50 protein-coding genes and 1 riboswitch (1 of these 51 running past the window's edge) are annotated in these 57,671 nt (G+C 54.0%); of the genes, 24 read left to right on the plus strand and 26 right to left on the minus strand.

The features are described from left to right. From nrdE to SACSAC_RS04225, 3 genes are all read left to right on the plus strand, one after another. A protein-coding gene (gene nrdE, locus SACSAC_RS04215) for a class 1b ribonucleoside-diphosphate reductase subunit alpha (RefSeq protein WP_037283803.1) crosses the window boundary here: on the plus strand, positions 1–473 show its final stretch. The gene continues 1,612 nt to the left of window position 1, outside the view; only the last 473 of its 2,085 coding nucleotides appear in the window; its start codon lies beyond the left edge, outside the window; its stop codon occupies positions 471–473. A gap of 288 nt (positions 474–761) precedes the next feature. Further along, positions 762–1,751 carry a class 1b ribonucleoside-diphosphate reductase subunit beta gene (gene nrdF, locus SACSAC_RS04220; RefSeq protein ID WP_037291985.1) on the plus strand — a complete coding sequence of 330 codons (990 nt, stop codon included), beginning with the start codon at positions 762–764 and terminating at the stop codon, positions 1,749–1,751. Between the two features lie 163 nt (positions 1,752–1,914). Beyond that, complete coding sequence (locus SACSAC_RS04225; protein WP_037283805.1) at positions 1,915–2,865, plus strand: NAD(P)-dependent alcohol dehydrogenase; 951 nt, start codon at positions 1,915–1,917, stop codon at positions 2,863–2,865. 110 nt (positions 2,866–2,975) lie between these two features. Here SACSAC_RS04225 and SACSAC_RS04230 read toward each other — a convergent pair whose 3' ends face one another. The 4 genes from SACSAC_RS04230 to SACSAC_RS04250 form a co-directional block, all read right to left on the minus strand. Further along, positions 2,976–4,025 (minus strand): hypothetical protein, encoded by a 1,050-nt coding sequence (locus tag SACSAC_RS04230; protein ID WP_037283807.1) that lies wholly within the window; start codon positions 4,023–4,025, stop codon positions 2,976–2,978. 127 nt (positions 4,026–4,152) lie between these two features. Continuing rightward, positions 4,153–7,671 carry a S8 family serine peptidase gene (locus tag SACSAC_RS26755; protein ID WP_051506853.1) on the minus strand — a complete coding sequence of 1,173 codons (3,519 nt, stop codon included), beginning with the start codon at positions 7,669–7,671 and terminating at the stop codon, positions 4,153–4,155. Between the two features lie 622 nt (positions 7,672–8,293). Continuing rightward, on the minus strand, positions 8,294–10,591 hold the full coding sequence (locus tag SACSAC_RS04245) for a YcdB/YcdC domain-containing protein (protein ID WP_037283809.1): 2,298 nt from the start codon (positions 10,589–10,591) through the stop codon (positions 8,294–8,296). A gap of 308 nt (positions 10,592–10,899) precedes the next feature. After that, positions 10,900–11,583: a TIGR00266 family protein gene (locus tag SACSAC_RS04250; protein WP_037283811.1), complete on the minus strand. Its 684-nt coding sequence runs from the start codon at positions 11,581–11,583 to the stop codon at positions 10,900–10,902. A 145-nt stretch (positions 11,584–11,728) separates the two neighbouring features. Between SACSAC_RS04250 and SACSAC_RS04255 the strand changes: the two genes are divergently transcribed. The 3 genes from SACSAC_RS04255 (at position 11,729) to SACSAC_RS26760 (ending at position 13,688) form a co-directional block, all read left to right on the plus strand. Continuing rightward, positions 11,729–12,457, plus strand: coding sequence for a peptidylprolyl isomerase (locus SACSAC_RS04255; RefSeq protein ID WP_084777901.1), 729 nt, complete (start codon positions 11,729–11,731; stop codon positions 12,455–12,457). Between the two features lies 1 nt (position 12,458). Beyond that, on the plus strand, positions 12,459–12,725 hold the full coding sequence (locus SACSAC_RS04260; protein WP_037283813.1) for a YkgJ family cysteine cluster protein: 267 nt from the start codon (positions 12,459–12,461) through the stop codon (positions 12,723–12,725). Between the two features lie 210 nt (positions 12,726–12,935). Continuing rightward, positions 12,936–13,688 (plus strand): LppM family (lipo)protein, encoded by a 753-nt coding sequence (locus SACSAC_RS26760; RefSeq protein WP_051506854.1) that lies wholly within the window; start codon positions 12,936–12,938, stop codon positions 13,686–13,688. A 201-nt stretch (positions 13,689–13,889) separates the two neighbouring features. Here the strand turns inward: SACSAC_RS26760 and SACSAC_RS04270 are convergent, their stop codons facing one another. Next, complete coding sequence (locus SACSAC_RS04270; RefSeq protein WP_037283815.1) at positions 13,890–14,606, minus strand: metallophosphoesterase family protein; 717 nt, start codon at positions 14,604–14,606, stop codon at positions 13,890–13,892. 292 nt (positions 14,607–14,898) lie between these two features. On the opposite strand from SACSAC_RS04270, the gene SACSAC_RS04275 reads away from it, so the two are divergent. The 3 genes from SACSAC_RS04275 (at position 14,899) to SACSAC_RS27885 (ending at position 19,051) form a co-directional block, all read left to right on the plus strand. Next, the gene (locus SACSAC_RS04275) at positions 14,899–15,933 is read left to right on the plus strand and encodes a LacI family DNA-binding transcriptional regulator (protein ID WP_037283817.1); all 1,035 of its coding nucleotides are present in this window, start codon (positions 14,899–14,901) and stop codon (positions 15,931–15,933) included. A 186-nt stretch (positions 15,934–16,119) separates the two neighbouring features. Then, a complete protein-coding gene (yicI, locus tag SACSAC_RS04280) occupies positions 16,120–18,525 on the plus strand; it encodes an alpha-xylosidase (RefSeq protein WP_037283820.1) in 2,406 nt (801 codons plus the stop codon). A gap of 379 nt (positions 18,526–18,904) precedes the next feature. Continuing rightward, positions 18,905–19,051, plus strand: a complete 147-nt coding sequence (locus tag SACSAC_RS27885) for a hypothetical protein (RefSeq protein WP_156950942.1) — start codon at positions 18,905–18,907, stop codon at positions 19,049–19,051. Positions 19,052–19,329: 278 nt separating this feature from the next. On the opposite strand, the gene thiD is transcribed toward SACSAC_RS27885, so the two are convergent. The 4 genes from thiD to SACSAC_RS04300 all read right to left on the minus strand — a co-directional run bounded on the left by thiD (position 19,330) and on the right by SACSAC_RS04300 (position 22,489). Beyond that, entirely contained in the window at positions 19,330–20,247 is a 918-nt protein-coding gene (gene thiD / locus SACSAC_RS04285) for a bifunctional hydroxymethylpyrimidine kinase/phosphomethylpyrimidine kinase (protein ID WP_037283822.1), read from the minus strand. Next, the gene (thiM, locus tag SACSAC_RS04290; RefSeq protein ID WP_425414794.1) at positions 20,244–21,089 is read right to left on the minus strand and encodes a hydroxyethylthiazole kinase; all 846 of its coding nucleotides are present in this window, start codon (positions 21,087–21,089) and stop codon (positions 20,244–20,246) included. The genes thiD and thiM overlap by 4 nt, the downstream gene beginning before the upstream one ends. A 46-nt stretch (positions 21,090–21,135) precedes the next feature. Beyond that, the gene (gene tenA, locus SACSAC_RS04295) at positions 21,136–21,801 is read right to left on the minus strand and encodes a thiaminase II (protein ID WP_037283824.1); all 666 of its coding nucleotides are present in this window, start codon (positions 21,799–21,801) and stop codon (positions 21,136–21,138) included. Between the two features lie 228 nt (positions 21,802–22,029). Beyond that, a riboswitch (TPP riboswitch) is annotated at positions 22,030–22,134 on the minus strand. Between the two features lie 67 nt (positions 22,135–22,201). After that, a complete protein-coding gene (locus SACSAC_RS04300; protein WP_037283826.1) occupies positions 22,202–22,489 on the minus strand; it encodes a hypothetical protein in 288 nt (95 codons plus the stop codon). 485 nt (positions 22,490–22,974) lie between these two features. Here SACSAC_RS04300 and SACSAC_RS04305 point away from each other — a divergent pair, with 485 nt between their 5' ends. Next, the gene (locus tag SACSAC_RS04305; protein WP_037283827.1) at positions 22,975–23,280 is read left to right on the plus strand and encodes a hypothetical protein; all 306 of its coding nucleotides are present in this window, start codon (positions 22,975–22,977) and stop codon (positions 23,278–23,280) included. 359 nt (positions 23,281–23,639) lie between these two features. Then, positions 23,640–26,051 carry an arabinan endo-1,5-alpha-L-arabinosidase AbnB gene (abnB, locus tag SACSAC_RS04310; RefSeq protein WP_037283829.1) on the plus strand — a complete coding sequence of 804 codons (2,412 nt, stop codon included), beginning with the start codon at positions 23,640–23,642 and terminating at the stop codon, positions 26,049–26,051. A gap of 574 nt (positions 26,052–26,625) precedes the next feature. Here the strand turns inward: abnB and SACSAC_RS04320 are convergent. Next, positions 26,626–28,500: a DUF2357 domain-containing protein gene (locus tag SACSAC_RS04320; RefSeq protein WP_051506855.1), complete on the minus strand. Its 1,875-nt coding sequence runs from the start codon at positions 28,498–28,500 to the stop codon at positions 26,626–26,628. A gap of 109 nt (positions 28,501–28,609) precedes the next feature. Here SACSAC_RS04320 and SACSAC_RS04325 point away from each other — a divergent pair, with 109 nt between their 5' ends. Beyond that, positions 28,610–29,209 (plus strand): hypothetical protein, encoded by a 600-nt coding sequence (locus tag SACSAC_RS04325; RefSeq protein ID WP_037283834.1) that lies wholly within the window; start codon positions 28,610–28,612, stop codon positions 29,207–29,209. 72 nt (positions 29,210–29,281) lie between these two features. Here the strand turns inward: SACSAC_RS04325 and SACSAC_RS26765 are convergent, their stop codons facing one another. The 5 genes from SACSAC_RS26765 to SACSAC_RS04350 all read right to left on the minus strand — a co-directional run bounded on the left by SACSAC_RS26765 (position 29,282) and on the right by SACSAC_RS04350 (position 35,239). After that, complete coding sequence (locus tag SACSAC_RS26765; RefSeq protein ID WP_169833746.1) at positions 29,282–30,478, minus strand: copper amine oxidase N-terminal domain-containing protein; 1,197 nt, start codon at positions 30,476–30,478, stop codon at positions 29,282–29,284. A 204-nt stretch (positions 30,479–30,682) separates the two neighbouring features. Further along, the gene (locus SACSAC_RS04335) at positions 30,683–31,633 is read right to left on the minus strand and encodes a dipeptidase (RefSeq protein ID WP_037283836.1); all 951 of its coding nucleotides are present in this window, start codon (positions 31,631–31,633) and stop codon (positions 30,683–30,685) included. Between the two features lie 48 nt (positions 31,634–31,681). Beyond that, complete coding sequence (locus SACSAC_RS04340; RefSeq protein ID WP_037283837.1) at positions 31,682–33,025, minus strand: cryptochrome/photolyase family protein; 1,344 nt, start codon at positions 33,023–33,025, stop codon at positions 31,682–31,684. A gap of 212 nt (positions 33,026–33,237) precedes the next feature. Further along, positions 33,238–34,224, minus strand: a complete 987-nt coding sequence (locus tag SACSAC_RS04345) for an aldo/keto reductase (RefSeq protein ID WP_037283840.1) — start codon at positions 34,222–34,224, stop codon at positions 33,238–33,240. 37 nt (positions 34,225–34,261) lie between these two features. After that, positions 34,262–35,239 carry an aldo/keto reductase gene (locus tag SACSAC_RS04350; RefSeq protein ID WP_037283842.1) on the minus strand — a complete coding sequence of 326 codons (978 nt, stop codon included), beginning with the start codon at positions 35,237–35,239 and terminating at the stop codon, positions 34,262–34,264. A 290-nt stretch (positions 35,240–35,529) separates the two neighbouring features. Here SACSAC_RS04350 and SACSAC_RS04355 point away from each other — a divergent pair, with 290 nt between their 5' ends. Then, complete coding sequence (locus tag SACSAC_RS04355; RefSeq protein WP_037283843.1) at positions 35,530–36,447, plus strand: AraC family transcriptional regulator; 918 nt, start codon at positions 35,530–35,532, stop codon at positions 36,445–36,447. A 211-nt stretch (positions 36,448–36,658) separates the two neighbouring features. On the opposite strand, the gene SACSAC_RS04360 is transcribed toward SACSAC_RS04355, so the two are convergent. Further along, entirely contained in the window at positions 36,659–37,510 is an 852-nt protein-coding gene (locus tag SACSAC_RS04360; RefSeq protein WP_037283845.1) for an aldo/keto reductase, read from the minus strand. Positions 37,511–37,634: 124 nt separating this feature from the next. Between SACSAC_RS04360 and SACSAC_RS04365 the strand changes: the two genes are divergently transcribed. Both SACSAC_RS04365 and SACSAC_RS26770 read left to right on the plus strand, forming a co-directional pair. Then, on the plus strand, positions 37,635–38,150 hold the full coding sequence (locus SACSAC_RS04365; RefSeq protein ID WP_037283847.1) for a MerR family transcriptional regulator: 516 nt from the start codon (positions 37,635–37,637) through the stop codon (positions 38,148–38,150). Positions 38,151–38,274: 124 nt separating this feature from the next. Further along, on the plus strand, positions 38,275–38,805 hold the full coding sequence (locus tag SACSAC_RS26770; protein WP_051506857.1) for a hypothetical protein: 531 nt from the start codon (positions 38,275–38,277) through the stop codon (positions 38,803–38,805). Between the two features lie 230 nt (positions 38,806–39,035). On the opposite strand, the gene SACSAC_RS04375 is transcribed toward SACSAC_RS26770, so the two are convergent. The 8 genes from SACSAC_RS04375 to SACSAC_RS04410 all read right to left on the minus strand — a co-directional run bounded on the left by SACSAC_RS04375 (position 39,036) and on the right by SACSAC_RS04410 (position 50,240). After that, complete coding sequence (locus SACSAC_RS04375) at positions 39,036–40,058, minus strand: NADH:flavin oxidoreductase/NADH oxidase (protein WP_037283849.1); 1,023 nt, start codon at positions 40,056–40,058, stop codon at positions 39,036–39,038. A 154-nt stretch (positions 40,059–40,212) separates the two neighbouring features. Beyond that, complete coding sequence (locus tag SACSAC_RS04380) at positions 40,213–40,656, minus strand: MarR family winged helix-turn-helix transcriptional regulator (protein WP_037283850.1); 444 nt, start codon at positions 40,654–40,656, stop codon at positions 40,213–40,215. Positions 40,657–40,925: 269 nt separating this feature from the next. Continuing rightward, positions 40,926–42,968 (minus strand): McrB family protein, encoded by a 2,043-nt coding sequence (locus SACSAC_RS26775; protein ID WP_051506858.1) that lies wholly within the window; start codon positions 42,966–42,968, stop codon positions 40,926–40,928. A 141-nt stretch (positions 42,969–43,109) separates the two neighbouring features. Next, complete coding sequence (locus SACSAC_RS04390) at positions 43,110–44,273, minus strand: DUF418 domain-containing protein (protein ID WP_037283853.1); 1,164 nt, start codon at positions 44,271–44,273, stop codon at positions 43,110–43,112. Between the two features lie 470 nt (positions 44,274–44,743). After that, complete coding sequence (locus tag SACSAC_RS04395; protein ID WP_051506859.1) at positions 44,744–45,862, minus strand: IS4 family transposase; 1,119 nt, start codon at positions 45,860–45,862, stop codon at positions 44,744–44,746. A gap of 564 nt (positions 45,863–46,426) precedes the next feature. After that, positions 46,427–47,335, minus strand: coding sequence for a nickel transporter permease (nikC, locus tag SACSAC_RS04400; protein WP_037283855.1), 909 nt, complete (start codon positions 47,333–47,335; stop codon positions 46,427–46,429). 10 nt (positions 47,336–47,345) lie between these two features. Then, complete coding sequence (locus tag SACSAC_RS04405; protein ID WP_037283857.1) at positions 47,346–48,350, minus strand: ABC transporter permease; 1,005 nt, start codon at positions 48,348–48,350, stop codon at positions 47,346–47,348. A gap of 216 nt (positions 48,351–48,566) precedes the next feature. Continuing rightward, positions 48,567–50,240 carry an ABC transporter substrate-binding protein gene (locus tag SACSAC_RS04410; RefSeq protein WP_037283859.1) on the minus strand — a complete coding sequence of 558 codons (1,674 nt, stop codon included), beginning with the start codon at positions 50,238–50,240 and terminating at the stop codon, positions 48,567–48,569. Between the two features lie 505 nt (positions 50,241–50,745). Between SACSAC_RS04410 and SACSAC_RS04415 the strand changes: the two genes are divergently transcribed. The 5 genes from SACSAC_RS04415 (at position 50,746) to SACSAC_RS04435 (ending at position 53,966) form a co-directional block, all read left to right on the plus strand. After that, positions 50,746–51,444: a hypothetical protein gene (locus SACSAC_RS04415; protein ID WP_037283860.1), complete on the plus strand. Its 699-nt coding sequence runs from the start codon at positions 50,746–50,748 to the stop codon at positions 51,442–51,444. Positions 51,445–51,507: 63 nt separating this feature from the next. Continuing rightward, positions 51,508–51,780 carry a hypothetical protein gene (locus SACSAC_RS04420; RefSeq protein WP_037283861.1) on the plus strand — a complete coding sequence of 91 codons (273 nt, stop codon included), beginning with the start codon at positions 51,508–51,510 and terminating at the stop codon, positions 51,778–51,780. 175 nt (positions 51,781–51,955) lie between these two features. Next, on the plus strand, positions 51,956–52,891 hold the full coding sequence (locus SACSAC_RS04425) for an NADP-dependent oxidoreductase (protein ID WP_051506860.1): 936 nt from the start codon (positions 51,956–51,958) through the stop codon (positions 52,889–52,891). A gap of 161 nt (positions 52,892–53,052) precedes the next feature. Beyond that, positions 53,053–53,598 (plus strand): MarR family winged helix-turn-helix transcriptional regulator, encoded by a 546-nt coding sequence (locus SACSAC_RS04430; RefSeq protein WP_084777904.1) that lies wholly within the window; start codon positions 53,053–53,055, stop codon positions 53,596–53,598. A 35-nt stretch (positions 53,599–53,633) separates the two neighbouring features. Then, positions 53,634–53,966 carry a hypothetical protein gene (locus tag SACSAC_RS04435; protein ID WP_037283862.1) on the plus strand — a complete coding sequence of 111 codons (333 nt, stop codon included), beginning with the start codon at positions 53,634–53,636 and terminating at the stop codon, positions 53,964–53,966. A 79-nt stretch (positions 53,967–54,045) separates the two neighbouring features. Here the strand turns inward: SACSAC_RS04435 and SACSAC_RS04440 are convergent, their stop codons facing one another. Beyond that, entirely contained in the window at positions 54,046–55,173 is a 1,128-nt protein-coding gene (locus SACSAC_RS04440; protein ID WP_037283864.1) for an NAD(P)/FAD-dependent oxidoreductase, read from the minus strand. 144 nt (positions 55,174–55,317) lie between these two features. Between SACSAC_RS04440 and SACSAC_RS04445 the strand changes: the two genes are divergently transcribed. The 4 genes from SACSAC_RS04445 to SACSAC_RS04460 all read left to right on the plus strand — a co-directional run bounded on the left by SACSAC_RS04445 (position 55,318) and on the right by SACSAC_RS04460 (position 56,987). Next, positions 55,318–55,593, plus strand: coding sequence for a hypothetical protein (locus SACSAC_RS04445; protein ID WP_037283866.1), 276 nt, complete (start codon positions 55,318–55,320; stop codon positions 55,591–55,593). Between the two features lie 21 nt (positions 55,594–55,614). Next, on the plus strand, positions 55,615–55,962 hold the full coding sequence (locus tag SACSAC_RS04450) for a hypothetical protein (protein ID WP_037283867.1): 348 nt from the start codon (positions 55,615–55,617) through the stop codon (positions 55,960–55,962). A gap of 16 nt (positions 55,963–55,978) precedes the next feature. Further along, positions 55,979–56,335 carry a hypothetical protein gene (locus SACSAC_RS04455; RefSeq protein ID WP_037283868.1) on the plus strand — a complete coding sequence of 119 codons (357 nt, stop codon included), beginning with the start codon at positions 55,979–55,981 and terminating at the stop codon, positions 56,333–56,335. 310 nt (positions 56,336–56,645) lie between these two features. After that, positions 56,646–56,987 carry a hypothetical protein gene (locus SACSAC_RS04460; RefSeq protein ID WP_037283869.1) on the plus strand — a complete coding sequence of 114 codons (342 nt, stop codon included), beginning with the start codon at positions 56,646–56,648 and terminating at the stop codon, positions 56,985–56,987. A 92-nt stretch (positions 56,988–57,079) separates the two neighbouring features. On the opposite strand, the gene SACSAC_RS04465 is transcribed toward SACSAC_RS04460, so the two are convergent. Next, positions 57,080–57,571: a hypothetical protein gene (locus SACSAC_RS04465; RefSeq protein ID WP_156950943.1), complete on the minus strand. Its 492-nt coding sequence runs from the start codon at positions 57,569–57,571 to the stop codon at positions 57,080–57,082. Positions 57,572–57,671 lie beyond the last annotated feature (100 nt).

Genomic DNA, 57,671 nt, shown 5'->3' on the forward strand with positions numbered 1-57,671 from the left:
AAGCGCTGTTCGGCGACATGCACATCCCGACGACTGCCGACTGGGCGCACCTGCGTACTTTGGTCCAAGCAAACGGCCTTTATCACGCTTACCGTCTGGCAATCGCGCCGACGCAAAGCATCTCGTATATCCAAAACTCGACGTCGAGCGTAATGCCGATCGTCGACGCGATCGAGACGCGTACGTACGCCAACTCGACGACATACTTCCCGATGCCTTATTTGGCGCAGGATAACTTCTTCTACTACAAATCGGCGTATCAAATGGACCAATTCAAAGTCATCGACATGATCTCGGTCATTCAAGAGCATATCGACCAAGGCATCTCGGCGATCCTGCACGTCAACAGCAACGTGACGACGCGCGAACTGGCACGTTACTACCTGTACGCGGCACGCAAAGGCCTGAAGGCTCTTTACTACACGCGTACCAACCACTTGAGCGTGGAAGAGTGCATCAGCTGCGCGATCTAAGCTTTTTTCGAATCAAAGTCGATCCGATCTTGATTCATCATGCGAGATCAGTTCCACCTCAACATTAACCAGAACCCGCGGGGCGCCTTTTCACGATCCGGTTTGCCGGTCCAACAAAAACGCCCCGCTTTACTTTTGCAATTTTATCGCTCATAATAAGTAACTTGTGCGCCGTTCTGTTAGGAATGGTCATTATCTGCGATTGTTGCAACCAACAATAGACAATTAAACTTTTTATATACATTCGATTTATATAGACTCCACGAGAGAAAGGGATGACCGAACATGATTAAAGCCGTGAACTGGAACCGTCCTGCCGACGACTTCACCCTGATGTTCTGGAACCAAAATATTATGCAATTCTGGACGGACGACGAAATCCCGCTGTCCGACGACAAAATGTCCTGGATTACGTTGACGCCGGACGAGCAAGAAGCGTACATGCAGGTCCTGGGCGGCCTGACGCTGCTCGATACGGTACAAGGCGGAGTCGGCATGCCGCAAATCATGGAGCACGTCGAGAACCTTCAACGCAAAGCCGTTCTGGCTTTCATGGGCATGATGGAGCAAATCCACGCCAAATCTTACAGCAGTATCTTCACGACGCTCGCGTCCACCGAAGAGATCGACAAAGTCTTCCGTTGGGTCGAAGAAAATCCGCTGCTTCAGAAAAAAGCGTCGATCATCTCGAAGTATTACCAAAACATCGAGACGCAAAAAGACCTCTATCTGGCTATGGGCGCTTCGGTTATGCTGGAAAGCTACCTGTTCTACAGCGGCTTCTTCTACCCTCTCTACCTGGCCGGACAAGGCAAAATGACGAGCAGCGGCGAGATCATCGACTTGATCCTCCGCGACGAAAGCATCCACGGCCTGTACGTCGGCGTGCTGGCTCAGGAAATCCTGCGCGACCTCCCGGCATCGGAAGCCGAAGCGGCGACGAAGGAATTGTACGAGCTGCTGCACACGCTGCAAGCGAACGAAGAACAGTACACCGAGCAGCTGTACACGAAGATCGGCTTGACGGAAGAAGTGAACAAGTTCGTCCGTTACAATGCCAACAAAGCAATGATGAACCTCGGCCTCGAGCCGCAGTTCGAAGAAGACGACGAAAGCATCAACCCGATCGTCCTTAACGGTCTGAAAACGCAAACCAAGCAGCATGACTTCTTCTCCAAAAAAGGCAACGGTTATGTGCGCACGGTTCACGTGGAGCCGCTGCGCGACGAAGACTTCCTGTTCGACAGCGCGGAAGCGCCGGTAACGAGCGGACTGTAAGTTCGGTATTTCTTTTATCCCTTTCCTGTTCAGAAGTTTCGTTTACGTTCGGCATTCCGGTTTCGATCGGAGTTCCGTCGTCAGCGAAGCTTCTTTTTTAATCGGAAAACGGGTATGATCGAGTCGTACGCAGAAAGTCGACAGAAAGCGGGCGATTCCAACCATGAAAGCAGCAGTGATCACCAAGTACGGCGGACCCGACGCTTTTCAGATACAAGACAGACCGGAACCCGAACTCCGCGCAGGCGAACTCAAAGTGCGCATGCAGGCTACCTCGATCAATCCGATTGATTTCAAAGTGCGCAAAGGGTATATGTTTTTCTTGTCTGGCTTTCGTTTCCCCAAGATTCTGGGCTCCGACTTTTCCGGGATCGTAGAGGCGTGCGGCGAAGGGGTAAGCGGATTTGCAGCAGGCGATGAAATCTACGGATTCACGAACGGCGCTTCGCAGGGCGGAGCATCGGCGGAGGTGCTGTGCTGCAAAGCTTCGGTCGCTTCGAAAAAGCCGGCGTCGCTCAGCTTCGAGGAAGCCGCTGCCGTTCCGCTGGCGGCCTCGACGGCTTACCAGGCGCTGATGCGCGAAGGCGGCTTGAAGCCCAGCATGAAGGTGCTCGTGATCGGCGCTACGGGCGGCGTCGGGCATTATGCGGTGCAGCTGGCCGCGATCGCGGGCGCTCACGTGACGGGCGTTTGCCGGTCTTCCGGCGCATCGACGGCCAAAGCGCTCGGCTGCGACGCCGTGATTGCTTACGATCAAGAAGACTTCCGGCAGAGCGGACAGGCATTTGACGTCATTTTCGACGCGGCGGGCAAATCCGGGTTCGGCGAGTGCCGTTCTCTTTTAAATGAGCAAGGTACTTACGTGACGACGATACCGGGTCCTTCCGTGATGCTTCGACGCGCGCTGACCGGATCAAAAGGCCGCAAAGCCCGTTTCTTCATGGCGAACTCCAACGATACCGACCTGAGCCTAATGCGAAAATGGTGCGACGAAGGCAATCTGAGACCGCTGATCGAAGCCGTGTTTCCGCTGGACGAAACGCGTCAGGCGTACGAGCTTGCGGAATCCGGGAAAACGCGCGGGAAAGTCGTGATCCGGACGGCGCCGGAGTAACGTTATGCGGATAAAATCTGTTTAAGCGGCAGCTTTTTTCGACTCGCAATAGATGCAATGCAAAGAACCGATTCTAAGCAACGCGGCTTAGAGTCGGTTTTTTTTATATGTTAGGATCGCTTCGCAAGTTCATGCAGCACGGCATCCAGCATGCGGTTCATTGTCGGCTGATCATGCAGGAAAAATACGCCTTGCGGAATCTCTCCGTTCTTTTCATGATTGAATTCTTCGAACGCAACTCCCTCGTTGCGCAAATACACCGACCGACCCTCGATTTGTTCCCAAGCCGTCAGCTTCTCCGTTTTCGCTTTTTGCTCCGCCGCCTTCAGATCGACGACCTTAACCAATTGCTGTCCCATATCAAAATAGAGATGATCTTGATGCACGCGCGGCTCGGAAGGCTTGGTCCGATTCAATTTAAGCACATGCGTCATGGAAGAAAACGACATCAATACAAAATCAACCTGATTGCTTGCCGCATCCACGTACAGCTCCAGCGTGGGCACGAAGCTTGCGAAAAAACGCAAAGCCGGCGAGTGTTTCAAGTCATCGTCCAACGTCCAGCCGAGCGGCGTTACTGCGTACTCGGGCGGTTCCCGCTTATCGAAAAACGTCATGCGCAGGAACTCCTTCAGCGGGGTTAGATCGGTCAATAACGAAACGGGACAAGGTTCAAGCTGCGCCGGATCGATACGGAAACGGATCGAGGGCTGCGACCTTCCTTTTTCCATATAAGAGTCGTCGAAATTACGATGGCGATATATGTCTTTCAGGAGCGACAGAGCCGCAGTTGGCGTCTGTTCGAATAATTCCAAAGACTCCGGCCTAAACTGCTTCAACGACAGGTTCCACTGAGTTATATGCTCTTGCGATTCTCCTGCCTCCGCGCCTGCCATGACCTTCTCGAAATGAGGGGCAATTTCCTTCATGATGATGTTTCTGGATTCTTCCGAACGATAAACGATCGACGATTGCATCGACGCGTTCCACCAAGCCTGATTTACCGAAAAAAACTGTCCGATCAAGCTCATTTGTTTCACAGGTGAAGTCTCGATTTTTTCCCAACTGATCTGCGGGAATGCCGTACCCGGATTAAACCGTTGCAAAGGACGTTCCGGTTCGTACTCCAGTTCGCTGTAGTTTCTAAGCCACGCATACATCCGTCTTCCCTCCTTTTTCCTTCTATATAAACTGAACGAAAAACAACTCGATTTCCTCACTCTCCGCGCAAAAGAAAAGCGCCTTTGCGGATAATCCCGCAAAGGCGCCCGAATCTTCAGCTACCTTTTACTTCTTCGGCAGCAGCGTCACCGGTACGGTGAACGTCTCGTTGATTCTGGAATTTTTCTTGTAGGAAGCCGTAACCTCCAGGTTCACGACCGTCGGCTCATTCGGCAGGGCGCGCAGGGCTCCCTTGCTGTTGATGAGGTTCGGATGGTCGCTGCCCGTCACTTGGAATTTGACTTCGCTTGTCGATTTCAATTCCAATACGTTAGGTCCGATGCGGGTCGTGTTGACTACAGCGGCTTGCTTGTCGAACGCGGCGATCGCTTCGTCGACCAGCAGCTCTCTGCGATCCGCGATGCGGTAGCTGGAGTAAGCCAGGTATTCGATCTCGTCGACCACGTATCCGGCATCATCCAGTTGGGTAGCCAAAATCTCGAGCTGATACGTTCCCGGAGCGAGCTGGCCGACCTTGCCGGTATTCTCGTTCAGGTAATAATCGTCCAGGTCTTCGAACGTATAGCGACCCGGTTCCAGCAGCGCCAGGCTGCCGTTCGCGTCTTCGTTGTAAATCTGATCCAGCAGGCCGATATACTTGTCGTCGATGCCGTATACCGCGATCTGGATATAGTTCACGTCATCCGCCGACAACGTGAAGGATACATCGGTCGTATCGCGATTACCGTCGCCGTCAGGCGTAATAATGCGTTCCGACAGTTCGATATCCTGGATGCCGAAGCCGGTCGAAGGTTTCTCGTCTCCGATATGCACCGCGAACGGCAGATGCAGATCGGGTCCGTTTGCCGATTGCAGAAGCACTTCGCCTTCGTACACGCCTTGAGCCGCATCGGATGCCGGATCAATCGCCAGTTCGAACGTTCCCGGCGCTCCCGCGGAAGCCGTAACCGTGTTGCCTGTTCCGAGCCCTGTCAGTTCCGCCGAAATTTTGCTCGTATCCGGCGTAGCGATCGGGTTCGTCGGATCGGAAGTTACATTATCGTGCCATACTACGCTTGCCGAGTAAGAAACAGGCGCTCCCGTCACGCTTTTCAGCTGCAGTTCGCGGCTAACCTCTTCGCTGTCCGCGCTCAGTACGCCGAACGCCGTCGAGGAAGCATAGTTCGTCACCGGAACTTCAACCAGATCCGTGTTCAGAATCTTGATTTCTTCGACAGCTTGCAGCAATGCCGGAGTATCCAGCGCATCCGCTACATAAGCGCGTCCCGCGCCTTGGGAATACACATCGTAAGGCGTTCCGTCTTCATCGGAAATGGTATCCGCCGTATTCGCCAGCGCTGCGCGAACATCGAACGGCGTCCACTCCGGATACTTTTGTTTCAGCAGCACGGCAAGTCCCGCGACATGCGGCGAAGCCATGCTTGTACCGCTGGAACGGGCATAAGCTTCATCATAGCTGACGCCGCTATCGAATTTGCCGTATTCCGGATAAGTCGACAACAGATTGACGCCCGGCGCCACAACGTCCGGCTTGATGCTCAGATCGTCGTCGCCGTTCGGGCCGCGCGAGCTGAAGCTTGCCATCCGGTCGCCTTCGACGACGGTCTTCGGATACTCGCTTCCGAATGTGATGTCGAATTCAGGCGAACCCGATTCGACCAATTCGCGAGCCAGCTTGCGGCCCTCGACCCCGCTCATGTCGAAGTAAGGCACATAATCGAAGCTGTCTCCCAGAAATGCGAGCGAACCGACCGGTTCATCGCGTCCCGGAAGCGATTCGGACAGATCCGCTTGATTCGGGTTGCCGGCTAACGTGTTGCCATTGAAGATTACGATTGCTTTGGCTCCGTGTGCCGCAGCTCCGCGCACTTTGGCGTCAAACGTCAGGTTGCCGCGGGAAACCACTACCACTTTGCCTGTTACGTCGATGCCGTCGTCAGCCAACTTGTCATAGTCCGCGTCGGTGCCGAGGTTTGCATAGACCGCATCGTTCGGCTCCGTGCCGAGCAGCGACGCGAAGTCTTCCTGACCGAGTTTCCAAGCCAGAATGTCTTGCGTGTACGGACCGTATACTGCTTGGGATACCGTATCGGCAGGTTGCTGTTCTTGCGTTGCAGCCGGAGCCGCGTCCTCTGCTGCCGGTTCATCAGCCGCAGGTTGTTCGGATACCGGAGTCGCTGCTTCTTCCGCATTCTCTGCGTCTGCCGCAGGAGCTTCGAGAGCCGCGTTTTCTGCCGCCGATTCATCAGCCGCAGGTTGTTCGGATGCCGGCGCCGCTGCTTCTTCCGCATTCTCCGCGTCCGCCGCCGGAGCTTCCGGTTCTACCGCTTCTTCCGGAGCCGGTACAGTATCCGGTGCTTCTTCCACAGGCGTCTCTTCCGCCGGAGCTTCGCCGACCGAAGCCGAGAACGTGCCCGTGTAGTGGCTGCTCTCGCTTGTCGTGGCACCGACCGAGATCGCCAATTGCGACGAAGCCGGGGAACCCATCGAATAATAGTAAGGACCCGAGTCAGCCGCATTGCCGTTGGCAATGACCGCCGTTACGCCGGATAATACGGCATTGTTGATCGCCACCGCATCCGGGGAGTTCGGATCTTTGTTCGAATCCGAGCCCAACGACAAGTTGATGACGTCCATGCCGTCTTTTACCGCGTGCTCGATGCCGTCGATGACCTGAGCGGACGAACCGGAAGCGCGTCCCGTCTCGATATTGCGGCCGAGCACTTTATACACGTACAGATCGGCTTCGTACGCGACGCCCTTTTGCACGAGTTCCGACGTCGAGTTCGTTCCGCGTCCGACGATCGTGCCGGAGACGTGCGTGCCGTGGCTCGTTCCCGCGTAAGACGTGCCGTTAATTTCGACCGGCGGCTCCTCGTACGGATCGTTATCCTGCTCGAAGGAGTCGTAACCGCCTTTGTAGGCGTCTTTCAGATCCGGGTGCAGATAATCGACGCCGGTATCGATGACACCGACCTTCAATCCTTTTCCGGTAAATCCGTCCGCCCAAGCTTCATCGACGCCCATCTGTTTCAGCGGCTGAATCTCGAAGTTATCCCCCGCCGAAGCTTCCGTCTCGTCGATCGGAATTTCGTAATACGTCTGGTTCTCGTCGATCGCGACCACGTTCGGAATCGAGGCCAGCGTTAACAGATCTTTCGACGACACCGTCACCTCAAGTCCGTTCAGGACCGTATTATATTGATAGTTGACCTTCACGTTGATGCCCAGCGCCGCGGCTTGACTCAGGAAGTCGGCTTGCTCGCTGTCGACCAACTGCTCCGTCGCGGTTGCGGAAAAACTTCGCAATCCGGCTTCGCTGGCGGACGATTCGGCAGCGGCTACCGGTTCCCGGCTGAGCTGCACGATCGCACGCACGGTATGTAGAGACTTGGTGTCCAGTTTAGGCGAAATGATCGAAGCCGGATCCCGGCCTTTGAGGGAGAACGTGCTGATCGCGCCGTCCGCGGCCCCGTTATTGATCGAATCTTTGGATAGGTTGAACGGAACGAGCCCGCTCGGCGATTGCGCGGAGGCTGCGGTCGGGAGCGCTGCACCCAAGACCAAAGCGAGACTTAACGATACTCCAGACAGTTTACGGAACAGATGCTGCTCTTTTTTCAATGCAACTTCCCCTCTCTTATTCGTAAAATATGAATCGCGTTCGTGGAGCTTAAGCACACTTCCTGTCAGCTATGTTTACAGGTCATCCAATAATACGTTTTAAAACGGTCCTCCTTCCTTCCCTCGTCAAAAAGCTTGCCACCTATGCTAGCATCAGCCAAAAGAGTTGACCACCTGTAAATTTTTAAGGAAAAGTGTTTCAAATCTTCCAATCGACAAAATTTGTCGAAAATTTAAAGTGTTTTTATGCTTTTTCTTGAACTGAATTCCTTTTACAGTAAGCAAAAGTCTCACTCGTGTTATGCATCTGTCAGATTTAAATAAACTTGAATAAGGCTTTTGGTTACTATTACTCTCTTGCTTATGAGTAAAAAGACTTAAAGTTTCGACAATATGCAACCTTTTGGAATTTAGTTATAACCAAACTCTGTACATTTCGCTTTACACGAGACTCAAAATTTCGTTTTTGGAATTTGATTATGTTTTATTTCGCAGTTTTTTAGTCGGAATTAATTCTGTTTCCGTACAATGCTTGTTTGACTGCGGATGACATAGCAAAAAGCACGGCATCCGAGAAAGATGCCGTGCTTAAGCGTCAAGCGGTCGAGAAAGTCTTCTCGCTTTACCACGAATTCCAATTCATGAACGTGTCGGTCTTCCCTTGCAAGTCCGTAAGCTTCGTAAGCACGACCGCCGCGTCCGCTTTGGTGACGGTTTGTTGAGGCAGGAAATTGCCGTCGACTGCCGGCAGCAGACCGAGCTTGATCGCCAGCGCGGCGTCGCCTTTGTGCGAGATGCCGGCAGCATCCGCGATTCCCGGCAGATCGACCGTCGAATTGTAATAGAAGGCCAGCTTATCGTAATTCAATACCCCCATCAGGACATGCGCCATCTCGTCGCGAGTCAGCAGCGTATCCGGCAGGAAGTCGGCCGACTTGTCGGGTCTCAGCCAATTTTGACTGACGAGGAAGCCGATCGCCGCCTGATAAGGGCTATCCGCGCTTACATCCCGGAACAAAGACATCCCTGCATAAGCATTGTAGGTCGAATAATCCGGCTGCATCGCGCGTGCCAACATGTCGGCCCATTCGCCGCGCGTCAACTGGGCGTCCGGATTCACTTTGCCCGACTCATCCGCGACAAGCACGGCATGATCCAACATCTCTTCCAATGCAGCCTGATGTTCATGTCCCGAAATATCCGCCGTCGCGGCAGACGGACGCTGTAGCGAGTTTGCCCCGTATAGATTCTTCCATGTTCCGTTGGAAGCATCCAACACGTTAAAGCCGTTTAACTGACCGCCTGTTTTGAGCATCGGCTGATACGTTAATCCAATCTCCGACTCGCCCTTTTCAGACTTGTCCGTCGATTGGCGGTCAAAACGACTATAGTACAATTCCGGCGTTACGGCTTCCAGGAACTTCGCTTTGGCTTCGGCAGCCGTAAGGTTGATCGTATTGGCCGAAGGGAATTGGCCCGTCATCGAAACGGAAGGTTCGCTCGTATTGAATTCGGTCAGCATGCCTTCGCCATCGACGGTAACGCTAGCCGTGTCTCCCATGACCGGAATATCCGATTCATACCGCAAGAACGTATACGTCAGGTTCCAATCCCCTTCTTTCGGCGCAGAGATCAATCTCCACTCGCCTGCATTCGGAAGCAACTTGGAAGCCCAAGCTACAGCCCGCGATTGATCCGCTTCCGTCGGCTTCACGGGTTCTCCCGTCGGCGCATCCTGTTCGTATAAATAGTAATTGTACACTTGACCCGTCTGGGCATTCAGCTGCACGTTGATGTTTCCAAGATTGCCTTTGACCGTACGGTTCAAATCCAGCACCCAGACCTTGGTGTTCTTCTCCGGATAGTCCTGCGTATACGTCTGCTGTCCCGTCAGCTTGTAACCGGAAGGAATCAAGTCCAGTTTCTTCAACTGAAGTTGTGCCGCCTCTTCCGTGCGAAGAGCAGCCGGAGCCGGAGAGCTTCCGGTCTTAAGCGCGACGCCTTCCCGGGCAATCGATTCGGTATACGGTAGGCCGGTCAGCGGATCAAGCAGCTTGCCGCTATTCGCGTCGATCGGTGCTAACGAAGCATCATAAGGGACGTAACCGAGGTAATAACCGGATGAAGGCGCGCCCCAGCCGTTAATAGGCAGATAGGCCAACTGCAGAGCAAACTCCGATTCGAAGATTTGCTTGGCTTGGGTCGCGGATAGCTTCGGCATTGCCGACGGGTAAGGGAGCCGATTGATGCTTCGCGTATATCCGGTCACATCGCCGCTTTGACCCAACGACAGAAAGACCGTTTCACTTTGCGACGGGACGCCGTTTACTTTAATTCGGAAGGAGAACGAATAGCTCGGGCTGCCAAAAAGCGGAGTAACGGACGCGCCCTCGTGATAAGCATAGGAAAGGCCTTCTTTGACAAAATCAGAAGCTTTTCGCTCCGGCATCGCCCGCAGCAAGAACGCAATCGCCTGCTCGGATGCCTGCTCTGCGGTCAATTCGCGGTCCGATTGTCCGGGAGCTGGAGTCGGCAGATAGGCATCCGTCACGATTCCGCTCACGGCATCAACCGACACCGACGCACTCGCGTTTTCCCGATCGGATAGTACATATGTAAGTCTCCATGCCTTGATCGGGCTGCTGTCTGCCTCGTAATAGGCGCTGTAATCCGCAGTGGTCACTTGAGCCGACGCGAGCGTCGGGAACAATTTCTGTACGGCCGCTGCCGCTTCGGCTGACGAGACTTTCGCGCCGTCAGGCACGGCCCGAGTCAACGCTGACGTCGTAAAATTCATTGATTCGCCGGTTTCTGCCGCCGCTGCCGGAGTCGCCAGTACAGGCGAACACAACATGGCCGCTGCCAATACGGCAGCCGCCGTTTTTCTCGAAGCCGGGAATTCCCGTTTGATTGTCTTCATGATCGATTCTCCTCTCGAAGATGGTTGTTAAGGAATGTCAAGTTCGCAAATAGCCGGTTTCCCGGCCTCGACATCATCTTATCACCGGATATGCCAAGAGAAGTTACGTATCGGATACGAAAATATGACAAAATAAGGGCCTGCCCGATCTGGACGATTGAAAAGTCGAAAAGCAAAAATAGCGCCCGATTCAAATGAGTTCGAATCGGACGCCGAAGCTTTCTTTTTCAATTCATGCCAGATGTTTAGCTTTCGCTTATGTAGATTTCTGACGAATCATGACTCGTACCTCGTCAACGTCAGAGATCCTAACTGCGCCCGCCCGGAATATAAGGTCTGATCCATTCGCCGAACGACTTCGGACTGCGAGTCTGGATCAATACGACGCCTTCGCCGCGGAAACGGCAGACCAGACCTTCGCCGCTGGTAAAGCTGGATACCCAACCTTTGGACGCTTTTTCAATATCGTAACGCATGTAATCCGGCCAAGCGACCAGATGCCCGTTATCGACGACGACTTCTTGCCCCGCTTGCAGATTGATCGCGTGAATGCCTCCGTACGAAGACAGGAACACCGTGCCTTTGCCGCTGATTTCGACGATGAAAAAGCCTTCGCCCGACATCAGTCCCCGGCTCAAATTCTGCATTTTCGTGTTCACCTGGATGCCCGCAGTCCCTGCGAGGAATCCGTCTTTTTGCACGAGCAAGCTGTAGGAACCGTCAAGCTCCACCGCTTCGATCGCGCCCGGGCTTGACGGAGCCAATGTGGCTTCCCCGTTACGCCCCATCGCCAATAGTTCCTGGAAGAAAAACGACTCTCCGCTGAGCATCCGTCCCAAGCCGCGCATGATGCCGCCTTCCGTCGTGCCTTTCAACTCGATATTCGGCGACATCGATACCATCGCGCCGGACTCGGCTTTGATGCTTTCGCCGCTATCAAGCTGTACCTGAAGCAGCGGAAAAGCGCCTTGATACAAAATTTGATATTGCATGTCTGATTGCCTCCTCTCCCCTCCATCTTAATGAGATTTTACCTACTGCGCAATGGAGTTCGTACAAGGCTGTGCTATAATCAGATGCAGCGATACGCAAAAAGGCGAAAGATCGCCGACAATTACAATCAAGGGGGCAACATCCATGCACAAAAACGGGAGAGCCGGACGCAAATCCGCGCTGGTCGTACTCCTGATGCTGACCCTGCTTCTGCTGGCCGCTTGCGGCACCCAGACACCTCAGCAGCAAGCCGACCCGGCAACAGAAACGACCCAAACACCAACCCAGACCGAAGAAGGTTCGACAAGTACCACCCCGGCAACCTCCAGCACTTCTGCCGACGGCACGCAAAATCCGGTGGTTACCATTGAAATGGACAACGGAGGCCTGATCAAGTTGGAGCTGTATCCGGACATCGCGCCGAATACCGTCAACAATTTCATCGCGCTGGTCAAATCCGGTTTTTATGACGGAGTAGGCTTCCACCGCATTATTCCGGGCTTCGTTATTCAAGGCGGCGATCCGGACGGCACCGGAGGCGGCGGACCCGGCTACGCGATCAAAGGGGAATTCACTTCCAACGGCTTCACCAACGATCTAAAACACACCGAAGGCGTTCTGTCGATGGCCCGGACATCCGAACCGGATTCGGGCGGCTCGCAATTCTTCATCATGCTGGCTGAACAACCGAGTCTCGACGAGCAATACGCGGCATTCGGCAAAGTAATCGAAGGTATGGAAGTCGTCAATGCCATCGCGGCACTGCCGACGGACGGCGCCGATAAACCGACCTCTTCCGAAGGAGCGACTATGAAGACGGTAACGGTGGACACCTTCGGCAAAGAGTATCCGGAGCCGGAGAAAATCCAGTAAGATGAGCACCGATTTCGAATGTCGCGAAAGCTGCGGAGCCTGCTGCACGGCCGTCTCGATCGCTTCGCCGATTCCCGGCATGCCGAACGGCAAACCCGCCGGCGTGCCTTGCGTGCAGCTCAACGAGAAAAAACGCTGCAAGCTGTTCGGAAGTCCCGAACGCCCGGCGGTCTGCGGCGGCCTGCCGCCTTCGCTTGAAATGTGCGGAACGTCTACCGAGGAGGCTTTTGCTTACCTTGAATGGCTGGAACGCGAAACGACACCGTAGTTCAATTCCGTCATTGCTGTGAAAACCGTCCGTTACCGGGCGGTTTTTCTTTTGGAAAAGCAGGGATATTCCAGGGTAAATCTACTTCGAACCGAATCTTCGTTTCCCGCTCCAAATTGTGGCCGGGTTTTGTACGGGTGTGAACTATTTCGCGAAATCGGGTATAGTTAGAACGTGAATTCGGATGAGGAAAAGGAAGTGGCGAGTTTGATGAATCAATCGGAACAGTCTGCAAAAAAAATTCGTGTTCGTTGGCCGATGCTGCTTCTGCCTTTGGCATTGGGAATTTTGTTGAGCGCGTGCGCGCAAGGAGAAATTGACGTGACGGTCAAGACGGACGGCACTGCTGATATTAAAATGAACGCCACGATTGACGACTCTGCTTTGAACACGCTGGGACAAGGGAATTTGCCGGAGAAGATTGCTGCAAGTTTGCGGGAGCAAGGGCTGGAGGCTCAGGCAATTCGGCAAGACGGGCAATCCGGCATCAGCGCTTCGCGAACGGTAGAGTTTGACGGCGGACCTCTTCCCGAGATGCCGGACGGGATTACGGTTGAAGATCGCAAGGAGGAGAAGTTATTTTCCACAACCCATCATTTCGTAATCGTGGCCGATCCGCCGGAGTTGATTCCGCGCGAGTCTTCGTCGCTCACGGGGTTTCTCGGATCGAAGCTGTTGGGAGGATTTGTTGAAAACGAATTCGATTTCCGTTTCAAACTGACATTGCCGATCAAGCCTGGTGAGAACAATGCGGATATCGTGTCGGATAACGGACGCACGTTGACTTGGAATCTTGCGGCTACCCGCGAGAATCGGATCGAGCTTACGCTGGACGTACCGAATGTAACGCGAATTATCTATGCGGCATCTGCGGGGTTGATTCTGGTAATCGGAGGAATCGTGTTCTGGTTGGTTCGCCGTAAACGGAAAAAGAAAGAATTGCCTTCCGCTCCGACTTCTTGAGTTGGGATGTTCGCTTGTTCGTTAGGCAGGAATTTTTCAAGCTTAGCATAGAAAAGAAACGGGGACGGTTTGTCTGCTGACAACGGTCTCCGTTTCTTTTTTTAATAAGAAGTCGGCAAAATCGTACTCTAACCGCGCTCGAACAGACGCTTGAGAAAATCTAACGGAAACCGCAGACCCTTAGAGGCCCAAATAGCACGTTTAAGATATGCCTCTCCGCCACGTCCGCCGCGTAATCTCCCGACTGCCGCAGTTATACACCGCATACTCTCCGCCCGTCAGATCCACCAACGCAAGTCCCCGCGACTCCGCGATCGCATACGTATGCGATCCCAGGTCACAGTTCAATCTCGCCCCGTCAAAGCAAATAAACTCGCACGGCGTATGGCCATGCACGACGATCTTACCGCCCGTCGCGTTCAGCACGTCTTCGACTCCGTACGCATAAAACTCGTTTTCCGACATCCATAAAATATCTCGGCTCTGCGTATACAACGGCTGATCCGGCATAAATCCCGCGTGAACATACACGTATTCTTCATCCTCCGCCACCATCGGCAGGTTCAGCAGCCAATCCAAATTCTCCTTGCTCTCCGCGTCATCTTCAAAGGTACGTTCAAAACTTTTCAACGCCTCCGCCCCGCCGTGGATCAGCCACATCTTGGTTTGGCCTTGCCGATACCAGCGCAGCATCTCCTCGTGATTCCCGGTCAATACCACCACGTTATCCGGGTGCATCCGCTGAAGCGTACGCAGATAACGAATGACCAGCGCGCTGTCCGGTCCCCGATCAATCAGATCGCCGCCCACGACAAGCTGATCGGTGAAGGCGTCATAATCCATTTCCCTCAACAGCTCGATCAGTCCTTGATACTCCCCGTGAATGTCCGTAATAAATAACTTCCTGCCTTCGCCCATCGCTTTCCCCTTCCCCGGAAACCGCTAAAGAAACGCTAACCTTTTATCCTCATTTTACCGCGACTAACCAGACGCGTCCAAGCCCCGAATCCTCTTCTGACAGCGCATTTGGTAAGGAATACATAAAGCGCTCCCCAAAATGATGCACTTCCGTCAAACCTCAACGAAAAAGCCCTCATTTTGATTGACAGCTTTCATTGCGTAGTCTATCATCTTCACCAACCGACACATGGATTTCATCCTCGCCCCGCTCCGGATTCCGGCCAATTTTACATGCAAAGGACTCGATGCCATGAAACCGAAGAAACGCTTAACCGTCAAAGAAATCGCCGAAGAAGTCGGACTCTCCGTCGCTACCGTGGATCGCGTGCTCAACAATCGGGGAAACGTCAAGCCGAAGACCGCGGAACTTGTCATGAACAAGGTTCGCGAGATGGAGTATACGCCGAATCTCTCCGCGAGCTTTTTATCCAAAGGACGCAGCATCTCTTTGGCCGTCGCTTATCCGGAACTGCCGGCGTATTTCTGGAATCAGGTAGAGACGGGCATCGATGCGGCGGTACGCGAATTTCGCGATTTCGGTCTTCGGGTCCGCACGATTCGTTCCAAAGACTATGACCTCACGGATCAGAAAAAGACGATGCTTCAACTTGTCGATTCCGGCGAATACGATGCCATTGCGATATCTCCCAATGATCCTCAAGAAATGACAGACGTAATCGATCATGCGGTAAGCCGCAATCTGACCGTCGGCACCTTCAACAGCGATTCGCCACTGAGCTCGCGCATGTTCTATGTCGGCTGCGATTATCGGGTGGCCGGGCGTCTCGCCGCGGATACGTTATGCAGGCTTGCCGGACGCCGCGGTCGGATCGGTCTGATCATGTCTTACACCAACTTTCAGATGCAGCAAAAGGTGACCGGATTCCGTGAGGTGATCGGCAATTACCCGGAAATCCAACTGCAAGCGCCGCTAAAAGTCGACCAAGAAGAATATACGTCTTTCGAGACGTTCGCTGAATATTTCGAAGGCTTGGACGGCGTTTACGTGGCCAGCGCTAAGCTGCATATCATTGCCGGGCATCTGGAGACGGCAGGACTTGCGGGACGCGTCGCTTTGATCGGGCACGATATGAACGAAGAAATTCATGACGGGCTTCAACGCGACGTGGTGACGGCCACGATCTGCCAAGACCCTTTTAACCAAGGCTATCTGATCGTAAAGTCGCTGTTTGAGTATCTGTCTTCAAGAAAACTGCCCGACACGCGCGAAAATATCACCAAATTAGAACTAGTGACTAAGGAAAACGCACGCTACTACATCTGAATGCACGCCCAAACCAGCCGAAATTCGCTTTTGGAGTTCCGTACCTGACGGACACTCCTCTTTTTCAAGAAAAAATGATGTACGTACGTCATTTCGATGAATCGACTCTTTTTCCTTGTTTGAAGCCGTATCGGCAGTCTCTTTTCATTTTTTTCTACTATTATATATAGGATGGTGTATAGCCCGATGAAGTTCACCGACGGTTACTGGCATGTCCGCCCGGGCATGACGCTCAATATCGCTACGGAGGTTCGCGATTTGCACGCCCATGAGGAAGACATCGAAGTCTTTGCCGCCTCCAAAAAGATCATCTCCCGCGGCGATACGCTCAACAACGCCATACTCACTTTTCGCTATTCCTCTCCCCTGCCCGACGTGATCTGCGTCGAGTCCGTGCATCACGAAGGCAAGCGGGTACTCGGTCCTCATTTTGAAAAAGCAACCGATCCGACGACCCAAATCCGCATTGCAGAAAATGAGTCTTCCGCGATCCTGACTAGCGGCGACTTAAGCGTGCATATCGATAAAAACAACGGCTGGAGCACGCATTTCCACTACAAAGGCAGACGGCTCACCGGAAGCGGGTACAAAGGCCCTGCGCATATTCGCACTCCCGACGGCGACGTCTATATGCGCGACCAGCTTGATCTCGGCGTCGGCGAACGGATTTACGGATTGGGCGAACGCTTTACTCCTTTCGTGAAAAACGGTCAGGTCGTCGATCTCTGGAACGAAGACGGCGGGACGTGCAGCGAGCAAGCGTACAAAAACGTCCCTTTTTACCTATCCAGCTTCGGCTACGGAGTCTTTGTCGATCATCCGGAAAAAGTCTCGTACGAGGTCGGTTCGGAACAGGTGGAAAAGGTGCAGTTCAGCGTGCCGGGCGAGCGGCTGCGTTACTATATCGTCGGCGGCGACACGCTGAAGGACGTACTGAAAAACTATACCGCGCTCACCGGACGCCCCGCGCTGCCTCCTGCTTGGTCGTATGGGCTGTGGCTCAGCACTTCGTTTACCACTTCCTATGACGAGCAAACGGTAAACAGCTTCGTGGACGGCATGTTCGAACGCGGCATTCCGGTGCACGTGTTCCACTTCGACTGCTTCTGGATGAAGGAATTCCAATGGTGCGATTTCCGTTGGGACGAGTCGCAGTTCCCGGACCCGCAAGGCATGCTGGATCGGCTCAAAGCCAAAGGACTGAATATCTGCGTATGGATCAATTCGTATATCGGGCAAAAATCGGTTCTGTTTCGGGAAGGCATGGAGCACGGTTATTTGGTCAAAACGCCGGAAGGCGACGTATGGCAATGGGACCGTTGGCAGGGCGGCATGGGGCTGGTGGACTTCACGAACCCCGATGCGACGGAATGGTTCAAGTCCAAGTTGCGTCCGTTGATTCGCATGGGCGTCGATTGCTTCAAAACCGACTTCGGCGAGCGGATTCCGACGACGGGCGTGGCGTATCACGACGGCTCGGACCCGGTCAAGATGCACAATTATTACACGTTCCTGTACAACAAAGCCGTGTTCGAAGTGCTGGAAGAGATCAAAGGCCGGGATCAGGCGCTGGTGTTCGCGCGTTCCTCGACAACTTGCGGCCAGCAGTTCCCGGTGCACTGGGGCGGCGACTGCACGGCGTCCTACGTCTCGATGGCCGAAAGTTTGCGGGGCGGGTTGTCCCTGGGGCTGTGCGGATTCGGATTTTGGAGTCACGATATCGGAGGGTTTGAAAATACGGCTTCGCCGGATATCTATAAGCGCTGGAGCGCATTCGGCCTGCTTTCTTCGCACAGTCGCCTGCACGGCAGCCAATCGTACCGAGTGCCGTGGTTGTTCGACGACGAAGCGAGCGACGTGCTGCGGCATTTTACACGGCTCAAAATGCGGCTCATGCCGTATCTGTTCGCCGCTTCGATCGAGGCCGTCCAAGGCGGTCTGCCGATGATGCGGGCGATGCTGCTGGAATTCGGCGAAGACCCGGCGGTCGAGGAACTGGATCGCCAATATATGCTGGGCGGATCGCTACTGGTCGCGCCGATCTTCAACGAGCGCGGCGAAGCCTTGTATTACCTGCCGGAAGGGCGCTGGACGCATCTGCTGACCGGCGAAGAGGTGCATGGAGGCCGCTGGCAGCGCGAGCAATACGATTACTTCGGTCTGCCTCTGTTCGTCCGTCCGAACACCCTGCTTGCGCTCGGCAGCGAAGAATCCCGTCCGGATTACGATTATCTCGACGGCGCGCAGCTGCACTTGTTCGCGCTGGAAGACGGTTATACGGCGAGCGCGGAGATTTACGCGGCTCGAACGGATCAATCTTTGCCGGATCGCGATCCGGGAGAATCGGTTTCGAGCCGGCAACCGCAACTCGCCGTTCGGGTGCGCCGAGAAGGTCAACTGTTGACCGTTACTGCCGAATCGGAAGGCAGCCGGCAGCAGCCGGCACGTCCATGGACGCTGGTCCTGCGCGGAATCGAAGAAATCGCTTCGGTTGAAGGCGCCTCGATTCTGGATAGCGGCGATGCTGCGCAAGGCTTGGCGCTTATTGCGAACGAACGTCAGGGCACTTTTACGGTCACATTGAAATCGTAGGTATTCATGCATCGGTCATTGACGAAGATCGGGCCGATTCATCGAAAAAAGCACGCTTCTCGTTGACCGGGAAAGCGTGCTTTTTCGGCTATTGCTCCAGATTCGTACGGCTTTCGCGATAAAACTTTACTGCTTTCACACAAAAAAGAGAAGGAAATCATAGCTTTACTCGCGAACCTGTTTTAGAATAGAACAAAATTGAAGGTTTTTCGTCGTCATTTTGGAATACGTCTCATACGCAAGCGCCGTATCGGTCTGCCGGGCATGTACCCGGCTTTCGTGCTGTGCACGGGATACGATAAAAATCGGAATCTGCGGCGACATCCGGTCGGTTTGAGTAAATGCCGTGCCTCAACATTTTGGAAAAAGGAGGTCTCCCATGCCGAACCGCAACAAAAACAAATGGCTGGTGGTTCTAGCTGCCGGGCTTTTGATTATCAGTGCCTGGACGTGGGGCAACGATGCCGCTTCATTGGCTGTTAACATGCCCTCGTCGCCTTCGTCGATCCTGTCGTTCCTTGATTGATGGTCATCGACGCATAAAGACGAATCGCAGATTGTTTGTGGCATACATAAGGTGGGTGGGGGAAGCAAGAAGACTACGAGAGAAATTCGTTCCATTCGCTGTCTCACTTGGAAAACTGGATTGGAATTTTTAGTGGAATTTTTCCAAGTTCAAAGGCGTCTGGAACGAATTTCTCTCTCCGTCTTCTTGCTTCCAGTTACGGTAGAGTTTTTGGATAAATAAAGGCGGACGATATTGTCCGCCTTTTTTGCGTGTATCCAGCAAATTTCACAAGGCTATTATCTTTGAAGATCGGCATGCTGCTTTCGATACGCCCAATGTGCGGTAGGGCCGTGGCCGGAGCCTAGGGCGAGTTCCGGGGCGCCTTCTATGGCGGCTTGAATGAAATCGCGGGCGGTTCGTACGGCTTCTTGCAAATCTTGGCCTACGGCTAGTCGCGCAGTGATGGCAGCGGAGAAAGTACAGCCCGTACCGTGCGTGTGCGGGGTTGCGATTCGCGCTCCCGACAGTTCCTCGAATTTCCGTATCTGTGCGTCGTAGACCAGATCAACCACTCTCTCGGACTCTGTCGGCTTCGAATCCGTAAAGTGCGCCTCGATCGCTTGGCGCTTCAGATCGTCCGCCTCAGCCTGTGGCTTCGCCGCTTCGGCTTTATCTATGGCATGGCCGCCTTTGATCACTACGACTTTAGGGCCAAGACCGGCAATGCGCCTCGCGGCTTCCCGGCGATCGTTCATTGTGATAATTTTCATCCCGGTCAATGCTTCGGCTTCCGGGATGTTCGGCGTGACCACGAGCGCCAGCGGCAGCAGATGTCTTTTCAACGCTTCCACCGCTTCGGCGCGCAGCAGTTCGGCTCCGCCTTTGGCGATCATGACGGGATCGACCACCAGCCGACTCCAGCCGAAAGATCGGATTCGTCCGGCAACGGCTTCGATGATTGCCGCGTCGAACAGCATTCCCGTCTTCAGCGCATCCACGCCCAGATCTTGACCTACCGCATCAATCTGCGCCACGACGGCCTGCGGCGTCATCGGGTATACCCCATGCACGCCGAGCGTATTTTGCGCCGTAACCGCCGCGATCGCGGACATGCCGAACACATCAAGCTCTTGAAAGGTTTTCAGATCGGCTTGAATGCCTGCACCTCCGCCGCTATCCGAACCTGCGATCGTCAACGCGCGCGGGGCCGTCATCGCGTGCCTCCGCCTGCCGCCGGAGAACGATGCAGCGTACGCACGGCTCCTGCGGGCGCGGCCTGTGCGCTCAGATCGGCCAAAGCGTCCAGCAGCGCAATCTGGAAGCTGCCGGGACCGCGGCCTTCCGCCGCGGAAGCCGCTATTTCGCCTGCCGTTCCATACCAGGCTAAAGCGGCGACTCCGGCTTGAAGCGGATCATGTTCCACCGCGGCAAAAGCGCCCATGACCGAGGTGAGCAAACATCCGCTGCCCGTGACTCTCGTCAGCAGTTCATCGCCGCCCGTCACGATAAACCCTTTTTTGCCGTCCGTAATGACGTCTTCGATTCCTGTAACCGCCACTACCGTTCCCAGCTTATCCGCGGCTCTCACCGCCAGTTCCACCGACGCTTCCCCGCTGCCGTCTCCGGCATCCACGCCTTTGATCGCGCGTGCTTCGCCTGCCAAATGCGCGATCTCCGCCGCGTTGCCGCGTACGATCGAGACTTTCACTTCACGCAGAATACGCAAACAAGACTCCGTTCGATAAGGCGTGGCTCCGGCTCCGACCGGATCGAGCAGCACCGGCACGCCCGCTTCGTTCGCCGCTTTTCCGGCAATGATGCAAGCTTCGACCAACTCGGCCGTCAATGTTCCGATATTGAGCACCAACGCGCCCGCAACCTTCGCCATGTCGGCAACTTCCTCGCGAGCATAAGCCATAACGGGAGATGCGCCCAGCGCAAGCAATCCGTTCGCCGTAAAGTTGGTAACGACCGTATTCGTGATGTTATGTACCAAAGGCCGCTCTTTCCGCAATTTTTCTAACCGTTCGCCCAGTTCTTTTTCCATACGATTCAACCTCCCGTTTCCGTTGTTTGTCGGTTGCCACTGCTCCTTCAAACTTCTAAACCGGCCAATCCTCCAACTTATGCGCCATGTCCCAGAACATATACTCCAAGCGGCAGCTGGCATCAAATTGTTCCTTCAGCTTGCGTTTGCGCGCCTCGCTGAGCGGTTCTGCCCATTCATCGAGCAGGGCGCGCATTTTGTGCGTTGCTCCCGCTTCACGATCCCCGTAGAAATGAATCCAGTCGTAGAAAGGATGCTCCGGTCCCGGCTTCACTTCATCCAGCAGCCGCTGCCCAATCTCCATGTACGTCCACGGACAAGGCAACAGCGCGGCCAAAATATCTTCAAGCGTGCCTTCGTAAGCCGCGTTCAGCATATGCCGGGTATAATGATGGGCCGACGGCGCAAGCGGATATCCCTGCAATTCCTCGTACGTCACGCCCGCCTGATCGCAGAAGTTCTGGTGAGGATGGATTTCGCTGTTCAAAATGAAGCCGATCTGCTCGTTGAACATCTGAATATGCTCCCGCTGTTCGCATCTGGAGATCGCAATGCCGTAAATCCGCATATAGGCGTTCAGATATTCGAAATCCTGCTTCACGTAATGGATCAACTGCTCTTTCGCCAGCGTCCCGTCCGCAATCCCGCGCACAAACGGATGCTTGAAGATCGCTTCGTAAATCGGGTCCGCCCCGCGGCGAAGTTCCTCTGTAAAAGACATAAAAGTCATGCACCTCCGAAAAATAAAGTTCGTCGTTCGAATCCCGGCCACCGAAGGAGCGCACGCAAAAAAACCGCTCCGAAATGGAGCGGTTCTTGTCAAAGTCGAAAGCCCGGGCTATCCGACGCCGATCGACTACCCGGCTGCACGTTACTTCCCCAGTAAGGAATAAACGAGCATCCAAGGCAATCCCGGTTGGATCGCGCTCAAGCAAATGGATGTTTTGAAAAAGGACCTGCTCCACTTCCCTACGCCGGTACGAGCCGGATCAGGTTCTAAGGGTCCAAGAACAGTTCTTGTCTCAGCCGCAGTGCGGCCCCCCCAGTGGAATACGCTATTCGATTGACGCCGCCTCTACGGCGATGTTACGTGTCTACTCTAGCGTTCGCGTCCGCTCTTGTCAATGCTGCCGATAACGCAAATAATAATCGATCAACGGCGAACACATAAAAGCAGCCAAACTGGCTAACCCGACCGCCACGCTCATCCCGCTCATCGTCAAGCCGTCGATCCGATTCAGGTCAAAGCTTGCAAAAATCATTAAAAAGCTCGCCAATAACGCTATCCCCGACGGAATGTACACCAGCTGCTGCTGATAAGGATATCTTTTATAGATCAAGTATGAAGCGCTCATCAGGATGATAAACGTCGTGACTGACAATAATACGATGCCGCTCAGCTTGAACACCTCCTTGCCCACGAGAATAGCATATTTGATCTTTTTAAAAGTAAAAATATTGTTAATTTTACATTTTGTTTTATATGTCCGACTCACACGCAATTCGTTTTCCAGATTAAACAAAAAAACAATTGCAGTCAACCAATCAAGCAGCCACTTACATACCCATTAACCTGAGTTTTTTTCTGTGACGCAACTTGTTTACCCGAAATTTTAAAGCGCTTACAAAATAAAAAAAGCAATGATATACTTCCTATCAATCTGGTTAAAAGTGGAACTATTATTTATATAGAGATTGCCGAAATCTCTCATAGCAAAAGCCATTTCGTTCGATTCGCCCCCGCTTTGCGTCACATAATCTGACCGCTGTTTTATTAAACTTCTTTACGAAACAAGCTTTTGTGTGCAAAATAGAAGCTAAGCAAACATCATTCACTCATTAAAGCACAACAGCTAAAAAGCAGAAACGCAAAAAAGCATAAGGAGGCTTACTAATGATCAAATCCCCCGAATTGGAATCGGAAGTGATTGCGGCACATTTAAAAGAGGCATTGGAGAAAAATCGGCTGCTTCTCACAGAACGTGCGGAACGAGACATGGAACGCGCCCATTTCGACGACGAGATGCTGGGTGAGTTCCTCCGTGCACCGCGCCGGATCGACAAGTACGAAGGGCGGCGCAACAACGGCTGCTCGTACATTTTGTATGGCGTTCGGACGACCCGCGCCGTCGTATCCGTCCACGACGGCTACGTCACGCTCGTCTGCTTAAAACACAACCCTTTCCCTGCCGTAGGCTGACCTCCAAACGGATGACGGACGCGAAGTCTCATGTCACGTCATGCCATCAGCCACTTCCTTTATGAACGATCAAAACCCCGAATCCGCTCTGCCGGAATTCGGGGTTTTTGTTATGCGTTGAAAACCTCCAAGCTTCGCATATAAGATCAAAGCTTGCTTACACACAAAATAGATTAACATTTTAGTTACCCTTTAAAAATTATTTTCTCTGATATTTGAAATAAACACTTGTAAAAACGCAAGTTTTATGTTTATTATTTCTTGTAAGCGATACCAAAGTTTCTTTTTCTATAAATCAACTTAGACATAATCTTATTTAAATTAACAAAAAAATTAATCAAATTAAAAAGGAGACTCTAATGACTCGAAAACTTTGGACCAAAACCGGGATCACAGCCGTGACGGCTGCCCTGCTGCTGCCTTTATCCGCCGGAGCGGCTCCGTTACCGGGCAACACAACGCCAACTTCCGCCTCGGTTGTACAAAAAGCCGTAACCCTGCCGACTTTTAACGCGCAAGCCCCAACATTCCGCGAAGCGTCCGTACACGATCCTTCCGTTATTAAAGTGGGCGATACCTTCTACGTATTCGGCTCCCACCTTGCGGCGGCCAAGTCGAAAGATCTCATGAACTGGGATCTGATCGCTTCCGGCGTCACCGATTCGAATCCGATTATTCCGAACGTCACCACCGAGTTAAAAGAAACGCTGGAATGGGCGCAGACCGATACGCTTTGGGCGGCAGACGTCATCCAATTGGCGGACGGCAAATTCTACATGTACTACAACGCGTGCAAAGGCGACTCCCCCCGCTCTGCGATGGGCATCGCGGTCGCGGATAACGTCGAAGGCCCTTATAAAGACACCGGCATCATTTTGAAATCGGGCATGTGGGATCAGATCAGCGAAGACGGCACGATCTACGACGCGACCAAACATCCGAACGCGGTCGATCCCGACGTCTTTTTCGATAAAGACGGCAAGCTGTGGATGGTGTACGGTTCGTATTCCGGCGGTATCTTCATTATGGAAATGGACCCGACCACCGGCAAACCGCTCCCCAACCAAGGCTATGGCAAAAAAGTGATGGGCGGCAACCACAGCCGGATCGAAGGTCCTTACATGCTGTACAGCCCGGAAACGGACTATTACTACATGTACCTGTCGTTCGGCGGTCTGGATGCGGTCGGCGGTTACAATGTGCGCGTCGCACGCTCCAAAACGCCGGACGGTCCGTTCCTGGATGCGCAAGGCAACGACATGGCCAATGTAAAAGCAGATCCGACCAAGCCGATTTTCGACGATAAGTCGATCGAACCGTACGGCGTCAAACTGATCGGCAACTATTTGTTCGAACGCCAATTGGGCGATCCGGGCACGGGACTCGGTATCGGCGCCGTCTCGCCGGGACACAACTCCGCTTACTACGACGAAGCGACAGGAAAACAGTTCCTGATCTTCCACTCCCGTTTCCCGGGACGCGGCGAGCAACATGAGATTCGGGTACACGAAATGTTCATGAACGCGGACGGCTGGCCGGTCGTCGCGCCTTATCGGTATGCGGGCGAAACGAACGTCGATGCGGCCGTGCAGGCTTCCGAGATTCCGGGTAATTACCGCTGGATCGCGCAGGGCAAAGAAATCAGCGCCGACATCGCCACCGACGTATCCGTTACGCTGAATGCAAACGGAACGCTGAGCGGCGCGGCAACGGGTACGTGGCAGCTCAGCGGCACTAATGACGCGACGATCACGACAGGCGGCAAAACGTACAAAGGCGTCTTTTTACGCGAAACGAATCCCGTGTCCGGCGACAAAACGTTGACTCTGACGGCATTGTCTACGGAAGGCACCACGGTCTGGGGCACGAAAGCAACGGCAAGCAACGCCAAAAGCGCGGTTTCCGCCGTCGAAAAAGCGATCAATCTGAGCACGTCCGGCGACGTATACTATGATGTGACGCTTCCGGTATCCGGCACGCAAGGCACTCAAATCTCCTGGTCTTCTTCGCAGCCTTCCGTCATTTCCAATACGGGAACGGTTACTCGTCCGGCCGCGGGCAAAGGCGATGCCAAAGTAACGCTGACCGCGACGATCACCAACGGCAGCGCCAAAAAAACGAAATCGTTCAAGCTTACGGTAGCCGAAAAAGCGCAAAGCCCGCTGATCGCGTCTTACGGATTCGAAGACGCGTCGAAAAACCGCCTCAAGGACGCTTCCCCTAACGGGTACAACGGCACGCTGGAAAAAGGCGCTTCGTACGCGAAAGGCGGCAAAAGCGGTAAAGCGGCTCAATTTAACGGCAAAGACGGATATGTGAATCTGCCCGGCGCGGTAACGGATGCCGAGGATTACACGTTCGCGACTTGGGTCAAATGGGACGGCGGAGCCGCTTGGCAGCGCGTCTTCGACTTCGGCAACGACATGACCAGCCATATGTTCCTCACCCCTTCGCAAGGGCAGGGCGCGCAGTTTACGATCCATAGCCAAGGCAAGGATCAGAGTATCTTGACCTCTTCCCCGCTGCCGACGGGCAAATGGGTTCATGTAGCCGTGACGCTTGCAGGAGACACGGGAACGCTGTATATCGACGGCAAAGCGGCGGGCACGAACGCGGCGATGACGTATAACCCGCGCGATCTGCAAACCAGCGAAGCCTGGCTCGGCAAAAGCCGATTCGCGGCGGACCCTTATTTCAAAGGCAGCCTCGACGAAGTCCGCATCTACGACAAAGCGTTGAGCGCGGCGGAAATTTCGGCGTTGGCGAAGTAGGGAGAGGGATAAGTTCCTATTCGGGAGAGAAGCTTGGACGGCTGCGGGAGAAATTCGTTCAAGGCGCTGTCTCACTCGGAAAATTGAATTGGATTCAAATAGGGATTTTCCGAGTTCAAAGGCGCCTATCACTGAATTTCTCCCGCAGCCTATTGCTTCGCTCAGGCATATGAACTTTTCTCCTACTCTGTGGTAGGGGGAAAGGATTAGTTTCGGGTTATTTGCCCTCAACCGGATTTTGTATACAAGAACTATTAGAAGGCCTTACCCTCTATGCGATAGAGGGTAAGGCCTTAAACGTATCTGGAAAGCCCAACGTAGCTGGAAGTGAGAAGACGGAGAGAGAAATTCAGTGAAATACAGGATTTCAAAGAAAACCTGCGGTAACATTCAGTTCTATGTTGACGCCTTTGAACTCGGAAAATTCCTTATTCAAATCCCATCCATTTTCCGAGTGAGACAGCGGCTTGTGAAGCATTTCGAAGAAATGCACTTCGGAAGCATACGCTGGCAATTTCTCTCGCAGTCTTCTCGCTTCCCCCACACACCTAACTTTCTCGATAGCTTTAAAGCCTTAGGGCCGGCTTAATAAGTCATCAAGCCAACGTTCGGCCAATCGGGTAGAGCCGGGGAGGAATGGTAAGGCGCCGACGCCGACTTTGGATAGGCTTTGATAGAAGTGGTGGTTGGCATATTCGCGTTCGTCGGCGTACGGGAACAGGACGCAGGCGGAGGATACGCTGCGCTCGTAGCCGGACGCGCCGGGTTTGACGATCGCGTCGCGGTAGCGGTGCATGACGTTGATGTCTTCTTCCAGCGGGCCGGGGGTACCGTAGAGCGAAGCGTAAGAGCTGCCGGGAATAGCCGGGTCGATCCGGTATTTGGCGTCGAGCACGTATGAGACCTCCTGACCGTCTGAGCGAAGCGTCAGCAGCAGGTCGGGCTTTTGTTCGGTCGTGGGGCGCGCCCGGCCCAGCATGGACGGGTTGTAGACCAAAGATAACTGGGCGCTGCTTTCCGGGTATTCGTATTCGATGCGGGAAGCGCCGCCGCGGATCAGGGACGGGAACAATCCGTTACGGTCGACGGCAGCGCCTTCGCGGCGAATGACCCGGCAGCGGCGGGACAAAAGTCGATGCAGCTTCAGGAAGCACCAATATTCGTATAGCTGCGCCATGTCTTTAAGCGACAAACGCATCATGCCTTCGCGCAGCGACAGGCCTTTGAGCAGGAGCAGATGCAGCTTGTACATCTCGCGGTATCCCGGTGCCATCTGGAGAACCAGGCTGACGTTTACCCGCTGCATCGGTCCGACGTCCCGAAGAAAGTCCATGTTCAGCATGATGCCGATCCGGCGGCCGATTCGTTCCAGCTCCCGGTCGAGCAGCGGATCGCGGCCGGGTCGGGTTTCCTTTAACTCGCGGCGCAGCGTATCGACCCGGCCTGCCGTACGTTCCAACATCCAACGCAGGAACCGATTCTCGTCCGTATCGGTGGAGATGACCCTACGGGCTTCCAGCAAACGGGCAGGCATAAATCGGTTTAAGGATTCGCCCGTCCCTCTGCTTTCGCCGATTCCGGGCAAATACGCTCGATCTCTCCCTTGCGCTCCTTCGATCTCCAACCAACCGCGCCGGTCAGCCTGCAACCGCTGCGGATGACGGCGCAGATCCGCCAGCGTTCGGCGATCCGCTCGGCGGGCTTTGCCGGCATCAACCAAGCGATGCTCATTATCCAGCCGGTAATGCGGATTCGCTTCGATACGCCGCATCGCATTCTCCAATCGTTCGAACACGCGGCGCAGAAGGGTATGAAATTCGGTCAGGCTTTGGCGCGAGGTCTCCCGTTCTTCGGCAGGGCGATACGTCCGGCGCAAGAAGTCGAAGGTCAGGTCGTAACCTTCCTCGCTGACCTCCTCCATCAGCTGCATATAATCGCGGCGATAATCCAGCTTGGCCGGAAAAATCTCGATTCCGATCGTAAGCAGCGGACGGTCGTTCAGCCGAATCTCCAGTTCCGTCTCTCCGATCTCGCTGCCGAAGTCGAGCGTTCCCGACAATACGCGGCTGCCTCTCGGCTTGATCCGGCGGCGCAAATTGACGTTTTCGTGATGGAAAGTGAGGTTTAATGCGGGATCGGCTTTAACTAGCGTCAACTCGTAAGCTTTCGTTTCATAAAAACACGGAAACACCAACGTTCCAGGCTCCCAGCGTTCAGCCTTTCCCGTTTCCGGCGAGAACAAGCTAACGCGGCACTCCGTCAAGCGCAGCGACCGCACTTCCGCATCAAAATGAGCGCTCAACCGCTCTCCCGTCTCGGAATCGCGATGAAGCCCAAGCTGCTCCGCCGTCTCGTGCAGCGGCTCCCCGGCGATATACAGTTCAAACAGATTGCTTTCGACCCGAAGCAGTTCGGTGCTGGAGTCAAAAGACGCCGGCGATATCGACATGCTCATCCATCCTTTAAATCATTTTGCTTGCTTATTTATACATAAGATGGAAAAATAAAAAAAGAAACTTTCTTATACTCATCAAAAAGCGCAAAGGAGAACAATATTCATGCGTAATAAGTTCATTTTATCATTATTGGGCGCCGTATGGCTCGGAACTTCCTTAGCTTCGTTAGCCCCGCTGCCGTCGGCTTCCGCCTCTCAAAGTTCAGATCTCAAGGTTCAGGCCGTTCAAGCCAGAAAAGCACTTGCGAAAAAGTACCCCAATGAACAGATCTATTCGATTCGCACAGCAGATTTGAATAATGACAAAAAATATGAATCGTTCATGCTGACCGAGACCGGCAATTTCTTTCTTTATAATTCTAAAGGCTACCTGATTCCGATCGCAACCGAAATTCTGAGCGATGAAGGATTTGAAAATCCGACCCTACAAGTTTTCGCAGTGAGTCCGACCGAAAAGCAAATCGCCACGTTTCATTCCTTCGGCCCTTCTAACACTTGGACAAAAGTCTATCGTCTTCAAGGCGGAACTTTGGTAAAAACCTTGGATGTCATGGGAGACCAAGGTGTGGAAATAGACAGCAAGGGCCGTATTCATCAGCATTGGAAAAAATACCGTGAGTTCGGAGGATGGTTCGCTGTCGAAGCGGTTTATGCTTGGAACGCTGCCAAACAAAAATATACGGGAACCGGAATGATTCCTTGAAACTTTATCCCTAAATAAAACACGTCCGTTATCGAGAAGGGTTCTCCTCGTTACGGACGTGTTTCAGTTGTACTATTTCAAATGGAAACTCCGCCCGCCGATTTGCACGTAAATAACGCCTTCTTTGTCGGGTGGAAGCTTGTCGAAGATATAGCTTTCCGTTTTGCCGTCGCTGTATTTCAGGGTAATCGTATTTTTGGAAATGGTGTAGGTTCCGCTAAGCGTCTTGGCTGAAGAGCTGCTGTCCGTCCGCGCTGCTCCTGTATCCAAAGCGGCAATAGTCAGGGTATCACTCGTAAATCGTCCATCCGAGTAGAAGGTGAGATAATCCGTCCAAGACGTCGAGAACGGAGTAATGCCCACTAGACCATAGTACCCTTGGGAAATGTATTCGCCGTTCAACTTCGTTCCCGCCGCAGCCGGCTTTACAGGATCGAGATGAACTTCATCGATCACTAATCGGCCTTCTTTGCTGATCGAGATCGGCAGCGTCTCGCCGCCTTGAATCTTCAACTGTCCGCCGCTGACCGAATAGGTTCGGCACTGATCTTTGGAACAGTTGACATTTTCCGGACCTCCGCCGACGGGTTCGCCCACCACGATTTTATTGTTAGGGAGGAACGTGTAAAACTTCCAGCAGATTCCGCCGCATTCGTACCCGGCATAATCGTATTCGGCACCATAGTACATGCCCGATAGTTTGCTTACATTGACCGGAGTCGTATTGGCACTGCTAGAATCCGCTTTCTCGGCTGCCTTGGCTTCCGCATGCTTGGCATTGGCATCCGCTTGCAGTTTCGCCAGCTCTGCTTTGACCTGAGCAGGCGTCACGTTGTTCTCCTGCATCCATTCTGTCGTGACGACCAGAATTTGCCGCCCGGCGCCGTTCCAATGCACGATAGCCCCTGTCGCTTCACCGACAAATCGCAGCGGAACGAGCGTATTGCCGTTGATGCTGGTTGCCGGATAATCCAACGTAACGTTCTTGCCGTTAACCGTAGCGGTTTTGGAGCCCAATTTCAATGTCAGTTCCGTTCCGCTTTTGACCGCTTTGACCGTTCCGGCTGCTTGGTTCCAGGTCAACTCCATGCCCAACCTTTCAAATAGCGGTCTCATCTGTACCAAGGTTGTTCCCTGCCTACTGATCGGGTCAACCGTAAAAGACAACGGCGTTGTCTCCTCGTTGAGCATCACCCGAATCGGCGACGTTTCTGCTGCTTCTGCCTGCGAATGTCCGACGGTCACACCGACAAAAAGAATCATCATCATGCATCGGAACATCCAGCTTGCACGGCCAAAAGGCCCCGCCGAAGATCCGGCCGAGCCTCTATTTCCTATTCTCCACCTTCGCCTCGCCACTTGCTTTTCCTCCGTTCTCGCTGCTTTCATTTGATCGCTCCTTCCTGGTTTCAGGGAATAAATCAATGAAAAGGTAACGCTTACGTTGAAGTTTAGCAAAGTCGGACGTCAATGTTAAGAATTTAAATTTATTTTCGCCGTATACCGTACGAAATTATCGAAGGCAAATCCGCGCACCTGCTCCTCGCTGTAGTGCTTCAGCAGCTCGCTAATCAGACGTTGGCTTTTACCCGCATGCTCCAATCCTTCGACCGTCAGCGTGATCCCGTCGAAGTCCGATCCGAAGCCGATATGACGCTCCCCGCCCAAAGCGCACATATGGTCGATATGGCGAATCAGATCGGCAATCGTCGCAGGACCGGAGCTCCGCGCATCAACAACGAATTCCGGATAGTACACGACATGAACCGGGGCGCCGCGTCGGAACATTGCAATCAGCTGCTCGTCGGTGAGATTGCGCGGATGATCGCACAATACTCTCGCGTTGGAGTGGCTGGCGATCGGATAGCGCGCCAGCTCCATCACCTCCCAGAACCCTCGCTCGTTCAAATGGCTCACGTCCGTCAATACGCCATAGCGGTTATGGAGCGCAATCATTTCTTTGCCCAGCGACGTCAGTCCCGCGCCGCGCGGCTCCAGTACGCCGTCTCCGGCTTGATTGCCGTAATTCCATGTCAATCCGACAGAACGCACACCCAGACGGTACAGCAAGTGCAGCCTTTTCAGGTCGTTCTCGATCGGGTCCACGCCTTCCAACGTCAGCAGCGCCCCTATCGATCCTTCAGATAACTTCCCGATCTGCGACCATTCGGTAATCAGCTGCATATCGTCATGTTTCTCCAGAATCTCCGCGTAAAAATAGTGAATCTGATCCAGACACGATTGCCAGCGCATCGAGCCAGGCAGCGCCGGATCGACGAACACCGCAAAACCCTGGACGGCCACGCCGCCTTCCTTCAACCGATCCCGATTGCTCGCAAGCTCCGGCGCATCCGTGTAGCACAACGCGCCGCGGGACGCTTCGATCTTCGCCAGCGCGTCGCAGTGCAAATCGATAATCCGCATGACTTACGCCTCCTTCCTGTTTGCGTTTTGAGCGAAAAGGTTCGTCGTCTATTTACCGTTCACGATGCCTTTATACGTCTCGATCGCCGCCGCCCGCGAAGCTTTCAGATCCACGATGGCGTCTTTGCGCGGCTTATGCACCGTTTTGACGTCCTCGTCCGCAAGCTCCGGAAGCCATTCGCGGATATGTTCGCCGTTCGGATCGTATTTCTCGGATTGGGTGACGGGATTGACGACGCGGAAGTAAGGCGCCGAGTTCGCTCCCAGCGACGCGCACCACAGCCAATTGCCGCGGTTCTGGATATTGTCGTAATCGAGCAGTTTGCGGCGGAAATAATTTTCCCCCAGCGTGAACGTGCATTGCAGGTTTTTGGTCAGGAACATGGCGCACAAGATACGCAGCCGATTCGGCATCAACCCTGTCTCGTTCAACTCCCGCATCGCGGCGTCGATCACCGGAATGCCCGTTTCTCCTTTGGCCCATGTTTCGAAATGTTCGTCGGTCAGCGCGGACAAATCGTATTTTTTTTCGTAGGCAAAATAGTCTTCGTCGTAGATCGCCAGATAATAATAGAAGTCGCGGAACGCCAGTTGGCGGACCCATTCGTCATGCTCTTTGCGGCGTTTGGCGCGCGCGTACAGCTCACGCAGCGACACGGCTCCGGCGTTCACGTGCGGATTGACGCCGCTCGCCGGAAGTTCCGGGTAATAATCGCGCTTGTCGCCGTATTCGCGAATCGCGTCCCCCAAAAAAGGCGTCAGCTTATCTTCCCACTCGTCGGCCGGTTCGATCTCGTTCAGGTTCAGCGTAGGTTGATATTTTTTGGGCAATTCGATCTTAGTCTCGCTTTCCGGCAGATCGTCGAGCGATACGGAAGAAGGCTGATTCGGCGAGTGCGCCAAATACTCCAGCCACTTTTTATGAAACGCCGCGAACACTTTGTAGTAGCCGTCTTTGCCCGTGAACTCGGCGAAACGATCCAAGTCGATCATCAGCGTGTCCATCAGCGGCGTAAACGCGGCATCGTGCTTCTCCGCCGCCTTTTTCAGTTTGCGGTCGCGCTCGCGCGCGTACGGCGTGAAGTCGCGGTGTACCACGACCTCGTCGATCTCGTGCTGGCCGCCTTTTTGCTTATCCAGCAGCCATTCCAGCACTTCCGCCGGATCGCCGTGCGCGATATGCAGCGTGCGTCCGGCTTGGTCGTACAGCTTGCGCAAACGGACGACGTGACGGAGAAAATTGACGCCGCTATGATCCTGGTCCCGGCCTTTTTGCAGCAAAAAAGGATCTAGGATCAGCAGATGCAGCACAGGCTCGCCGGCCTCTTTCAAATAATCGAACGCGGCCAAATCCTCGGTGCGCAGGTCTTTGCGGTGAATGAACAGTTTCAAATGCGGCGTGCCCCTTTCCGTTGCTCGGTTAATATGGATTCCTCTATATTACCCGAGAGCGGCGCGGAACGAAAACGGGACAAGATTCGGAAAGGGTCTTTTGCATCGCCTCCAGCTCCTTCAGGTATTCGCTCCCTTTATCGTATTCAAAAAGCCGGACCTCGCTTGCGCGATAAAGTCCGGCCAAACTCTTTTTCGATTGCGGCTCAAGCTTACAAGCCGGTCCGCTTCTCCAACGCTTCCGTATACCGATGGCCTACGATCTCGATCTTCGAAGTGGCTTCTTCGATGCTGCGCAGATCGTCCGATGTCAGCTCAATCTGCGCGCCGCCCAAGTTTTCTTCCATCCGATGCAGCTTGCGCGTGCCGGGAATCGGCGAGATCCAAGGCTTTTGCGCCAACAGCCAGGCCAAGGCAATCTGGGCTTTCGTGGCTTGTTTGCGCTGCGCGACTTCCTCCAGCAGATCGACCAGCTTGCGGTTGGCATTCATGGCTTCCGGCGTAAAACGGGGCAGCGTGCCGCGGAGATCGCCTTGTTCAAACGTCGTGCTCGAATCGAAGCTTCCGGTCAGATAGCCTTTGCCCAGCGGACTGAACGGAACCAGGCCGATGCCCAATTCTTCGAGTGCCGGAATCAGTTCTTCTTCCGGACGCCGCCACCAAAGCGAATATTCGTTTTGCACCGCAGCCAACGGCTGAACCGCATGGGCGCGCCGCACCGTATGCACGCCGGCTTCGGACAGCCCCCAATGCTTGACCTTTCCTTCGCGGATCAGGTCGCCGACTACGCCTGCCACTTCCTCAATCGGCACGTCGGGGTCGACGCGGTGCTGATAGTACAGGTCGATGACATCGGTCCGCAATCTCTTGAGCGAGCCTTCCACGGCCTTTCGAATCCGTTCGGGACGGCTGTTCACCGCGCCAGGATTCTCGCCTTCGAGATTGAAGCCGAATTTGGTCGCAATGACCACTTGATCGCGGAACGGTTCCAGCGCTTCGCCGACCAGATCTTCGTTGATATAAGGCCCGTACACCTCCGCCGTATCGAAAAAGGTGACGCCAAGATCATAAGCCGCGCGGATCACCTTGATCATCTCGCTGCAATCGGACGCTTCGCCGTATCCGTGGCTCATTCCCATGCAGCCGAATCCGATGGCCGAGACTTCTAGTCCGGTATTGCCCAGTTTGCGTTTTTGCATACCTATACTCTCCTTCCGATTCTTCGATTAAGATATTTTAAAATCCCCAGATCTGATGCGGTAAGTATGGCGCTTCCAGCTCGGCGATTTCTTCGTCCGTCAGCTTCACGTCGATCGCGGCCACCGCGTCTTCCAGATGATGCGGCTTGGTCGCTCCGACAATCGGCGCGGTGACCTCGGACTTTTGCAAGACCCAAGCCAACGCCACTTGAGCTTTCGAAATGCCTCGACGAGCCGCGATCTCCGCTACTTTTCCCACGATATTCCGGTCGCTCTCCTGCATCGAATCCGCCATGCGCGTTCCGACCGGATCGTTGCTCGAACGCGCCGTTTCTTCGTTCCAATCGCGCGTCAAAATCCCTTTCGCGAACGGGCTCCACGGAATGACGCCGATCCCGTCTTCTTTGCACAAAGGCAGCATCTCGCGCTCTTCTTCCCGATACAGCAGGTTGACCAGATTCTGCATCGAAACGAATTTCGTCCAGCCATGCTTTTCCGCAGCATGTTGGGCTTTCAAAAACTGCCACGCGTACATCGACGAAGCTCCGATGTAACGCGCTTTGCCGGCTTTGACTACGTCATGCAGCGCCTCCATCGTTTCTTCGATCGGCGTCGACGGGTCCCAGCGGTGAATCTGGTACAGATCGACGTAATCCGTGCCGAGGCGTCTCAAGCTTTCGTCGATCTCGTGCAGGATCGCTTTGCGGGACAGCCCCGCTCCGTTCGCCCCTTCCCGCATGCGAAAATACACTTTGGTCGCGATGACGGTCTCATGACGCGGCACCAGTTCCTTCAAGGCGCGGCCCACGAACTCTTCGCTGGTGCCGTCCGAATAGATATTTGCCGTATCAAAAAAGTTAATGCCGAGTTCCAGCGCCTGCTTGATGAACGGACGGCTTTCCGCTTCGCTCAGCGACCACGGCGCAATGCCTCGTTCCGGAACGCCGTAGCTCATGCAGCCCAGCGCAATCTTCGAGACTTCCAGGCCGGTACGGCCGAGTTTCACGTATTCCATGTTTGTGCACGCTCCTTGATCGAATAGGGTAGAAGCCCGAAGCATCCAACATCATCCGGCAGCAAAACGTTGGCCGTCCAGGTACGATCAGCGTTGGAATTGCTCGATTCTGTCGAAACGTTCGCGCTTCTTTTTCGGTTCCCGTTCAGTATGATCGATCCCGTATGCGCGGCGTTATCCCGATCATCCCGAATGTTTGCCTATTCCTGTCGGAGGGGCTGGCGGGGCGTATGCTCAAGTCGTATAATCGAGCCAGACCTTAACTTCGTTCAACGTTAAAGGAGGAACCTATGTCCGCGATTTTCGGTGCCCCGCAGCATAAAGAATTATCCCGAATCATCGAGCGGTATTCGCAGCGCGACCGTTCATGCGAGACCGCGATTCCGTCTTTGTTTTTCTATCAACATTCCAGCGTCTCCGAACCCGTCTATCGGGTATACAATCCGTCGCTCTGCCTGATCGTGCAGGGAACGAAGCAGATGCTGCTGGCTCAGGAGCGTTTCGAATACGGCCCCGCCAATTATATGGTCGCCTCGATGAACCTTCCCGTGATCGGACAGATCATCAAAGCCGCGCCGGACGCGCCTTATATGAGCCTCAAAATCGAATTCACGCATAACGATATTCTGGATGTGCTGAAAGCAACCGAACTGAACCTGCCGCAAAAAGAAAATACCCGGCGGGCGCTGTTTATCGGTCAACTGGAAACTTCGCTGCGTGACGCGGTGCTCCGATTGGCCCGCTTGCTCGACACCCCCGATGAAATTCCGTTTCTGGCCCCGCTGTATAAAAGAGAGATTCTGTTCCGTCTGCTTCAGGGGCCTTACGGTCCGGCGCTGGGGCAGCTCGCGCTCGACGGTAGCAGCTCCTCCCGGATCAAAGACGCGATCAACCGCCTGATCCGGGAGTGGGACAAGCCGTTTCGCGTCGAGGAATTGGCGGAGGCGGCGAATATGAGCCTGTCGGCGTTCCACCGCAACTTCAAGGAAGTCACGGCCATGAGCCCGCTTCAATTTCAAAAGCAACTCCGGCTGCAGGAAGCGCGGCGCATTCTGTTGTCCGAAGCCGCTGATGCCGCAGACGTCGCTTTTCGCACCGGTTACGAGAGCGCTTCGCAGTTCAGCCGCGAGTATGCGAGAATGTTCGGCGCTCCGCCGCGTACGGATATCAATCGGCTGAAGGAGAAGTATGAGCTGAAAGCGGAGTAAGGCGAAAAAGGAGCAATATCGTGCGACCTTGCGTCAAAGCGACTGTACAGCGTGCATATGCTTCGTACATTGACCGATAACGACATAAAGTTTCGGTTCGCATGCAAACCTCAGATCGAACACGGTCAACTTACGGCATCAAGGCTTTTGCTACGACAAATAAGCCGCGGGGAAGACTCCCCACGGCCTGTTGCTTGAATGATCCGTCTTTTCACTCCGAAATCCGCATGCTGCCGATCATTTTGACCACTTCCGGATCGCTGTGCGAGAAGAACAGACTTTCTTTCTTATCCAGGCTCGTGATCTGCTCCATATCCGATGCGCTCAACTCAAAGTCGAAAACATCGATATTCGCTTCGATCCGCTCTTTGCGCACCGACTTCGGGATCACCACGACGTCGCGCTGAATGAGCCAGCGAAGCACGACCTGAGCCACGGATTTACCGTATTTGGCTCCGATCTCGGACAACGATTCGTTGGTGAACAGATCATTGCGTCCTTCGGCGAACGGTCCCCAAGATTGAATCTGCACGCCTTGCTCGCGCATAAAATCGGCATTATCGATCTGTTGGTGGAACGGATGCGTCTCGACCTGATTCACGGCCGGCACGATCTTGTTATGCACGATCAGGTCCATAAGCCGATCGGGCTGGAAGTTGCTGACCCCGATCGCGCGAATCTTGCCTTCCGCATGCAGCTCTTCCATCGCTCGCCAAGCTCCGTAATAATCGCCGAACGGCTGATGAATCAGATACAGATCCAAGTAGTCCAATCCCAGCTTTTCAAGCGACAACGCGAACGCGAGCTTAGCGCTTTCGTATCCGAAATCTTGAATCCACAGCTTGGTGGTCACGAAAATCTCTTCCCGAGGCACGCCGCTGCGGCGAATCGCGCGCCCTACCGCTTCTTCGTTCCGATAAGCCGCCGCCGTGTCGATCAATCGATACCCGGCCTGCAACGCCTCGTAGACAGCTCGTTCGCATTCTTCCGCGTCCGGAATTTGGTAAACACCGAAGCCGAGAATCGGCATTTGGACACCATTGTTCAAAGTTACAGTTTGCATCAAAATTCCTCCTCAGTGATTCACAGATCATAGCGGCCTATCCCGCAACACCGTTAGTCTATTCCCTTCGAGTAACTCGAAGTCAAGCATATCCGTCCAAAAACTTTTCTATAGGAGGACATTCATGCACACCGTCAAAGAAACCGCGCTGCTGCTCGACATGAGCGAACATACCGTCCGTTTTTATACCGACAAAGGACTGGTTCCCAACCTGAAACGAGACAAAAACAACAACCGGCAGTTTGACGAAGAATCGATCAACTGGCTCACCGGAATCAAATATCTCAAGCAAAGCGGCATGCCGCTCGACAAAATCAAAACATACATCGAACTCTGCCTGGAAGGCGACTCGACGATTCCCCAGCGGTACGCCATTATTCTGGAGCAAAAAGAAGCGGCGCTCGCCCAGCTGGAGCAAGCCCGCGAGCGGGCCGAATATATGATCCGCAAAGCGGAAGGGTATCGGGAAATTTATGAGCACCGGCTGTCTGACATCGCTAACCCCGCCACATGGAGCGCGGAAACGAACACAAACACCGAATCCGAGCGCTTGGAACAATTGCAGGCCACCCGTTCAAACCTGCGTTTTTCCGACCTCGATGATTCAGATGTCTCGATTCCGTCCAAAACCATACTGTAACGCCGACCCGACAAAGCTGCACATTATTCGACATATGGGGCGTGTCTGAAAACTCAAGGATATGCATCTTCGGAGTTTTCGGACACGCCCTAATAATTACAGCAATCATCTGGAGGGATTTACGATGAAAAACGCATGGAGAAAGAAAACAACCGCTTTGGCAACGACAAGCCTGCTGGCCGCCGCGATCGCCGTCCCGGTATCTGCTGCTCCGGCTTCCATATCCGCTTCCGGCTCTGCAACCGCAGTCTCGGCAGCCGCTTCGTCCAAAGCCTCGACCGTCGAGAACAGTCTGGTGAACGTAGCGGGCTTCAAAAGCGCTTCGAACTTCAAAGCCTTTTACGCCAATCTGCAGCGCGCCGTCGCCAAAGGCGATAAAGCCGCGGTAGCTGCGCGCGTCCACTACCCGCTCACCGTCTTCCTGGATGACGACGATGATGATCAAAACCAAAAACTGGTGATCAAAACCAAAGCCCAGTTCCTGAATAATTACAACCGAATCTTCACCGACGACGTCCGCGAAAACCTGGCCGAAACCTCGTTCTCCGAACTGCTCGTCAACTGGAAAGGCGCCTCAGTCGACGACGGCGACATCTGGTTCACTCCATCCAAATCCGGCATGCCCGGCATCTCGACCGTGAATGCGGACGATTAAAAAAGTTGTGGTTTAAGGCAATACATGAACTGCATCAAGTCCATTGCGCAGCAAAAAGCCGATCTCCCAAAAAAGGAGATCGGCTTTCTTTTATAAATTCCCCATCTGAGCAGCAAGGTCAGCGGAGGGAGAAATTCAGGTCAAGACGCCTTTGAACGAGGAAAGCTGAAAGCTTTCTTCGTGAGACAGCGTCTTTACCGAATTTCTCCCGCAGCGGCTCTCAAGCGCAGTCAGAATCCCCCCGCATACTGTTTAGGCGCAGTAGAAGGCTGACGCAGAATGCTCTCCGCTTCGATCGCCCAATACGGATTCCGCAGCATCCCGCGTCCGACCGCAACCAGATCCGCATCTTCGTTGCCCACGACCGCATTCGCCAACACCGCATCGTCCAAACGGCCGACCGCCATCACCGGAATATCCAGCGTGTCGCGGATCTCGCGAGCGAGCGGAACCTGATAACCCGCATGCGTGCCCGGTCTGCCGGATGCGCCGATCGGGCCTTCGCCGCCGGACGAGACATCGAACATGTCCACGCCTTCGTCGCGATAAGCACGAACAAACTCCAGACTTTCCTTGATGCCGTAACCGCCTTCCACATATTCCTTCGCGGAAACGCGCATAATTAACGGCATGTCCGCCGGCATGTTGGCGCGAGCGGCGCGAATGATTTCGCGGCCGAACAACGTACGATCTTGACCGTATTCGTCTTCGCGCTTGTTGCTGAGCGGAGAATGGAATTGATGGATCAAGTAGCCGTGCGCCCCGTGCAATTCGATCGTATCGAATCCGGCACGAACCGCGCGTTCAACCGAACGGCCGAATTTGGCGACCATTTCTTTAACTTCTTCCGTAGTCAAAGCACGCGGCGTTTGCCAACCTTTGTCGAATGCGATCGCCGACGGTGCGACCGGAACTTCGGCATCTTCGGCTTTGCGTCCGGCATGCGCGATCTGGATTCCGATCTTCGCGCCGTGAGCATGGACGGCATCGACGATTTTTTTCAAAGCCGGGATCTGCTCGTCCGACCACAAGCCCAGATCATTGTCGCTGATCCGACCGTCCGGCTCGACGTCGGTCATCTCCACGATGATCAGGCCCGTGCCTCCGATCGCGCGGCTGACGTAATGCACATAATGCCAGTCCGTCGCGATGCCGTCTTTCAGGTCGACGGAATATTGGCACATCGGAGGCATGACTACTCGGTTTTTCAATTCCAGGTTTTTCAAACGATACGGGGTGAAGAGATTATTCATGGAGGATTCGCCTCGGTTTCTTTTGGATTATTTTGAATGTATGCGTATGCATGTATATTAGCATTTGGTTTTTCGCGCTGTCAACTTAAGGGGAAGTCCTATTCGGGGAGAAGCAAAAAAAGAGACCGATAGGATCACGGTCTCTTTAGTGATTTTATTCGACTATGCTTGCGGCTCGGACAAGAAAAGCATTTAGCTCGGGCGGCAGTTCGCCGGGAGCGCTCAGGGATTGAAGAACGTTTTTTACGGCTTCCGTTCCGCGTTTGAGTTTGTCTTCGCCGAGGGCAGTCATTTCGGTGTAGATCCCGCGACGGTCGTCTTCGCAGATATGGCGGCGCAGCGCGCCGCATTTGGGCGCTTCCATCCGAAGTACCAACCGCGACATGGCGCTTTGGCTCAAGCCGACGCGTTCTTGAAGCTGCTGAAGGCGAAGCTTTTTCTCCTCGTTCAAGGACAAAAAGTGCAGCACGTAAAACTCATTGAGCGACAGGCGGGCCTCTTCGTCAAGAGCTTGTTCCAAACGCTGCGAGATCTTGGCTTGAAGGTTCGCCAGCTCCAACCAATTATTCAAAAGTCCGTTCGACTCGTTGGCATTCATGGAATTCACCTGTTTCTTGGCATAGGATAACTTGGGAGCGCGAGGCGATCGCGCCCCGGCGTGTTCCTGTATTATATCGCCTATTTCGATACCTTGCCAGCGATAAGACGATGGGGCGAGGGAGCGGTACTTTGTTACAAGTGAACGTAGGGGTGCGTAGTGCTCGCAGCTTGTCCCAGGCTAATGTAAGGTTAAGTTTGACTGAAGCTTACCTAAAGCGTGTGAGTTTCAGTCAAACTTAAGCCTACCATTTAAAGTGGGACAAGCTACTAACTCAACCAATACGAAGTAAACCCGTCCTCGTCCAATCGCCGCAGCATATACGCGATTTTGCGAGCGCTTTGCGGATAACGGGCGGCGGCCAGCGCTTCGCGGCTGCGCCGTCCGGAGTAGACGCTTTCCGCCGAATCCTCCAGCTCGCGCCAATCGAACGCTTTTTCCGCTTCGCTTCCGAGGCAATGGCGCAGCAAATCCAGCAGCACTCTTTTGACCGAAAAACGACTTCCCTGGATCCGCGGCAAAATCTTCTGCATGAGCTGGGCATCGAAGGCTTCCGCGCGCGTCATCAGGCCGAAGCGTTCGTTATAGATCAGGTAAAAGCACACCGCGTCCCGCACCCGAAACCCGACGTGCGCTTGAATCTCCTCAAGGATGCCGTTGATCTGAGCCAGCTCTTCGGCCGTTCGTTCGATCAGCTTGGAGTGGTTCCCCATCGCGTCGATCAGTTGCAAATAATCGCTACCCAGCAGGTGACGGTCGGCCGACAGCGCTTCTGCTTCTTGCTCAACTTCGGCAAAAAGCTGCGGAAGCCGCAACAGGTCGATATGATTGAACTCGATCGTTCCGGCGCGGTCGAGCACTTTTTTGCTGAACGGATAAGTGGTCTCGTCCATGTTGACGGTACCGACCACGTACACATTGCCCGGAATCGCCAGATTGCCGTACAACGCCCGATCCTGCACCCGTTCGAGCGAGGCTTCCGGCAGCAGCGGTTGGGTGACGATGCTGCCGACTTGAGATACGCCCAGTGCGCCTTCGCCTTCTTGCAAAACGTAGCGCCGGCGCGTCTCCATCAGGCTGAGCACGTCGCTGAAGTAATGCTCGACGCGTGCCAGATTCATCTCATCCAGCACGATAAAATACGGATATTCCGCGTTTTCCGGCCGCGAGGCTTCTTTGAGCGCCAGCGTCAGCGGACCGGGCTTGAACGCGCCGGACAAGTCTTTGTATCCGATCAGGTCGGCCGGATCGTTCCAGTCGGGCCGCACCGGAATCAGCGTAAAGCGTCCGTTGTCCGGCGTCGAACCCAGCGCTTCGGCGAACAGGCGCGCAAGCTGCGTTTTACCCGTGCCGGAGATGCCTGCGAGGATGACGAACGGACGCGTTTTGAGCGACAAATAAAAATGCTCCACCAGTCCGTCCGGAAACGAAAAGCCGCGCTGCCGAATATAGGCGGATACGCCTGCGATAGCTGCCCGAACCTCTTTGTCCGGAATATGCGGCAAAGATTCAGGAGCAGGAATCGCGTTCGCGGACGGAGTTTCGACCGTTTCACCCTCTGCCTTTTCCCCTTCAACCGAATATTCGGCCCCAGCTTCCGCGATATGAAAATGAGCCCGGCTCACCTCGCGTCCGCCGAGCGTTCGCAGCTCGATCCGGTAAGTGAACGGCGTATCCGTCTCGTACAGATACAGATACTCCGCTCGTTCTTCCCGCGGCAAATAAGCATCCGGCGTATCGAAAGGATTCCGCACGGCCGCGATCTCGACCGATCCGCGCGGCGGAATTCGGCGTGCACCGGACGAACCGCCGCGTTCCGAGGAACCGGAAGAGTTTTCAGGCGAAGCCGAAGGTCGGGCGGACGCGTTGTCGGCTGCCGTCTGCGGATTTGCATGTTCCGCAGACGAGCCCGTTTCCTTCCCGTCGCCGTCTCCTCCCTGCTGCCTCGCAAATCGAGCGGCCCACTCCTCCACTTCCCGATAGGTCATTTGAAAAGCAGACCGCAAAAAATCTTTGAATTCTTTATTGGAATCGTAACGAATCTCTAATGAAGACTTCCCGCTCGGCACGGCAATCCGCCAATGCTCCAGTCTCGCTTCGTAAGTGGCAATCGTATCGCCGCTTTGGTGCAGCAGACGAACCGGACGGCTTTCTCCGACTGCGGGCAGGAAGCCTCCTTCTTCCGCAAAATCCGTACGAAAGTCCGGAGGAATCTCGAAGCCGTGCCCGAACAGAAATCCGTCTACTTGTTTGCGCGCGATCAGGCCGGGGATGCGATCGTCTTTCCACCAGCTTCCGTTTTGTTTAATCATGAGACTCCTCCGTTACCGATTGTCGGGCCGAAACCCGAAGGTCTTTTCTATAACCCGTATTATATACAAAATGATGCCCAAAAAGCTGTATACGCAACAAGCATTATAGAAGTTATACCCAAACGGCAACGGCGAACCGACTCAGGACGATCGCGAATTGTGGAACGGCCCGTAAGACAGCTTGCGCCACAACAACTCCAGCGGCCCCGCCTGCCATCTGCGCACGAACAGGTTGGCGGCGATCGCGATCAATACGGCAATGACGACGAACATGCCGAGCGTCAACCATACGCTGTAGCGTTCGCCGAGCCCCAGTCCCCAGCCGTAGAAAAAGACCGAGGCCAGAACATTTTGCAGGACGTAGCAGCTGAGCGCCGCTTTTCCGATATCCGCAAAACGGTCGTTGAGACTGCGCAGTTGTTTCTTTTCCGCCAGCCAGCCCAGCAATCCGATATACCCCACCGACAGCAGCGGAGCGAAGATATAACGCAATGCCAGATCCAGATAGCCGCCTGCGAACAACGGAACGATATTGAGCACAAGCGCGATCGGCAGCACGACTTTGAGCAAGATGCTGCGCGTCCGGCGTCCTTTATCAGTGTTTTGGAACGCTTCGCCTCGCAGCAGCTTGATCCCGCCGATATACAAACCGATGTTCATCAGACCGATCATCACGCCTTCGGCCCGCAGCGAAAAGAAATTGTTCAGGCGGTAGATGATTTGCTCCATATAGTTTCCGTCCGCATAAAGCATGTTCGTTTCCTGACCGAGCGCCAGCAGTTCCCGTTGAAAACCGGCATCCTGCATGAGCCAGCCGAGTCCGAGCGACAGCGGCAGCATCAGCAGCGCATGAAGCGAAAGGCAGACGATCATGATGACGGTGAGCTTGCGTTCGGACAACCCGATCAGCATTGCCACGATCATGCCGGTTACGGCGTAGCTCATCAGCACGTCGTATTCGAACACGAACACGTAATGCAGCAGGCCGTCGAGCAGAAGCAGCAGCATCGTCCACAGGATGAATCGCCGCCAAGGAAGTCCTGTGCGCTGGGCTTTGCGGTAGCGCATTTCCAGGCCGACGCCGAACAGAATGGTCAGCAGGCCGAGCATTTTACCGTTGACGAAAACGGATTGCAGCGCCGTTACGATGCCTTCGGCCGACGCGCTCCAGTTGGTCAGGTCGAGAAAAGTGCCGAGATCAGAGTAGGTGGCGAATAGCCAGATGTTAGTACCCAGCGTGCCGAGAATCGCGAAACCGCGCAGGATGTCGAGCAGTTCGATGCGTTTTTGCTGTTGCTTTTGCATATTGTCTCCTTTTTAATACGAATGTGTTATAAAAGGATTGTACGGGAGTTGTTGTCAACGTGCAAGGGGAGGCGCTACGGGAGAAATTGCCAGCATAGGCTCCCGAAGTGCATTTCTTCGAAATGCTTCACAAGTCGCTGTCTCACGCAGAAAACTTTCAGTTTTCCGCGTTCAAAGGCCAACGTGCTGTCGGACGTTACCGCAGGCTTTCTTCGAAATCCTGTATTTCACTGAATTTCTCCCTCCGCTTACCGCTTTCGTTGAGGGGGTGTTTAAAAAACATTGAACCGCCCCTTGGAAGGGCGGTTCAATGTTTTTAGATATGGCTATTGCTGCTTGCTGCTTGCTGCTTGCTGCTTGCTGCTTGCTGCTTGCTGCTTGCTGCTTGCTCAATGTTGACTTTTTGATCACTTTTTTCGTCAAAACTTAGTGAAATCAAGAAAATGTTGATATTTGGTCAGATCTGTTGATTAACCATTTTCAGGGAATTCTATCCCGTGTAGCAGATAAAGATTCCACTCGACAGGCAATCGATTGAGCTTCAATAATCGATCGAATTGCGCCACCGTCAAAGAAGCCGAAGGATGCACGCGTTGGCTGCCTTGCTTGAACACAAATTGCAGAAGCACATAGCTAAGCAAAGCTGTATACAACTGCCCGTACACCGCGTTCGGCGTGGTGCCGAACAGATTTTTGACGTTCAAATGCTGCTTGACCCAGCGAAACAGCACTTCAATTTGCCAACGTGTGCGATAGATTTCGGCGATGCGTTCCGGCGAATGGGTATGCAGATTGGTCGCCAAAATCACCGGTTTTCCATTCGGATCGAGCAGATGCACAATCCGGAAACGGTGCTGCGTTAATGTCGCAGAGCTCCCGACCCGACACGTGAAGTCCCGTTGAATCGACCCGCCCCACGGTTTTTTCCGTTCGCGAGGCGTGACCTCTTGGAAACAGGTATTGTCTCGAAGTCGGATCACGAAAAACTGACGTTTCTCGGCTTCTTCGTACGCGTCAAATCGCTTGTGTTTGCCGTACGCTCGATCCGCCACCAAAATAAAATCTGGATCAGTTACGCTTGGGGCATGTGTGGAGTCGTGTTCGCGAGAAATCGTTTCGGTCACCCGGTGCAGACGATGTTCTTCCGGCAAAAAGGCCACATGGAGCTTCACGCCAGCCTTTTGGTTATGAAGAGGTGCCCAAGGCAGGCGGGTTTCGCCCACATTGACTTGCGTCGAATCGACCAGAAGCAGTTCTTTCGGTAAACCAATTCGGCGTTTGACGGTACGGCTGCACTTTTCAATCGCCAAGTGAAGCAAGCGTTTAAAGAGGTCGAACGGCACGTCTTTCGCTTTTTTGGATAGCGTCGAATGGTCGACCGGAGTCAGTCCGCTGGCCGCAAGGCGCGGCTCGGCGTCACGATACCCGCTCCACTTTTGGTGGGCAGCTTCCGCTAAGAACAAAAATAAATCATAGACTTTGAACTTGCGAGCCGTGTCGAGGTAACCGATGTCCGTGAGCAACTCTCCGAGTTGCTCACGGGGGAAAACTGATTGCAGGACCGATTGGAATGAAGTAGACTTTGTCATGAGGTCGCCTCGTTTCTCTGGGTGTAGGGGTACAACCAGCGTAACAAACAAGGCGCCTCTTTTCTATTTTTTGGTTAATCAACAGGCCTAATATTTGGTTCACATTTTCCGGCGAAAAGAGGTATTATGACGTTTTTTGAGCAAAAATTTGATCGTAATGTCAACATTTTCGCTCGGAAAGCAGGATTGGGGCACTATTTGCTGACTTTTCGTCAACATTCGATATGGGAATGTAGGCAATCGGTTGTTGACTTCAAGCGAGGTCGACTTACAGATCGATCAAGCTGACCTCTACCCTTGCGATTCGAGTCTGCATAGCTATTGTAAGACGTTGAATAGAGAACTTAAAAAATGCTTCACGTATCGAGAAAATCCGACGTAACTGGAAGCGAGAAGACGGAGAGAGAAATTCAGTGAAGGAATGAAATGTTCGCCTTTGAAATCGGGAAAATACAAATAAAAGTTCAATCCTATTTTCCCGATTTCAACACGCGACCGGAACGAATTTGTCTCGGAGTCTTCTCGCTTCCCGCGCCAACGAAACTTTCGAGGGCAGTCTGAGCATTATCTCCCCTTCATCTTCGGATCGAACGTGTCGCGCAATCCGTCGCCCATCAGGTTGAAGCCGAGCGACGTCAGCAGGATGCACACGCCCGGGAAAATGACGGTCCACGGCGCGGTCTGAATAAACTGACGGGAATCGGACAGCATTTTGCCCCATTCAGGATCGGGCGGTTGGGCGCCGAGGCCGAGGAAACCCAAGCCTGCGGCTTCGATGATCGCGGTGGCGACGCCGAGCGTGCCTTGCACGATGATCGGAGTCAGGCTGTTAGGCAAAATATGCTTGAACAGGATTCGTCCGTCGTTGGCTCCCAAAGCGCGGGCGGCGGTGATGAACTCCTCCTGCCGCAGCGACAAGACGCGGGAGCGGACCAAGCGTCCGTAGGTCGGGACGTTGACGATCGCGATCGCGTATAAGGCATTTTGCAGCGAAGGGCCGAGAATCGCAACGATCGCGATCGCAAGCAGGATGCCCGGGAACGCGAGCAGGATATCGAACACACGGGAGATAAGCATGTCTACCCATTTTCCGTAAAAGCCCGCGATGATCCCGAGCAGCGTGCCGATCACGATCGAGCCGACGACGGAGAGAAGGCCGACCCAAAGCGAAATGCGCGCCCCGTAAATGACCCGGCTGAAGATGTCGCGGCCGAGGTCGTCGGTGCCGAACCAATGCTCGCCGGAGGGCGGTTTGAGCCGGTCGGACAAGACTTGGGCTTTGTAATCGAACGGCGCGATTAACGGTGCGACCAACGCCAGCAGGACGAAGAAAATCACCAGGCACAGACCGATCAGCGCCGTTTTGTTTTTCGCGAACGATCGGGCCGCATCCCGCCAGGGGCCATGCTGCACGTTACTCTGTTTGGAGTCGGCGTTCGGCCGGACGTCGGCCTTCAAGAATGCGTCGCTCATGTGAGTCCCCCTATTTGTACTGGATGCGCGGATCGAACACGACGTACAGCAGATCCACCAGCAGATTGATAAGCACGAAAATGACGGCGACGATCAGGATGCCGGATTGGATCACCGGATAATCCCGGTTGCTGATCGCTTCGAAGATGTAGCGCCCTACTCCCGGCCAAGCGAAGATCGTTTCGGTCAGCACCGCGCCGCCGAGCAAAGCGCCCGTCTGGATGCCGATCACCGTCAACACGGGAATAAACGAATTTTTAAGTGCGTGCCGATACACGACCGCGAATTGGGACAACCCTTTCGCCCGCGCCGTGCGCACGTAATCAAGCTGCATCACTTCCAGCATGCTCGAACGCGTCATACGGGCGATGACCGCCATCGGAATGGTACCGAGCGCGATGGCCGGCAGGATCAGGTGCTTGAACACCGTCCATAGTTGAGCAAACTGTCCTTGAATGATCGCGTCAAGTACATAGAATCCGGTTACCGCATCCAACGGATCGCGCGCGTTCATCCGTCCGCTCGACGGCAACCAATGCAGCTCGTTGGCAAAGATCCACTGTTCCATCAAACCGAGCCAAAATACGGGCATCGACACGCCAAGCAGCGCAATCAACATACAGATATAGTCGAACCACGAATTATGCTTCCAGGCGCTGATGATGCCCGCGTTAACGCCGAAAAACACCGCGAACAACATGCTGGCAACCGTAAGCTCGAATGTCGCGGCCAGATAAGGCACGATCTCTTCCGAGATCGGCGCGCGTGTTCGAATCGAATTGCCTAGATCTCCCGTAAGCAAATCTCCGAGATAACTGAAATACTGCTGCAGCCAAGGTTTGTCGAGTCCGAGTTGGTCGCGCAGCGCCTGCTTGGACTGCTCGGTCGCTTTTTCGCCCAGGATCGTATCGGCCGGATCGCCCGGAATCGCGTGAATGATCGAAAAAACGATAATCGTCATGCCCAGCAGCACGGGGATCAGTACAGCCAATCGTTTGAATATGTAAGAAGTCATGATCTCTCACCCGCTGTCGGTTTGGTATAAATCGGGAGTCGGTGCAAAGTTGATGCTGAGTCAACAGATAAGTTACGGCCCGGGAAGTTTGCCGCTGTGAGCGGCGTACCTCGCGGGCCGTAACAGGTATTCAAGAGCGACGCAGCTTCTTTTCCGAACACTCCGTCATTGAATGTCCGGTCTTATCGTTGCTGCGGCGTTGCTTTCGTTTACCGCTTATTGCGTGATCGAAATTTCCGCGTACGGCTCGGAGCCGGTCGGCGAAGGCACGTAGCCTTGAACGTTATTCGAAGCGGCCAAGAGCGGCGTGGAGTGTACCAGCGGTACCCACGGCGCGTCGTCATGCACGATGACCTGCGCTTCTTCATACAACTTAGCGCGTTCGTCTTGGTTCGTTTCCTGCTGCGCCTTCACCAACACTTCGTGCAGCGGATCGCTGGCGTATTGGCTATAGTTGTTGCCGCCGATGGAGTCTTTGTCGAGCAGCGGGTAGAAGAAGTTGTCCGGGTCGCCGTTGTCGCCGGTCCAACCGATGATGAACAGATCGTCTTTTTCGCCCTTGCTCAGATCGTCGAGGTAGGTTGCCCATTCCGGCGACTCGATATTCACCGTTACGCCGATTTGCGCGAAGCTGGCTTGGATAACCTCTGCCACCTTGCGGCCGTCCGGCATATACGGACGGGATACCGGCATCGCGTAGAAAGTCAGTTCCTGCTCGATTCCGTTCGCGTATCCGGCATCGGCGAGCAATTGCTTGGCCTGCTCCAGATCGTACGGGTAATCTTCAATGCTGTCGTTGTAGCCCCACAGCGACGGCGGGATCGGGTTTTTGGCCGGTTCGGCTTGTCCCGCGAAGAACGCGTCCACGATTCCCTGCTTGTCGACGGCGTGGCTGAGGGCGATGCGCACCTTCGGATCGTCGAACGGCTTTTTCGTTACATTGAAGCCCAGGTAAGCGACGTTGAACGGCGGACGGTTGAACTTTTGCAAATCCGGATTGCTTTCCAGCGTCGCCAGATCGTCCGGGCTGAGGTCTTCCATCAGGTCGATCTCGCCGTTTTGCAGAGCGTTAAAGCGCGCCGTGTTGTCCGGGATCGAACGCACGATGACCGTATCGACCTTCGGCAGGCCTTCCTGCCAGTATTCCGGATTCTTTTCCAACGTGATCGAGTCGCTGCGCTTCCATTCTTTGAATACGAACGGGCCGGTTCCGACCGGGTTGGCTTTAAAGTCGGCACCCGATTCCTGAACCGCTTTCGGACTGGCGATCGAGAACGGCGGCATCGCCAAGTTTTGCAGGAACGGGGCTTGCGGCTGGTTCAGTTCGAACACCACCGTCGATGCGTCGGAAGCCGTTACGCTTTTGATGACGCGGGCTTCGGCAGGACCGAACATGGAGTCATAGTAATCGAACGAATCGCCTTCGAACTTGTATTCGCTGTCCGGGTCATTCCAGCGATCGAAGTTGAATACGACCGCGTCGGCGTTAAAGTCTGTTCCGTCATGAAACTTAACACCTTCGCGCAACTTGAACGTGTAGGTCAGACCATCGTCGGAAATCTCCCAACTTTCGGCGAGCGCGCCTTCGACTTCCGTCGTACCCGCTTTGTAAGCGAGCAGAGGATCGAATACCTGCTGCGCGATTTTGAGCGATTCGCCGTCGGTTACGATTGCGGGATCGAGTGCTGCCGAATCCCCGCCGCGTCCGACGATCAATGTACCGCCAGTTGACTCTCCACTAGGCTCGGTTGCAGGTTCCGTAGTGCTCTCTGTTCCGGTCTCCGTCGACGTCGTCGGTTCCGTGGTACTTTCCCCGGCACCTCCGCATGCAGCAAGCACCAGGACCAACGACAACATTAACGCAAATAATAATCCGAATCTTTTTCTCATGAACAGTACGCTCCCCTCAAGATCGCATTCTGCCCGCGCACATCGCCTGCCAAGCCCCGACATGTTGTAATTATTATGTATATGGGTATGCTTGCTTGAAGCTCGGCTCCGAGTCGAGTGAATATAACTTACATGAACGGCGGTAGATTCGCAATATTTTTTTCTAAATCTTATTCATTATGTAAGGTTTTATAACTCTCAAGTATTCAAAATGATTTTTTCTCGCTTCATATATAGAGAACAGTCGAAACGTTTGGAATTTTTTACAGAAAAAATGCTCAATCGCCGTTGATTGAACACGATAACTCGATCATTCCGTCTCTTCTTCTCTTTTTTCGCTGATCAAATGACGCATTATCTTTTTCCAACAACAGGATGTTTCGCCTAATACAGAGCCGATACACGTTATCTTTTTCAACTTTTGCCAATGATGATAACTCCTTTGCCTTTCCATGTGTTTATTGTATTAAAGAGGAGCTTAAGGCTTCGCAAGGAGGCTATTGCCATGTTTTCTGCCGTGAAAAGGAAGGTAGGACTCTCGCTGATTCTGATTTCAATCCTGCTCGCTGCTATTTTATACCTGCTGCTTCAGCTCAAATTGAACGGATTCGAGCGAGATATGCGCATGTACCTTACGGATCACGGCGTCGCCGAATCGGAGATTGCAGGGATCGAAGCCAAACGTTCGATGCTGCCGACCTATCCGGTGTACGTGCGCTTTGACCATGATCCGAATCGCGCCTATATGTTCAAGCCCGATGAAGAGAAGCCGGGGAATTTCATCTTGTTGGAGTCCCGCATCCCTCCTCAGTTGGTGGATCGCGACGCACAAAATGCGGAATACGCCGCCTTTTTGGAAGCCTTCGGGTTTACCGATGTGAAAAGACTGGGAATGACCGATTCGTCGGTGCTTGCGGAAGACGCAGATGCCTCGAAGCTCCTCCAGTCGTATCGAAGCGCGCCCGAAGCCGATCCGGCAGCCCTGTATGGGCAGCGCGTCAATACGTACAAATTTTCCGTCGATCACCCGCAGCTTCGCAAACAGTTGAATCTGCAAGAACAGGATCAGATAGATGCTTACCTCATGAAGGTGGGCGATCTGGTTCGCGGCGGTTATGTGGAAGTCCGCGAGACACCGGCAACTAAACAGACTCAGCCAAAAAGCAAACGTTACACGCTCCGCGGCGACGCGGCCGAATCCTGAACTCGCGCCCTCGCGTGTCCGCGGTATCGAATATATTCGAATCCCGAATAGGAGGTATGCCTGATGCGCACGTTACATCGTCCGATCGCTTTGCTTGCCTTATTGTTGGCCGCATGTTCGGCTATCCTGTTTGTTTTCCCGGTGTTGACCCTGTACGACTCGCAATGGCTTCCCGGCTTCCTGATCGCGTTAATCGGCAGCGTGCTTGGCCTGTTTTTTCTGCTTCCGTATCGCCGCCAATCCACGCTGTATGCGGTATCGCTGTACGCCGCGCCCGTGGTGTTAGTGCTGCATTTGCTACTATTCACGCCACTTGGTTCTATGTTCGGCATCTGATCGACAAACGACCTTCCCGCCTGAATCGGACATCGATTTCAGCTGCGGAGAATGTCGTTTTTTTATTTTTTCGAAAAATATGTTGCCAACCACTTAAATTTGAATTATATTTATGTGGCTGGCAACATTATTCGATTTTATAACGAACTTCCCACCTACAAAGGAGACGATAAACATGACTCAAAACAAGATGCAGGCTATTCAGGTAGACCGCTACGGAGACGCTGACGTTCTGGAATTGCGCGAAACCAATCGCCCTCAGCCGCAGGAAAATGAAGTGCTCGTACGTATCGCCTTCGCCGCCATGATCCCGCTGGATTGGAAAATTCGCAACGGTTGGCTGGAACAGGTCTTCCCGATCGCTTTCCCTTATATTCCGGGCTTCAACGCCTCGGGAATCGTCGAAGCGGTCGGCTCGAAAGTCGCGACGCTGCAACCCGGCGACCGGGTATTCGGCGAACTTCGCGGCTCGTATGCCCAATATGCGGTTGCCAAAGAAGACGCGCTCGTCAAATTGCCTGATTCGATCTCGCTCGAAGACGCTGCCGCGATCAAAGCCGGAGCCGATTCCGCCTGGAAAGCGCTGTTCCTCGAAGGCGATCTGCAAAGCGGGCAAAGAGTTCTCGTCCATGCCGCCGCGGGCGGAGTCGGTCAATTCGCGGTACAGCTCGCCAAATGGAAAGGAGCGACCGTGATCGGCACGGCTTCGGCGGATAACCTGGAGTTCGTCAAATCGATCGGCGCGGATGTGGTCATTGACTATCGCAGCGAAGACTTTTCCCAGCTTGTAAAAGAGGTTGATCTGGTGGTCGATACGGTCGGCGGGGATACGGAGCAGCGTTCGTGGGGCGTTCTGAAACGAGGCGGCATTCTGGTCTCCCTCGTCGGCGATCCGGATGCGGAGCAAGCCGCCGCGCACGGGGTGAGGGCGAAGTTCAATACCGTGTTTGCCACGCGCGAGCATCTGCTTCAGATTGTCGATCTGCTTGTGGACGGCACACTGAAGATGGAAACAGGACATGTGTATCCATTGAGCGAGGCGGGAGAAGCGCAGCGCTTCAGCGAACAGCGTCGCGGACGCGGGCGGATTCTGTTGAATCCTGAAGCTTGATTAGGCTTGCGATGCAACAATGAGCCAACTGTTTGGCTGGAACAAGCTTGAAGTAGAAGGTATGATAGAAGCAGCAGTACCCAAATTACACAAGGGAGTACAATGCCTGCGTTTAACGTTGGATTTCCTTATGCAGATCGGGTAGAAACGAGGACGATACGATGAACGACGAACACAATCAATCACCTGACTCTCTTCCCAATCACCAAGGGGAGAAGTCGCAAGATTCAGATACCACGAACCTTTCCTCTCCTCCCCCTCCCCGAGAATTCAGCGCCGGCGAGCAGTACCCGGTCAGCTTCGCGATCTTCGCCATGGCGCGTTCTCATAAAGGCTTGACCGCTCAACTGCTGCGCGAGATCGGTCTTTTTCCCGGACAGGAGATCCTGTTATTCCAGCTCTGGGATCGGGATGCTCAATCGCAAAACAGTCTGGGACGCGCGCTGAGACTGGATCATTCCACCGTGGCCAAGTCCGTCAAAAGGCTGGAAGAAGCCGGGTTGGTATCGCGTTCGCGCTCACCGGAAGACGGCCGCGTCACGCTGGTGTCGCTAACGGATGCGGGACGTGCGTTGGAGCAGCGCGTGACGGAGGTCTGGCAGCACGTGGAGCAGGCGACGACGGAAGGGTTTACCGAAGAGGAAATGGCCACGTTGACACGGTTGTCGTTGAAAGCGGCGGCGAACGCCGATAAGCATTTGAAATGACGGGTTGAATGGATATTCAATCAAGGAGGTTCATTATGAGCATAAGGAGAAAAGGGACGGTTTTTGCGGTTTTGTTGGTCTCTCTGTTTTTGCCGGTCAGTCAAGCTGACGCACCGATGCCTATTGCCTCTCCTGCCGCTTCCGAGGCCAATACGGTCATCGGTATGCCTTCGACGTCAGCGGAACATGCGCTTGACGGGACGATCCGCGACGTTTTGCCGAACGAAGATGCAGACAATGCGGTAAAAGGGATCGAAATCCAGCTTTCCGCGCGCGAGATGATGGAAGGGCATAGCACCCAATCGTATGCGCGTCCGCTGTACAAGTTCGATCCGGTAGATATTGGCTTTTTGGAGCAAGGGATTTAGAAGCAGTTCGGACATGGAAAAGAGACCTTATCGAGGTGATGAAGGTCTCTTTGTTGATGGATTCAAATGGGCTTCTGGATCATTTCTCCCCCAGCGCCTTATCCACCGCATAATCCTCTAAAGGCAAATCCGTCTCCTGTCCCAGCGCAAGCTTCGCCAACTGACTGCCGAGGAACGGTCCCATCGTCAGGCCGGACGCGCCCAGGCCGTTGGCGGTGATCAGTCCTTCCCAGCCCGGAACGCGTCCGATCACCGGCAAAAACCCCGGCGTGAACGGACGGAAGCCGACGCGGACCTCCTCTACTTCTCCGTCTGCCAGACCGGGCGCAAGCGCCAGTCCTTTGTCCAGCACCTCGTGCATGCCGCCCGCCGTCACGCGCATGTCACTCAGCTCCACCCCGTTCTCGTGCGTTGCGCCGACGACCATTTTCCCGTCATCGAACGCCAGCAAATACTGATCGGTCGGCGGGATCACGACAGGCCAACGGCCGCTGTCCGGCTGACTCGGAATGCCGAGATGCAAGATCTGCCCTTTCTGATACGTCACTTGGAAATCCAGCCCCAGAGGCCGCAGCAGCTCGCCGGACCAGGCGCCCGCGCATACAACGACTTCGTCCGCAGGCAGGAACTCGCCGCTTACGTCCACCCCCGTTACCCGTCCTTCCGACGTCTCGAGCCTCGCCTGCCCTTCCTTCACTTTCGCGCCATTACGCACGGCTGCCGACACCATCGCATCCCGCAGCGCACGCCCGTCCACCCGAGCCGCTCCGTTGACCTGAACCGCCAGATAGCCTTCGTTCAATAGCGGGAAAAGCTCTCGGACTTGCGCCTCGTCCAGCACCGTAATCTCCCCGATCTCCGGCGCGTCTTCCCTGCGTTTCTCTGCGCGTTCGCGCATCTGCTCGATCTTCACCGGGTCCGTATGCAGACTCAGCGCGCCGACCCGGGCATATCCGGTATCATGCTCGCCTTCCGCGCGCAGGCGCTCCGTCAACTCGGCGTAGTACCTTGCTCCCGCCTTGGCGAGCCGATACCAGGCCTGATTGCGGCGCTGCGACAGCCACGGGCAAATAATCCCGGCCGCCGCGTCCGTCGCGCGTCCGGGATGCTCGGCGTCGATCAGGGTCAAGTCCGCGTCCGAGCGAGATAGATGGTAAGCCGCCGAAGCGCCGAGAATCCCGGAGCCGACGACGATAACTTTTTTCATGACATATAATTCCTTTCCGCGGGTAAAAATAAGTTCTTTGGCTGTCCGTTCAGCCTTTCCATAACTATTATACCGGGCGGCGGGTTCATCTTTATAGAAAAAGAAAAAATGCGTTGAGCACATTCACGCAAAAAGGGGTTAACCATGTTATTTGAAATTTTTCCGGATTTGAATCCGCTGCTTATGATCCTCGTGATCGCTCCGATCTTAGCCGTGGCGCTGGTATTGATCGGTAAACGATTGAAACTGCATGCCGGTTGGAGCGTGGCGGCGAGTTTGTTTATTCCGCTGCTTTTTATCTGGACGGATTGGTCGACGCTGAAAGCGAATATGGATAGTTGGGTGATTTACGGCGCGGCTTATGGGGCGATTGCTTGGGTGGTCGGTTGGGTGTTGAAGGGAAGGCAAGTACGAGCGTGAACGGGAAAAGAGGATTGAGCCATGAAGCGATCGAAAAAGCCGTGGATTATGTTGTTGGTCGTTGTGTCGCTGTATAGCGGTGTGGAATTCTTGGTCTTTGTGACCGGACATGTAGGCACGTTCAATACGGTTCGGCGCATGGCAGCGGCTGCTCCGGCAGTGGAGTGGCACGGCGCGCGACTGGCGTATGTCGGTACGGAACACCTTTCAAATACCGATCGGGTCGCGTTGAGCCATGCGGAAAACGATTCGGCAATCATGCTTTATAAGATCGCCTACTACCCGGAAAACCCGCCGTATGTGTTTGTGCACCAAAAGGATGAGAAATATTTCAAGTACCGGATTCCGCGGGCAGCTTGGTCGATGTGAGAGGAGTACGAGTGAGATGAGAAAGTATCCTTTTATCTATTCGCTGCTTATCCTGCTGCTTGCGACCGGATGCGTGCCAGAAGGCCAAACCGCAACATCAGCAAGCTTCGCGCAAGAAAAAGCGGTCGTTTTTGAAGGAAAAATGTATGCAAGTTCGGATGAACCCGTTACCGACGTCGGAGATCAGATTGGCGTCATCGATCACCAGATCACCCAAGAAAGCGAAGAAGAACATACGCAAGGGAATTATTCCAATTATTATCCGGCAGGAACGAAAGTCTATGAGGTGAAAAGGAAACCGGTGTCGGAAGGAATTGCTTTGGAGATCGGGGAGCGCGAGTATGTGGAGGTGAAGATATTTCCTGCTGAATAAGAAGCTGGTCATTTCAAAATCCGCGATCGAGATGATCCCACAGCACGCGTATCGAGGCAAGGCGTTGGTTGTACAGCGTCCTTTTCCATTGCATATGCCTATTACCTCTCATCCCTGGGTCCACCGTAACATTTTGTTGCAGATATCGTATTGCTAAGTACCTAAATTAGGTATCTGCTCCTACACTGGAGATGTATCCTCAATTTTTTACATATTACCGCTTATTTCGTATTCCGCACGCCTGCCTCAACTTTTCCTCATTTCCTACGCAAGCCCGGCTTTCCACACCTACCTAAAGGAGCGCTACATTATGGCAACGACATCCGGTTCCGCGCAAGACATCCTGACTCAACCGCTCACGCTGCAACAGATTCACGACATTCAGGAAAACAATCGCATTGCCGCCGTTCTTCCGGTAAGCTTGCAGGATGTTTCCGATCTCTCTCCCGAAGAACTGGCCGACCATCTTTCGATTCAATTGACGGACAGCGATCTGCTGACCGACGTGCAGTTCGAACGCGTCGGCGTGCAGGACGAAAACACCGTGCTCATGAAAGTGTCGGGAGACGTCACGATACTGCTGGAGACGCTGGAGCTGTTCTCCGAGCATGCGGACGAGGAAGACGAAGAAGAGGACGAAGACAAGGAATAGCAGGTTACGGTTGAAAAAGATGCAGCGTTCGCTTCGGGAGTTTCGAGGCGGGCGCTTTTTGACGTGGAAAGCGGTACGGAACCGCAGGAGGTTTATTTGATTTCCGTGCGTTCCAACCACAGACCGTTCAGACTTTCGAGATTTTGTTCTTTTAAAAAGGATTCTGTCGCTGCTTCCGCCTGTTGCATACGCTCGACCCAAAGCGAATCCCGGAAACGGTACACGCCGCTTCCGGTGCTGTCAAATCGGTCGGGAATATCAAAAGCCTCCTGCCATAACGCATTCAATTCCGCAAAGTTTTCAATGACGCCCAAGTCTTTTTCGCTCAGCGGCCCGATCTTTTCTTCGCCTGCGAAGCTGGTTATTTTCAGAGCCGTGATCGAGATGATCCCGTACGGATACTCCCGCTGCTCGCGCTTGAAATGGACGGCTGTGCGTTTATATTTTTCCCAGAGTTCGGCAAGTTTCTGGTTAGTTACAACGATGCGAATCCGCTGATTTTCATCCAATGTACGGGTCCGCAATATCTCTTCGTAAACGAGCCGATTATCGTTGATCGATTGGATCATGTTAGAAAAGTCCATTTGCATCTCGTAGTCGATATAGCTTCGGTAGGTTCGGTTGGAAGCATACAGCATGACCGTCGAGATCAGCAGAATGAGCGAAAGGAGTCCGAGGACGGCT

The sequence above is a fragment of the Saccharibacillus sacchari DSM 19268 genome, from assembly GCF_000585395.1.
GTDB classification, from domain to species: Bacteria; Bacillota; Bacilli; order Paenibacillales; family Paenibacillaceae; genus Saccharibacillus; species Saccharibacillus sacchari.

Bases quoted from the DNA above. Each gene is read 5' to 3' on its own strand.
- yicI (WP_037283820.1), top strand. From the start codon at position 16,120: ATGAAGTTCACCGACGGTTACTGGCATGTCCGCCCGGGCATGACGCTC.
- SACSAC_RS04360 (WP_037283845.1), bottom strand. From the start codon at position 37,510: ATGCAAACTGTAACTTTGAACAATGGTGTCCAAATGCCGATTCTCGGC.
- SACSAC_RS04465 (WP_156950943.1), bottom strand. From the start codon at position 57,571: ATGGACTTTTCTAACATGATCCAATCGATCAACGATAATCGGCTCGTT.
- SACSAC_RS04455 (WP_037283868.1), top strand. From the start codon at position 55,979: ATGAGAAAGTATCCTTTTATCTATTCGCTGCTTATCCTGCTGCTTGCG.
- thiD (WP_037283822.1), bottom strand. From the start codon at position 20,247: ATGACGGCCCCGCGCGCGTTGACGATCGCAGGTTCGGATAGCGGCGGA.
- SACSAC_RS04415 (WP_037283860.1), top strand. From the start codon at position 50,746: ATGTTTTCTGCCGTGAAAAGGAAGGTAGGACTCTCGCTGATTCTGATT.
- SACSAC_RS04225 (WP_037283805.1), top strand. From the start codon at position 1,915: ATGAAAGCAGCAGTGATCACCAAGTACGGCGGACCCGACGCTTTTCAG.
- SACSAC_RS04320 (WP_051506855.1), bottom strand. From the start codon at position 28,500: ATGTCGATATCGCCGGCGTCTTTTGACTCCAGCACCGAACTGCTTCGG.
- SACSAC_RS04375 (WP_037283849.1), bottom strand. From the start codon at position 40,058: ATGAATAATCTCTTCACCCCGTATCGTTTGAAAAACCTGGAATTGAAA.
- SACSAC_RS26760 (WP_051506854.1), top strand. From the start codon at position 12,936: ATGAATCAATCGGAACAGTCTGCAAAAAAAATTCGTGTTCGTTGGCCG.
- SACSAC_RS04335 (WP_037283836.1), bottom strand. From the start codon at position 31,633: ATGCGGATTATCGATTTGCACTGCGACGCGCTGGCGAAGATCGAAGCG.
- SACSAC_RS04230 (WP_037283807.1), bottom strand. From the start codon at position 4,025: ATGTATGCGTGGCTTAGAAACTACAGCGAACTGGAGTACGAACCGGAA.
- SACSAC_RS04410 (WP_037283859.1), bottom strand. From the start codon at position 50,240: ATGAGAAAAAGATTCGGATTATTATTTGCGTTAATGTTGTCGTTGGTC.
- abnB (WP_037283829.1), top strand. From the start codon at position 23,640: ATGACTCGAAAACTTTGGACCAAAACCGGGATCACAGCCGTGACGGCT.
- SACSAC_RS04365 (WP_037283847.1), top strand. From the start codon at position 37,635: ATGCACACCGTCAAAGAAACCGCGCTGCTGCTCGACATGAGCGAACAT.
- SACSAC_RS04390 (WP_037283853.1), bottom strand. From the start codon at position 44,273: ATGCAAAAGCAACAGCAAAAACGCATCGAACTGCTCGACATCCTGCGC.
- SACSAC_RS04255 (WP_084777901.1), top strand. From the start codon at position 11,729: ATGCACAAAAACGGGAGAGCCGGACGCAAATCCGCGCTGGTCGTACTC.
- SACSAC_RS04355 (WP_037283843.1), top strand. From the start codon at position 35,530: ATGTCCGCGATTTTCGGTGCCCCGCAGCATAAAGAATTATCCCGAATC.
- SACSAC_RS04325 (WP_037283834.1), top strand. From the start codon at position 28,610: ATGCGTAATAAGTTCATTTTATCATTATTGGGCGCCGTATGGCTCGGA.
- SACSAC_RS27885 (WP_156950942.1), top strand. From the start codon at position 18,905: ATGCCGAACCGCAACAAAAACAAATGGCTGGTGGTTCTAGCTGCCGGG.
- SACSAC_RS04345 (WP_037283840.1), bottom strand. From the start codon at position 34,224: ATGCAAAAACGCAAACTGGGCAATACCGGACTAGAAGTCTCGGCCATC.
- SACSAC_RS04380 (WP_037283850.1), bottom strand. From the start codon at position 40,656: ATGAATGCCAACGAGTCGAACGGACTTTTGAATAATTGGTTGGAGCTG.
- SACSAC_RS04250 (WP_037283811.1), bottom strand. From the start codon at position 11,583: ATGCAATATCAAATTTTGTATCAAGGCGCTTTTCCGCTGCTTCAGGTA.
- SACSAC_RS04430 (WP_084777904.1), top strand. From the start codon at position 53,053: ATGAACGACGAACACAATCAATCACCTGACTCTCTTCCCAATCACCAA.
- SACSAC_RS26765 (WP_169833746.1), bottom strand. From the start codon at position 30,478: ATGATGATGATTCTTTTTGTCGGTGTGACCGTCGGACATTCGCAGGCA.
- SACSAC_RS04270 (WP_037283815.1), bottom strand. From the start codon at position 14,606: ATGGGCGAAGGCAGGAAGTTATTTATTACGGACATTCACGGGGAGTAT.
- SACSAC_RS04420 (WP_037283861.1), top strand. From the start codon at position 51,508: ATGCGCACGTTACATCGTCCGATCGCTTTGCTTGCCTTATTGTTGGCC.
- SACSAC_RS04405 (WP_037283857.1), bottom strand. From the start codon at position 48,350: ATGACTTCTTACATATTCAAACGATTGGCTGTACTGATCCCCGTGCTG.
- SACSAC_RS04350 (WP_037283842.1), bottom strand. From the start codon at position 35,239: ATGGAATACGTGAAACTCGGCCGTACCGGCCTGGAAGTCTCGAAGATT.
- SACSAC_RS04425 (WP_051506860.1), top strand. From the start codon at position 51,956: ATGACTCAAAACAAGATGCAGGCTATTCAGGTAGACCGCTACGGAGAC.
- SACSAC_RS04260 (WP_037283813.1), top strand. From the start codon at position 12,459: ATGAGCACCGATTTCGAATGTCGCGAAAGCTGCGGAGCCTGCTGCACG.
- SACSAC_RS04305 (WP_037283827.1), top strand. From the start codon at position 22,975: ATGATCAAATCCCCCGAATTGGAATCGGAAGTGATTGCGGCACATTTA.
- tenA (WP_037283824.1), bottom strand. From the start codon at position 21,801: ATGTCTTTTACAGAGGAACTTCGCCGCGGGGCGGACCCGATTTACGAA.
- SACSAC_RS04440 (WP_037283864.1), bottom strand. From the start codon at position 55,173: ATGAAAAAAGTTATCGTCGTCGGCTCCGGGATTCTCGGCGCTTCGGCG.
- SACSAC_RS04445 (WP_037283866.1), top strand. From the start codon at position 55,318: ATGTTATTTGAAATTTTTCCGGATTTGAATCCGCTGCTTATGATCCTC.
- SACSAC_RS04395 (WP_051506859.1), bottom strand. From the start codon at position 45,862: ATGACAAAGTCTACTTCATTCCAATCGGTCCTGCAATCAGTTTTCCCC.
- SACSAC_RS04460 (WP_037283869.1), top strand. From the start codon at position 56,646: ATGGCAACGACATCCGGTTCCGCGCAAGACATCCTGACTCAACCGCTC.
- SACSAC_RS04275 (WP_037283817.1), top strand. From the start codon at position 14,899: ATGAAACCGAAGAAACGCTTAACCGTCAAAGAAATCGCCGAAGAAGTC.
- nikC (WP_037283855.1), bottom strand. From the start codon at position 47,335: ATGAGCGACGCATTCTTGAAGGCCGACGTCCGGCCGAACGCCGACTCC.
- SACSAC_RS26770 (WP_051506857.1), top strand. From the start codon at position 38,275: ATGAAAAACGCATGGAGAAAGAAAACAACCGCTTTGGCAACGACAAGC.
- SACSAC_RS04450 (WP_037283867.1), top strand. From the start codon at position 55,615: ATGAAGCGATCGAAAAAGCCGTGGATTATGTTGTTGGTCGTTGTGTCG.
- SACSAC_RS04435 (WP_037283862.1), top strand. From the start codon at position 53,634: ATGAGCATAAGGAGAAAAGGGACGGTTTTTGCGGTTTTGTTGGTCTCT.
- SACSAC_RS26775 (WP_051506858.1), bottom strand. From the start codon at position 42,968: ATGATTAAACAAAACGGAAGCTGGTGGAAAGACGATCGCATCCCCGGC.
- SACSAC_RS04245 (WP_037283809.1), bottom strand. From the start codon at position 10,591: ATGAAGACAATCAAACGGGAATTCCCGGCTTCGAGAAAAACGGCGGCT.